We start from the raw sequence: 56533 nt of genomic DNA, 5'->3' as shown, positions 1-56533 counted from the left end.
GCACCGCATCGATGCCTCGCTTGGTAATATCGATCGCCGCCTGCCGGATCTTGGCGTCGGGATGGGTAAAGGCGCCGAGCTTGAAGCCGGGATCGGTGTAATAGCGCATCGCGCCGCCGTTTAGCGTCAGCCCGAGGTCGTCCATACGGCTCTTGAGGTCAGCTGGCGCGCTATCGGCAAAATGGTCCGGATAGTTGAGGTCGGCGGCGTTGAGCCCTTCGACTGTCGCGGCACGTTCCAAGAGGTCAAGAGTGGTGACCCGATTGCGGCCCGGCCAATAGGTCGCCGCGTCCATCTTGAACGCGTTCAGCCGGGCTGCGAAAGTCCTGGGCAATCTGCGCATCGGGTCTGGCTGCCGGTCACAAAGCGTCGTTTTTCTTGTTCAGACTGATCTCACCCAGGCGGCGCGCCATATCCTGCTCGATCGACAGTCCGGGCACCGCCCCGGTGATCGGCTGGGTGTCGCGGCGGACCGGATCGACCGAGGGCGTGCTAAAACCGTCGCGCGGTTCGGGCGTCACACTTGGTGCTGGGTAGTGATCCAATACGCCGTCGGCTTCGAGTTCCGCTTCGAGCAGTTTTTCGAAATCGCTTGCCAGCCGCTCCTGTGTCTTCAGTCCGGCGGAGTCGTCCAGGACGGTCTCCACATGCCGGGCCTCCTCGGCCAGTTCGGCGACGGGTGGCTCGACGATTGGCCATTGCGGCTGCCGGATGAGCGGCTGCTGCTCCGCGTCGTTCTGCTGCAACGGTTCCTGGGCGGACTGCAGCGACGCCGATTGCAGCGCCTGGCGCTGCTCGGCCTGGGCGCGGCGGGCGGCTTCGAAACGCGCCATCGCTTCCGCGCGCGCCGCGGCAAGCCGCTCGGCTTCCTGGCGTGCGGTTTCGGCACGCTCCGCTTCGGCTTCCTGCTCCGCCCTCTGTCGTTCAGCCTGCGCCTGTTCGGCCCTCTGCCGCTCCATCTCGGTCCGGTGTGCCTCCATCCGGGCTTGCTCCGCCCGATCGGCTTCAAGCCGCTGTGCTTCCGCACGCTCAGCCTGCTGGCGCGCGGCTTCGGCACGTTCAGCTTCGACCTTCGCCTGCTGGGCGGCACGTTCAGCCTCGACCCGGGCTTGCTGTTCTGCGGCCGCCTTGGCCTCTGCGGTGCGCTCCGCTTCCTGTCGCGCCGCCTCGGCGCGGGCCGCCTCGATTTTAGCCGCCGCCTCGGCCTTGCCGGCCTCCAGCTGTTCTTCCAATGCGCGGATCATATCGTCGCTGCTGGGCATGGCGGTGTTGCGGCTTGGCGGGCTGGCGAGCACGCGGTCTCTGGCCTGATCTAGGACATTTTCAGCATGCACCGCAGCCGTTGACTGCGCCGCCGCTTCGGTTTGGGGTGCCTTGGCTGGATCGGTGGTTATTGCCGCCGCGGCATTCGCACCGGCCACGACCGCACCTGCTGTGTCAGGGCTGGCGCCGTTTTTCGCTGCCTCCGCGGCACGCAGCGCCTGTCGCTCGGCCCGCCTTTGGTTGCGTTCGGCATCGTCTTCACGGGTCGCCGCACTTTGTGCATCGCCATTCTTGGCGGTCTCCGCCGCTCGCTGGGCCTGACGCTCGGCACGTCGCTGATTGCGCTCGGCTTCATCGGCGCGGTTGGCTGCAGCTTCGATGGGACGAAGCGGAACGACTTCTCCCTTCGTCGCGGTGTCGTCCTTGCCAGCCTCCGCGGCACGTGCTGCCTGACGCTCGGCGCGGCGTTGCTGACGTTCGGCATCTTCGTCGCGCGCCTGCCTGTCACGCCGTGCCTCAGCCTGGGCCGCAGTGGCTGCTGCCGCTGCAGTAGCCGAGGCCTCGGCAGGACGTTGCGCAGGCGCTGCAGGCGCCTTCTGTGTCAAGACGGGCTGTGGGCGCTGAGCGGCTGCTGCCGGTCGCTCGACCGCCGCTGCGGGCCGCTCGGCGGTTGCTGCTCGCTCGGCGGCTGCGGGCCGCTCCGCAATCGCTGGTCTTTCGGCTGCCGGTTTGGCCTCACGCGGGCCGCCAATGCCGGTCTCGATGACGATATCCGTCGGCCCGCCGATCATGATCAGGTGCTCCATATCGTCGCGCTTGATCAGCACCAGCCGGCGCTTGGCGTCCACCGCCGCCGCGTCCATGACCAGCAGCCGATGTTCGCGCGCCCGGCCGCCCTTGACGAACAGTGGCGCATTGCGGCGGCGCAGAAACAGCAGCACGGCAATGAGCACGAGAAAGGCGATGGCGACGCCACCAATGGCATAGAGAAGGCGAGGGGCGAGATCCGGAGCCAATCCGTCGAGCATGGCCTGTCCTTTCCGGTAGCATTCGGCCGGAAGCCGACGCGTCTTGCCGCGCTTTCCGGCCCAAAAAGGGTAACGAATACCTGTCATTGACGGCATTTTTTCGGCTTGGCAAGCGAATTCGCTGGTTTTCCCCACGCGGGCTCGACGTCGTCCGCGGGCTATTTAGGCCGATTCAACGGTGAATCATCGGCTGAACCGCTTTTTGCCGGGGCGCCAACTTGGTAAGGATGAGTCGTGGACCCTGCCATGGACGATTGTGTTGTCATGGTGCGTATCAGAGGACCGGATGACCAGACCAAACGAGGCGACCGACTTTTACAAGCCCATGGTTGAAAACTCTCAGCGGCCGGGAACAGTGTTGCGCCTGATTCTGCTGGCACTGGTCCTGATCGCCACCGCCGCCGCCTTCGTCGTTTTCCGGGAACGGCTCGACAATGAAATGGTGCTCGGTATGCTCGGCGTCTTCGCCATGGCTGGCATCTTCTTCATCGTCTCGGCGATCATCGGCTTCGTCGAGGTCATGCCGCAGAACCGCAGCGATCTGGTGTCTCGCGCAATCCTCAATTCCAGCCCCGACGGTGTGCTGATCACCGACCGCAAGGGCCGGGTCGTCTATGCCAATGCCGCCTATGGCCGGCTGACCGGTGCCGATTCGGCCGCTGGCGCGCTGTCGATCGAGCACCTGTTGTCGCGCAACCGCGAATCGACCGAAGCCGTCTACCGGCTGACCAATGGCCTGATGGAAGGCAAGGCCGGCCACGAGGAATTCCGCCTGCCGCGGCCGCTCGGCCAGAGCGATGCAGTCAGTTCCGCCTGGTGGTACCGGCTGCGTGCCCGGCCGGTGAGGGTGGAGGACGAGCCCGGCGGCCCCTTCTTCCTCTGGCAGGTGGCCGACATTACGGCCGAGCGTGACGAGCAGGAACAGTTCTTCCGTGAATTGCAGAACGCCATCGATTACCTCGACCACGCCCCTGCCGGCTTCTTCTCCGCCGGCCGCAAGGGCGAGATTTTCTATATCAACGCGACGCTGGCCGACTGGCTCGGCGTCGACCTGACCAAATTCGAACCGGGCGCGCTGAAGATCGGCGACATCTGCGCCGGCGAGGGACTGACGCGGCTCGAAACCATTCATCCGGAGCCCGGCCAGGTCCGCACCGAAACGCTCGATGTCGATTTCCGCAAGGCGAGCGGCCAGAGCCTGCCTGTGCGGCTCGTCCACCGTGTGTCTGCGAGCCGGGATGGCGCGCCGGGTGAAAGCCGCACCATCGTCATGCAGCGCAGCCACGAGGAAGCCGGCCATGAGGACGACTCCTCGGCCAATATGCGCTTCAACCGCTTCTTCAACAACACGCCGATGGCGATCGCCTCGGTCGACGGTGACGGTCGTATATTGCGCACCAACACGCAGTTCCTGAAACTGTTTGCCGGGCTGACGCAACGTGAGGACGGTTCCAACTCGCTGTTTGCCATCGTGCCGGACTCCGATCGCGAGCGCCTGCAGACAGCGCTGGACGCTGCCAAGGGCGACAAGGTCGACATCGAGCCGGTCGAGGCGCGCCATCCGACCGACGAAGGCCGCCATTTCCGCTTCTACGTCAACGCCGTCATCGACCAGTCCGATGAGGCGCCGGAGGAGGCTGCCATCGTCTATGCCGTCGAGACGACGCAGCAGAAGGCGTTCGAGACGCAGATGGCGCAGACCCAGAAGATGAATGCCGTAGGCACGCTKGCCGGCGGCATYGCCCATGACTTCAACAATGTGCTGACCGCGATCCTGCTCTCCTCCGACCATCTGCTGTTGCAGGCCCGGCAATCGGATTCGAGTTTCGCCGATCTCATGGAGATCAAGCGCAACGCCAATCGTGCCGCAGTGCTTGTGCGGCAATTGCTGGCCTTCTCACGCAAGCAGACGCTGCGGCCGGCGATCATCAACCTGACCGACGCGATCGGCGACCTGCAGATGCTGGTCACCCGGCTGTTCTCCGGTACCAAGGTCAAGCTCGAGGTCGAATATGGCCGTGACCTCTGGCCGGTCAGGACCGACATTTCCCAGTTTGAACAAGTGATGGTCAACCTCGCCGTCAACGCCCGCGATGCCATGCCGGAGGGCGGCACGCTTACGATCCGCACCCGCAACGTGCCGGCCGCCGATGCGGGTGCAATGAATTTCCGCGGGCTGACGGCTGAAGACTTCGTCCTGATCGATATTGCCGACAACGGCACCGGCATCCCGCCCGAGATCATGGACAAGATCTTCGAGCCCTTCTTCACCACCAAGGAAGTCGGCAAGGGGACCGGTCTCGGCCTCTCCATGGTCTATGGCATCATCAAGCAATCGGGTGGCTATATCTTCCCGGAATCGGAAGTCGGCAAGGGCACGACCTTCCACATCTTCCTGCCGCGCCATGTGGCGCACGAGAGCACGGCGGATAGTGACAATGCCTCCAAGACCGCTGCCGAGCAGCAGCGTGCCGCCTCGGCCGCGACCGACGATGTCGACCTGACCGGCAAGTCGGCGGTCGTGCTTCTCGTCGAGGACGAGGACGCCGTGCGCCGCGGCGGCAAGCGCATGCTCGAAACCCGCGGCTACACCGTCCACGAAGCCGGCTCCGGCGTCGAGGCACTCGACATCCTCGAAGAGCTCGACGGCCAGATCGACGTGGTCGTCTCCGACGTGGTCATGCCCGAAATGGACGGCCCGACGCTGCTCGGCGAAATCCGCAAGCGCTATCCGGATATGAAATTCATCTTCGTTTCGGGCTTTGCAGAAGATGCCTTTGCTCGGAATCTCCCCGAAGGGTCGAAATTCGGCTTCCTGCCAAAGCCTTTCTCGCTCAAGCAATTGGCGACCACAGTGCGGGAAGTGCTCGATAGCTGAGCAGGTTTCGGAAAAGTGTTCCGCGGTTTTCCGACAGGAACCTGCGACAAACAAAAGGCTTCAAGCGATGAATCGTTGGCCTTGCCAACGAAAGTCTGCTTGGTACGGTAAGCATTGCGAGGGGGGATCGCGCATGTCTGAGCCGCTGGATATCGTTTCAGCCCGACAGATTCTCGATTTCTGGTTTTCCGAGACGGTCGAACCGGATTGGTTCCGCGTCAATCCGGCGCTCGACCAGCAGATCAGGCAGCGCTTTGGGGATCTCTATGAGCTGGCGCGGGCAGGGGAATTGTCCGATTGGCTGCAAAGCGGCGAGACGGCGCTCGCGCTAGTGATTCTGTTCGACCAGTTCCCGCGCAACATGTTCCGCGGCACGCCGCGTGCTTTCGAGAGTGACGAAATGGCGCGCGCCGTCAGCCGGACCGCGATCGACAGGCATCTCGACCGGCAGCGAAGCGCCAAGGAGCGCAGCTTTTTCTACCTGCCGCTGATGCACAGCGAGGACCTTCTCGACCAGGTCGAATGCGTCCAGCTCCATCGTCGGATGAAAGACGACGAGAATCTGAAATATGCCATCGAGCACCACGACATCATCGCCCGCTTCGGCCGTTTTCCGCATCGGAACAAGGTGTTGGGGCGGAGAAACAGCGATGATGAAGAAGAGTTTTTGAAGACCCACGAGGGGTTTTGAGCGGCCGCAATCGCCTTTGCTGCATTTGCCGAAACTGCGTTCTCCAAGAAGCTGCAGATCCTATCCAATGTTGTAAGGATGGGGAGAAACAGGGAGTACAAACATGCGCTCGACTCCGCGAATGAGCATCACCTTGCCGTTAGAGATGGCGAATATGGTGAAGTCGCGTGTTGCCAGGGGCGACTTTGTTTCTGAAAGCAAGGTTTTACAGGAAGGCTTGTGTGCTCTGCAAAAGCGCGAGAATGCCGTCGAACACTGGCTTCGCACGGAAGTCGCCGCCGCTTACGACACCTACAAGGCCGATCCCACCCGCGCCAAGCCCCTCGATGAAGCATGGCGAGATGTTGAGACAATGATGGATGCCATTGACCGGGAGCTGACGCGGTAAAGCGCGTCTCTCAATCCCGATGCAGCAGCGCCACCGCGATTCTTGCTGCCACGCGTGCATTATTCTCCACCAGCGCAATATTGGTCGCGAGGCTCCGTCCGCCCGTTAGGTGGAAGATGCTGTTGAGCAGGTARGGCGTCACGGCCTTGCCAGTGATCTCGTCTTCCTCGGCATTGTCCAGTGCCCGCTCGATATAGATGTCCATCTCGTCGCGCGCGATTTCGTCGGCTTCCGGCACCGGATTGCCGATCAGCATGCCGCCATTGATGCCGAATTCGTCGCGCTTGTGCTGGAAGCGCGCGATCGCGGACGGGCTATCGAGCCGAAGCGGGCTTTTCAGCCCCGAATTGCGCGACCAGAAAGCCGGGAACTCGTCCTGGCCCATGGTGACCACGGGCACGCCCTTGGTTTCCAGCACTTCCAGCGTCTTCGGAATATCGAGGATCGCCTTGGCGCCAGCACAGACGACGATCACCGCCGTGCGCGCGAGCTCTTCAAGATCGGCGGAAATGTCGAATGTTTCCTCGGCTTTGCGGTGTACGCCGCCGATGCCGCCGGTGGCGAACACATGGATGCCGGCGCGCGCCGCAGCAATCATCGTCGCCGCCACCGTCGTCGCACCCGTCCGGCCCTCGGAAATGGCAAAGGCGAGATCGGCGCGAGACAGTTTCATCGCATCCGGCGTCCGCGCCAGCTGCTCAAGCTGGGTGTCTTCCAGGCCGACATGCAGCACACCGTTGAGGACGGCAATCGTCGCCGGCACCGCGCCCTCGGCCCGGATGATGCTTTCGACGCTGCGTGCCATCTGGAGATTGCCGGGATAGGGCATGCCATGGGTGATGATCGTCGATTCCAGCGCCACGATCGCCTCGCCTGCAGCCTTCGCCTCAGCCACTTCGGTGGAATAGGAAACCGGGAAATTCGGCGTGGCGTGGCTGTTCATGGCGGCGTCCTGGGCTGGTCGTTGGATGACGGCTTACAACACTATTTCCGCCGTCGGCACAAGGGCGAGCGTGTCCATCAAGAGTTCGCGGCTTAACGTCTCGGCCACCGCCATTTCGCTGGCGAGCGCCAGTCGCGCCGACGCAGCCCCCATCGAAACAGCATCTCCAAGCGGCCGGCCCTCGAACACGGCGTGCAGGAAGCCTGCGGCAAAACCATCGCCGGCCCCGGTCACGTCGCCGATCGCCTCCAGCGTCGGCGGCAGCAGCGTCGCGGCCTGTTCGCCCTGCCAGGCGATCACTTCGCGCTGGCCGCGGGTGATCACGCCCGCCTTGAGCCCCGCCTTGCGCAGGATGGCCGGCCAGCGGCGGAAATCGCCGACCTCTTCCCCCGTCAGCGCCCGCGCCTCCGCCTCGTTGATGAACAGATAGTCAAACAGACCGAGCAGGCCAGCATAGCGCACCACTTTCGGCGGCGAAATACCGATGCCGGCCAGCGGCTTGCCGTGCTCCCTGGCCGCTCGTCCAACCGTGGCGAGGGTCTCTGCCGGCAGATTGGCATCGGTCAGCAGAAAATCGGCGGCATCGATCTGGTCTCGCACCTGCCGCACCTGCAGCCGGCGCGGCACGAAGAGCCGGTAAAGCTCCATGTCCGCCAGCGCGATCACCAGATTGCCGTCGCGCTCCAAGATGGCGGTATAGGTCGGCGTCCGCCGATCGAGGAAGGTGAACGGTCGATCGATGACGCCCGCAGCCTCTGCCGCGATACTGACGGCTTCACCCTCCGCATCGCCGCCGCGCGGCGAAATCAACGTCACCCTATGTCCGAGCCGGGCGAGATTGCGGGCGGCATTGAAGCCGCCACCGCCGGCCTCCTCCTTCCATGCTCCGGGATTGGAGGCGCCGGGGGCGGTATCGCCGGAGATCCGGCCGCGCCGGTCGATATGGGCGCCGCCCAGGACGAGGATGGAGGTCATGCGGAAGGCCTTGTTACAATCGACTCACCTTAACGGCTTTCCGGCATGAGAAGCAAGCCGCGAGCGCTCGAAGCCTTTGGAAACAAACACGAAAACAAAAATAGAACGAAAGTCGAAAAAATATTCCGGATCAATTGGTTGCGCGCCACTTGCAGAATGAGAACAAATAGGGTACGAATAACTCCAGCAGAACAGATTGCTTCAATGGCGCGGATAACTTAAAGGTGGATCGAATGGCCCAGAACACGTTGCGACTCGTTGAGGAAAAAGCGGTGGACAAGAGCAAAGCCCTGGATGCGGCACTTTCCCAGATCGAACGCGCGTTCGGCAAGGGTTCGATCATGCGGCTCGGTTCGAACGAGAATGTCGTCGAGATCGAGACCGTTCCCACCGGCTCGCTTGGTCTCGATATCGCGCTTGGCGTCGGTGGCCTGCCAAAGGGCCGCATCATCGAGATTTTCGGGCCGGAAAGCTCGGGCAAGACCACGCTGGCGCTGCAGACCGTTGCCGAAGCCCAGAAAAAGGGCGGCATCTGTGCCTTTGTCGACGCTGAACATGCGCTTGATCCGGTCTATGCGCGCAAGCTCGGCGTCGATCTTGAAAACCTGCTGATCTCGCAGCCGGATACCGGCGAGCAGGCGCTTGAAATCACCGATACGCTGGTCCGCTCCGGCGCTATCGACGTGCTGGTCATCGACTCGGTAGCGGCGCTGACGCCACGGGCTGAAATCGAAGGCGAGATGGGCGACAGCCTTCCGGGCTTGCAGGCCCGCCTGATGAGCCAGGCATTGCGCAAGCTCACGGCCTCGATCTCGAAGTCGAACTGCATGGTGATCTTCATCAACCAGATCCGCATGAAGATCGGTGTCATGTTCGGGTCGCCGGAAACCACCACCGGCGGCAACGCGCTGAAATTCTATGCCTCCGTTCGTCTCGACATTCGCCGCATCGGTTCGGTCAAGGAGCGCGATGAAGTGGTCGGCAACCAGACCCGCGTGAAGGTCGTCAAGAACAAGATGGCGCCGCCCTTCAAGCAGGTCGAATTCGACATCATGTATGGTGAAGGCGTTTCCAAGACCGGCGAACTGGTCGACCTCGGCGTCAAAGCCGGCATCGTTGAAAAATCCGGCGCCTGGTTCTCCTACAACAGCCAGCGCCTCGGCCAGGGCCGCGAGAACGCAAAACTTTTCCTGCGCGACAATCCGGATCTCGCCCGCGAAATCGAATTGTCGCTACGCCAGAATGCCGGCCTGATCGCCGACCGCTTCCTGCAGAATGGTGGTCCCGAGGCGGGTGACGACGACGAGGCGCTGGAAGCCTGATCCGTAGATATCGTCGGATTTTCCGATCCGGCCCGGCGCCTTGCGGATTGCAGGCGCCGGGCTTTGTTTTTCTGGACATCGGCAGGGGCGGGCGATACAAGCGCTTGGCTAAAATCCGGGCAAACCGGTCATTTTCTGAGGGATGAAGGGCATACGATGAGTGGCGTCAACGAGATCCGGTCTGCGTTTCTGGACTATTTCCGCAAGAACGGACATGAGATCGTCGCCTCGTCGCCGCTCGTGCCGCGCAACGACCCGACGCTGATGTTCACCAATGCCGGCATGGTGCAATTCAAGAATGTCTTCACCGGCCTGGAGTCTCGTCCCTATTCCACGGCGTCGACGGCGCAGAAATGCGTTCGCGCCGGCGGCAAGCACAACGACCTCGACAATGTCGGCTATACCGCGCGTCACCACACCTTCTTCGAAATGCTTGGCAATTTCTCCTTCGGCGACTATTTCAAGGAACGCGCCATTGAGCTCGCCTGGAACCTGATCACTAAGGAATATGGCATCGACCGCAACCGGTTGATGGTCACCGTCTACCATACCGATGATCAGGCCTTCGATCTCTGGCGCAAGATTGCCGGCCTGCCGGAAAGCCGCATCATCCGTATCCCGACCAGCGACAATTTCTGGGCCATGGGCGATACCGGCCCCTGCGGCCCGTGTTCTGAAATTTTCTATGACCATGGCGACCATATCTGGGGCGGTCCTCCCGGTTCGGCCGACGAGGACGGCGACCGCTTCATCGAGATCTGGAACCTGGTGTTCATGCAATATGAGCAGGTCACCAAGGAAGAGCGGATCAACCTGCCGCGGCCGTCGATCGACACCGGCATGGGCCTGGAGCGCATCTCGGCGCTGCTCCAGGGCAAGCATGACAATTACGACACCGACCTGTTCCGCGCCCTGATCGCCGCCTCGATGGAGGCCACCGGCACCGATGCCGAGGGTGAGCGCCGTGCCAGCCACCGTGTCATCGCCGACCATCTGCGTTCGTCGGCTTTCCTTATCGCCGACGGTGTGCTGCCTTCCAATGAAGGCCGCGGCTATGTGCTGCGTCGTATCATGCGCCGCGCCATGCGCCATGCCGAACTCCTGGGTGCCCGCGAACCCTTGATCTGGAAGCTGGTTCCGGCGCTGGTCGGCCAGATGGGCGCTGCCTATCCCGAACTTATGCGCGCCGAAGCGCTGATCACCGAGACGTTGAAGCTCGAGGAGAAGCGCTTCCGCACGACACTGGAACGTGGCCTGGGCCTTTTGAACGCAGCCGTCAGTGGCCTGAGCGAAGGCTCGGAACTCGACGGCGAGACGGCCTTCAAGCTCTATGACACCTATGGTTTCCCGCTCGACCTGACGCAGGATGCGCTGCGCCAGAAGGGCATCGGCGTCGACACGGAGGCCTTCGCCAAGGCGATGCAGCGCCAGAAAGCCGAGGCCCGCGCCAATTGGGCGGGTTCCGGCGAGGCAGCGACCGAGACGATCTGGTTCGAGCTCAGGGAAGCCCATGGTGCCACCGAATTCCTCGGCTACGACACCGAGCGTGCCGAAGGCGTGGTGTGTGCGCTCGTGCGTGACGGCAAGTCACTGCCGCAGGCTTCGGCGGGTGAGAAGGTGCAGTTGGTCGTCAACCAGACGCCGTTCTACGGCGAATCCGGCGGTCAAATGGGCGATAACGGCCTGATCACTTTCGAGGGTGGCCGCGCTGTTATCACCGACACGCTGAAAAAGGGTGATGGCCTGTTCGTGCATTTCGCCGAAGTTTCCGAAGGCGTGCTCAAGCCGGGCGATGCGATCGTGCTGGAAGTCGATCATTCCCGTCGCGGGCGGCTGCGCTCCAACCATTCGGCCACCCACCTGATCCACGAGGCGCTGCGCGAAATCCTAGGCACGCACGTGGCGCAGAAGGGTTCCTTGGTGGCGCCGGAGCGGCTGCGTTTCGACGTCTCGCATCCCAAGCCGATCTCGGCCGAAGAAATGAAAGTGGTCGAGCAGCTTGCCAATGAGATCGTCGTCCAGAACGCACCGGTGACGACGCGGCTGATGAGCGTCGATGATGCGATCGCCGAGGGCGCGATGGCGCTGTTCGGCGAGAAATATGGCGACGAGGTCCGCGTCGTGTCGATGGGCACGGCCAGGCATGGCGACAAGGCCGGCAAGCCCTATTCGGTGGAGCTTTGCGGCGGCACGCATGTGCGCGAGACCGGCGATATCGGCCTGATCCGCATCCTCAGCGACAGCGCGGTCGGTGCCGGCGTGCGCCGCATCGAAGCGCTGACCGGCGAGGCGGCGCGCGATTATCTGTCAACCCAGGACGAGCGCATCAAGTCGCTTGCGGCAATCCTCAAGGTGCAGCCGGACGACGTGCTGACTCGTGTCGAGGGGCTGATGGAGGAGCGGCGCAAGCTGGAGCGCGACCTGGCCGACGCCAAGAAGAAACTCGCCCTTGGTGGCGGCTCCGGTGGCGGTGACGGATTGCGCGACATCAACGGCGTGAAATTCCTCGGCCGCGTGGTTACCGGTGTCGAGCCGAAAGACCTGAAGAGCCTCGCCGACGAAGGCAAGAAGACGGCAGGATCCGGCGTCGTCGCTTTCATCGGCGTTTCCGATGGTGGCAAGGCGAGCGCTGTGGTGGCCGTCACCGACGATCTGACACCGCGCTTCAGCGCCGTTGATCTTGTACGCATCGCCTCGCAGGCGCTTGGCGGCAAGGGCGGCGGCGGCCGCCCCGACATGGCGCAGGCCGGCGGCCCGGATGGCAGTCAGGCCGAAAACGCGCTGGATGCAGTCGCAGCCGCTCTCGGTTGATCTGGCAATCTATAAAAAGTGCCGGGATATCCCATTCCGGCACACCGGGTTTCGCCTTTTTTAAATATTGAAGCCTACGACTTCTCCGAGTGCACGCTCTAGATCGGAGAAGCTGCGTTGGCTGTCGTTCTGAATATTTCGACCATCATGATCTGCACGGCGCTGATGACGCTGGTCGTTGCGATGGCGCTGACATTCATCTGGATTTTCGAGAAGCGCGAGCAAGCAATCGCATGGTGGTGTGCCAGCATGTGGGTAGGGACGCTGGCCTCGCTGATCCTGGCTTTGCGCGGCATTGCGCCCTGGTGGCTGGCGATCGGGCTGGGCAATGGTCTGGTCTTCCTCGCCTATGCGTTGATTTCGGCAGGGTTCGCGTCATTCCGCGGCGTGAGGATGGGGCTGCCGGTCATTTTGCTGGGCGCCATTGTCTGGTTCATTTGCAATTTCGGCTTCGAGTCGATCCGCTCCGATGTCAACAACCGCATCATCGTCAGTTCGCTGATCATCCCCTTCTATTGTGTCTTCGTCGTTCGCGACACCATGGCGGTGTGGAAGGAGGAGCGCCTTCCCTCCGCAATGGCGGCCTGTCTGTTCTACGCCAGTCACGGCATTTTTTACCTGCTGCGGATTCCGCTTAGCATTTTCTATCCGGTCTCGGACATCGTTCCCGGCCAGCCGTCGACATGGTTCGCAATCACGACGCTTGAAGCTTTCGTGCATGGCATGCTGATTTCCTTTGTCTTCGTATCACTCATCCGCGAGCGGACGGAGCGGCGTTACCGGCTTGCGGCCGAGATCGACAGCCTGACCCTGGTATCGAGCCGCCGGTTTTTCGTGTCCGAGACGCGCGCCGCCTTGGCCCGCCGGCCGAAATCGGCCTTCATGGCAGTCTTGGATCTCGATTTCTTCAAAAGCATCAACGACAGCTATGGTCACATGGCGGGCGACAAGGTGCTGCAATCCTTTGCCGCGCATGTGTCGCGCAGGCTGCAGCCTGGCATGATCTTCGGCCGTCTGGGTGGTGAGGAATTCGGCCTGTTCCTGCCGGATTGTTCGGAGGCCGACGCTGTCGAATTCCTCGAAGACCTGCGCGCCGCCGTGGAAGCGCTGGACATTCGTTTCAACGGCAATGTGCTGAAGGTCACCACCAGCATCGGCGTTGCTGGCGTCGAGGAGGCCGGCCCCGATTTCGACCATCTGATGGCGGGCGCCGACAACGCGCTCTACCTCGCCAAGAATGGCGGCCGCAACCGGGTGAGTTGCTTCAGAATGGCCATGCGGCTGGAGAAGATCGTCGAAGGCGGCGAGGAAAGCCGCCTCAGTCTTAGTAAGAACCGCGTCAGCCGCCTCTCAGTGCGCAGCCGCCCCGGACGCTATTGACGCTTTCGAAGCGGCAATCGCCTCGTCGATCGTGTCGAAGAAATGCACATGCGGTTCATTGAGCTTGTGCGCCTGCAGCATCGCGCGCGCATCGGCGCTTGCACCTGAGATCACGAAGCGCATGCCTCGCCGAGCCGCCTTGCGCGCCGTGCCCTCGATCACATTGGCCGCGGTCGAATCGATGAACGGCACTGCCGAGCAGTCGAGGATGAACACCTTGGCGGTGTCGGCGATGCGGTCGAGCACGCTGCCCACTGTCGATGCAGCGCCGAAGAAGAACACGCCATTGATGTGATAGGCGACGATATCCGGATCGCTATAGGGCAGGGGATGCTCTTCCGTCTCGCCATTGCCGAAGGCGACGCGCGCCGCGGCGCTGACTTTGATCGTTCGGCCCATCCGGTCGATGAACAGCACCGCGCCAAGCAGGAAGCCGGCGAGGATGCCTTCGGTCAGGTCGCGGAAAACCACGATCCCGAAAGTGACGATCAGCACCAGCGCATCACCGCGCGACGAGCGCAGCAGGGCGGCGATCGCCGGCTTTTCGACCATGTTCCATGTGACTGAGGCGAGCACACCGGCAAGGGCCGCGAGTGGGATATAGCTGGCGAGCGGTGCGAGGAAAGCCATGAACAGCACCACGAACAGCGCATGCACCATGCCCGATATGGGGGTGGCGGCGCCGGCGCGCACATTTGTCGCCGTGCGGGCGATTGTGCCGGTGACACAGATGCCGCCGAACAGCGCCGAGCCGACATTGGCGATGCCCTGGCCGACGAGTTCGACATTGGAGCGGTGACGCCGGCCGGTCATGCCGTCGGCAACGACGGCGGACAACAGCGACTCGATCGCCCCGAGCAGCGCGAAGGCCAGCGCATCCGGCAACACGGCCAGCACCTTGTCGGGCGAGAGATTCGGCAGGTGGGGCAGCGGCAGGGTGTTCGGTATGCCGCCGAACTTGGTGCCGATCGTTTCGACCGGCAGATGCAGCCCCCAGCCGAGCAGGCTGGCAACACCGACGGCAATCAACAGGTTCGGCCAGTGCGGTCGCAAGGCCCTCACGGCAAAGACGATGAATATGGTCACAGCAGCCAGCAGGCAGGCCGACGGATTGAGCGTCGCGCGCGCATCGAAGAGCGCAGCCAGCTTCGGGATCAGGTTGCCCGGTTCCTTGGCCAGCGTCAGCCCGAGCAACTGGCTGATCTGGCTGGAGAAGATGATGACGGCAATGCCAGCGGTAAAGCCGACCGTCACCGGATAGGGGATATATTTGATATAGGAGCCGAGCTTCAACCAGCCGGCAAGCGCCATGAACAGGCCTGACAGCGCGGTGGCGAGGATCAGTCCATCGACGCCGTGGCGGGCTACGGTCGCGGCGACCAGCACGATGAAGGCGCCGGCGGGACCGCCGATCTGGTGCCGGCTGCCGGAAAAGGCAGAGACGAGGAAGCCGCCGACGGCGGAGGTGTAGAGGCCCATTGCAGGCGTCACGCCGGAAGCGATGGCGATGGCCATGGACAGTGGCAGCGCGACGATCGCCACGGTCAATCCGGCAATGATGTCGGCCTTGGCCTTGTCGAGCGTGTAGCCCTCGTGCAGGACCGTCCAGAGTTTGGGAGAGAAAGGCGGATCGGTGAGTTGGATATCCATCGGCGGGGCTCGGAATCAGGTTGCGGATTTCGCTGGCATCGAAGCCTACGCCCGCGCCTGCGAACAACCTTTGACAATTGTCAACGCCGCCGAATTTTTTTGCCGCTTCCACGGTGGAAGCGATGATGGACTGCCGAAGGCGGCAGCAGGGCCGTTCGCAGTCAAGGCGCTCGCATCAGAGCTGGCGGGATTAATGGCTGTGTTCCGCGCTCGCCACTGAAATCCTAGACGCTCAATCCAAACCCCTGCATCAGCCGGCGCGTGGAAAAATCCGGCCTGCCGGAGGTGAGCACGGCGCGATCGGCATGGGCTGCTGCCTCCAGGCCATCGAGCGCCGGCACCAGCCGGCGTGCCTGGCGCGCGATCGCTTCGGCCGGGTCGATCCAGTCGACCGGCCAGGGTGCAAGTCGCCGGAAGACGTTGCCCATGAAAGGATAGTGCGTGCAGGCCAGCACCACGATATCGGTCTTGCGACCGTCCTCTTCATGGAAGCACTGGTTGATTTCCGCCGCCACGTCGGCGTCGGCAACGCTCTCGCCGCGGATATAGGCTTCCGCCATGCGTGCCAGGTTTTCCGAGCCGACCAGCCGCACATGGCACTGGCTGGCGAAGGACTGGATGAGATCGCGGGTATAGGCGCGCTTGACCGTGCCGGGTGTCGCCAGCACCGAGATCAGGCCCGAGCGGGTGCGCTCCGCGGCGGGCTTGATCGCCGGCACCGTGCCGACGAAGGTATGGTTGGGAAAAGCGGCGCGCAGGTCTGCGCCGGCCAACGTGAAGGCAGTGTTGCAGGCAATGACCGACACTTCGGGCTGATAGTCGCGCAAAAAGCCATCGAAGATTGCGAGCAGCCGCTGGCGCAATTCCGGCTCCGCCCAGTTGCCATAGGGGAAACCGGCATCGTCGGCGATATAGACGAAATTCCGTTCCGGCATCAGCACGCGCAGTTCGCGCAGCACGGTCAGGCCGCCAATGCCGGAATCGAACACCAGAACGGGCTTTGCGCTATTCGTCGTCATGCTCGAACTCATCCGGATTGCCGGCGCCGCGCGGACGCTTGCGCGAGAACCGGTCGAGGGAGGAAATGACACCGCGCACCACCTTGATCTCGGGCGAGGTGAAGGCGCGACGGGAGAAAACAGCGCGCAGGTTGTCGATCATTTTCGGCTTTTTGTGGTCCGGCCGGAAATAACCGCGCGCATCGAGCGCCTCTTCGATATGCTCGTAGAGGCCGATCAGCTCTTCCTTGGTCGCCGGTCTCTGGTCGACGGCCTGGAACGGCGTCTCGTCTTCGGCTTCCATGCTCTGCTTCATCCATTCGTAGGACATGAGCAGCACGGCCTGGGCGATGTTGAGCGAGGCGAAGGCGGGATTGACGGGGAAGGTGACGATCTCGTCGGCGAGCGCCACGTCCTCGTTGGAAAGCCCGGATTTCTCGCGACCGAAGAGGATGCCGACTTTCTCGCCGGCGTCATATTTCGTCTTCAACGTCCGCGACGCGACGATCGGCGAGCGCACCGGCTTGAAGCCGTCACGCACTCTGGCCGTCGTCGCATAGACGAAGTTGAGGTCGGCGATCGCCTCTTCGAGGGTAGGATAAACGATTGCGCCGTCGATCACATGGTCGGCCTTGCTGGCAGCGGCGCGAGCCTTGTCGCTCGGCCAGCCGTCGCGGGGCGCGACAAGCCTGAGTTCCGAAAGCCCGAAATTGGCCATGGCGCGCGCCACCATGCCTATATTCTCGCCAAGCTGGGGTTCGACGAGGACGATCACCGGCCCGCCGATGATCAGTTCGAGTTCGCTATTGGTGCCGGACATTCTCTGCCTTCATGTGATTTTTCGGCTCCCTCGCATATTTTGCAGCGACATGAAAGCGGCCAGCAATCAACGCGGCGGTTCGTAAAGCCGGTCCGCCTGGTTTTGAGCGATGTTGGCCATCAATACCTTGATCGAATCCTTCTTGCCATTGTCCTCATAAGTGGCGATGTCGTCGATAACGTCACGTCCGTCCTGCTGAATGATATCGATATAGATTGCCGTGCGCTCATTCGGATCGCCGCCGTCAAAGCAGCCGAAATGGGCAAAGGAAACTTCGTATTGGCGCATCGGACCGTGAGCCTCGAACAGATGCATATCGATCTTGTCGGGCGTGCAACTGTCCTGCGCTTGAACGATGACGTCGAAATCGAATGGTGTGTCGCCGTTTTGGTAGATCGGATGCTTCATTGCCGCCCGGTAGAGTTTGACGAAATCGGCGCTATAGAGGCGCTTCAGCCGGTCCTCGCTGAAGATCGATCCGAGCTTCGGCTCCTTGACCGACCAGAAGGTTGTGGTGACATCCATCACCTCATGGATGGGAGAGGGAATGTCATCCGCCAGGGCAGGCGACGCCAGCGACAGCAAAGCCAGGATCGCGGCGCCGGCCCGCATCTATTGCTGGCCGCTCTTGATGATGTCGTTCATCTCCACCATCAGCGAATCCCATTTGCCGTCATTGTTGCGATGGATGTCGTTAATGACGGGTTCGCCATCCTCCACGACAACGTCGAACTTTAGCTGGCTAATTTTGTCCCGACTAGCATCATCGGCGCAGGTCCACATCTTGAAGCTGGCATCGACTACGGTGACGCCATCCTTTTCGTCCTCGCCGGCAACCTTGATGTCCTTGAGCGGGCAGCCGTCCTGGCTCGAGGTGATCACGTCATAGTCGAATGGCGAATCGCTGCCGTCATAGACCGGATATTTCGAAGCCTGCTTGTAGGTCGCGACGAATTTCTTGGAGAAATCACGGTCGATCTTGTCGAAATAGTCGGGGCCGTTGGCGTCGGTCGTCTCCCATCGCGCCTTGGCGATGTCGATGATCCGGTTGACCGGCTCGATCGCCGTGCCCCCGGCCAAGGCCGCAATCGGGACGAAGGCCGCGAACACGGCGATTGCCGACAGGTGCCTCATTACTTGGCCGGCTCCTGTACCTTCTTCTGCTGCTGATCCGGGGTCGTCTGATCCTGGTCCTGATCGGAAGGACTATCCTCTTCGTCCTGCGGCATCTGGCCGCCATTCTTGGCGAGGTCCTGCATTTCCTTGAGCAACGAATCCGGCTTGCCGTCGGTGACACGGTGGATGTCGGAGATCACCGGCTTGCCGTTTTCCGTGATCACGTCGAAATGATCCTCCGAGATGGCATCCTTGTTCGGATCGTCGTCATAGCAGGTCATCAGCTTGAACGTGACCTTGACATCGGTGACGCCGGCCGTTTCAGCCCCGGTGGTGATATTGACCTCCTTGAGCGGGCAGCCGTCCTGGCCATTGGTGATCACGTCATAGCCGAAGGGGCCGCTCGCTTCGTCATAGATCGGGTGCTTGGCCGCTGCGCGATAGGCATCGGAAAATGCCTTGCTGTAGAGCACATCGAGCCGCGAAGCGTCGAAATAGTCCTGGCCCTCGACTTTGGGGTCGTCGTTCCACAGCGCCACGGCAAGATCCATTACCGCCTTGACGGGCGTTTGCGGATCGGCGGCCAAAACAGGCGAACCGATCATGAGAAAAAGGACGGCGGTCAGTGCCCTGTACATGGAGGTTCCTGTCTGTTGATTCCGGCGGATGGACGTGAGGGAAACAGAGTTTGAAAATTCCGTCAATTCGATGGCGCGCGGCAATCAATCATTTGCCTCTTTCGTCTGCGGTGCTATAGCCGGACATCCGCCATGCTCCGGCCGCACACTCCCACCGCGGCGAAACCAAGAGGTAGATTTCATGAGCAAGATCAAGGTTGCAAACCCCGTTGCCGATCTCGACGGCGACGAGATGACCCGTATCATCTGGCAGCTGATCAAGGACAAGTTGATCCATCCCTATCTCGATCTGGAAATCGATTATTTCGACCTCTCTGTGGAACACCGCGACGCCACCGCCGACAAGGTCACCGTCGATGCGGCCAATGCGATCAAGAAATATGGCGTCGGCATCAAATGCGCGACGATCACGCCCGACGAAGCGCGCGTCAAGGAATTCAACCTCAAGGAAATGTGGAAGAGCCCGAACGGCACGATCCGCAACATTCTCGGTGGCGTGATCTTCCGCGAGCCGATTATCTGCAAGAACGTGCCGCGCCTGGTGCCCGGCTGGACGCAGCCGATCRTCGTCGGCCGTCACGCCTTCGGCGACCAATATAAGGCCACGGATTTCAAAATGCCCGGCAAGGGCAAGCTGACGATGAAGTTCGAGGGCGAGGACGGCACCATCATCGAGAAGGAAGTCTATAAGTCTCCGGGTCCCGGCGTCGCCATGGGCATGTATAATCTCGATGAATCGATCAGGGAATTCGCCCGAGCCTCGCTGATGTATGGCCAGATGCGCAAATGGCCGGTCTACCTGTCGACCAAGAACACCATCCTCAAGGTCTATGACGGCCGCTTCAAGGACATTTTCCAGGAAGTCTTCGAGACCGAGTTCAAGCCGGAATTCGACAAGCTCGGCATCGTCTATGAACATCGCCTGATCGATGACATGGTCGCCTCGGCGCTGAAATGGTCCGGCGGCTACATCTGGGCTTGCAAGAACTATGACGGTGACGTCCAGTCCGACACAGTGGCGCAGGGTTTTGGTTCGCTAGGCCTCATGACCTCCGTGCTGCTGACCCCGGATGGCAAGACCGTGGAAGCCGAAGCCGCCCACGGCACCGTCACCCGTCACTATCGCCAGCATCAGAAAGGTCAGGAAACCTCGACCAACTCGATCGCCTCGATCTTCGCCTGGACCCGCGGTCTCGCCCATCGCGCCAAGCTCGACGACAATGCCGAACTGGCAAAATTCTGCGCAACGCTGGAAAAGGTCTGCGTCTCGACCGTCGAGTCCGGTTTCATGACCAAGGACCTGGCGCTGCTCATCGGTCCTGACCAGCCGTGGCTTTCCACCACAGGCTTCCTCGACAAGATCGACGAGAACCTGAAGAAGGCGATGGCAGCCTGATCTGCCGCACATCGTGACTGCAAAACCCGGCCTCGTTGGGAGCCGGGTTTTTCTTTCTCTCGGATCTGATGCTCGCGGGCCGCAACCGGCAGCGGCGTCGATATCTTACCTGCTCCGGTGACGGAGCAAGATGTTCGGTCCTCTGTTTTCGGGGCTCTTTATCACTGCAGCAACCGCAGCATATTCAGCGGCGTGGCATTGGCTACGCCGAGCGCCGTGCTGGCAAGCGATTGCTGTACATCGACAGCCTTGATCTTGGACGCTGCCTCGTCGAGATTGGCATCCACCAGCCGCCCGACGCCTTTATCCTGCGTATCCTGCAGGTCCACGACGAAGGAGCTCTGCATCTTGATGCGCGAGGCGAGCGAGCCGAGGCCGGCGGCGGCATCGGTCATGGCCATCAGCATCCGCTCGGTCACACCGAGCATTTCGTCGACCTGACCGGCGGTGGTGTTCTGGTCGAGCTTGAATTCGGTATGGGCCGGCGTGTTGCGGCCTTTGATGATCACCCAGTCGGTGGAGGCGCCCTCGGCGGCCGCATAGGCTGCATTGGTCAGGATGCCGCCCTGGCTGTTCTCGTCGATCAGATGGTTGGTGCCCACCGCGTTGATCATTGAATAAGTCAACAGCTTCACAGACACCGTGCCGTCGCCATTGCGGCTGAATGAGCCCACAACCTGATGATCCTGGTCGTCGGCCGCACTTGTCCGGTCGAGCCAGTTGACGCCGTTGAACTGGGAGGAATCGACGATCGAATAGAGCTGCTGGCGCAACTCGGTCACTTCATTGTTGATCTTGACCTTGTCGACGCCGGCCTCGCGGGCGTCGACAAGTTTGTCCTTGATCTGCTGCACCACCCAGATGGCATTGGTCATGCCGTTATAGGCAACGCCCACGGCAGCCTCGCCCATGCCGAGTGAATCCTGCGCAGCGGCCAGCGCCTTGTTGTCGGATTTCATCGTGGTCGCGATCGACCAATAGGCCGTATTGTCCTCGGCGGTCTTGACCCTCAGGCCGGTGCTGAGCTGCTGCTGGGTAGAAAGACGTGTAGCGTCGATCTGTCGCAACTGCGCGACGGCGCCAATCGCGCCCGCGTTGGTCATTATGCTGGTCATGGCGACTTCCGAACTCAATACTTGGACGATACAAATGCCTGACTGTCCCGGATTCCGTCGGCTGAGCGTCATGCAACGATCGGCGGAAACTTATCCGGTATGGTTAATATAGGATGCAGGGACATGCTTAAGACCGGGTTAAATGGAGGACGGGAAAATGGAAAATTGCCGAATTTCAAGCTCCTTCAATGTCGCCTGATTGACAAATTTATCGATAATTACAGTCACTTATAGGATAATTACGAACCGGATTCGACGCGCCGGAAGCGAAAGGGAACCAAGAAATGTCGAAACGGCTGCGTGAACCGGAGGAACAGCGGGCACATGCTCGCGGCTGCCTGCTTGGTCAGCTTGCGGGTGACGCTCTCGGCAGCCTGGTCGAGTTCCAGAGCGCGGAGCAGATTCGTGAGAGCTACCCGAATGGCGTGCGCCTGCTGGCCGACGGTGGCTGCTGGAGCACCATAGCCGGCCAGCCCACCGATGATTCGGAGATGGCGCTGGCGCTCGCTCGCACGCTTCTCGAACACGGTGCTTACGTCCAGGATGCTGCGCGCGATGCCTACCGGGCCTGGCTCGATTCCGTTCCCTTCGACGTCGGCATGACGACGTTCAACGGGCTAAGATATATGCCTGATCATGAAAGCCAGGCCAATGGCGCGCTGATGCGGATCAGTCCGCTCGGCATTTTCGGCGCCATTCGCCCGGTTGACGAGCTCGCCGAATGGGCGAGGCGGGATGCCTATATCACCCATCCCAACCGCGTCTGCGTCGACATCAACGTGCTTTTCGTGCTGGCGATTGCACATGCCATTGCCGCGCCGGTGACCGCGGAGGAACTTTACGGAATGATCGACGGCTGGTCTGCCGAATGGTCGGTCAGGCCAGAGGTGCGCGAGGTAGTTCGCGCCGCGCGCCACGCGCAGCCGCAAGACTATATCACCCATCAGGGCTGGGTGCTGATCGCTTTCCAGAACGCGCTCTGGCAATTGCTGCATGCGCCCAGCCTGGAAGAGGGAGTCGTCGACACGGTGATGCGTGGCGGCGATACGGACACCAATGCCGCGATTTGCGGTGCCCTGCTGGGTGCGGTCCATGGTCATGGCGCCATTCCGGCGCAATGGGAGACGAAAATCCTCACCTGCCGGCCGGAAAAGGGCAGGCCCAATGTCCTGCGCCCGCGGCCATCCATCTACTGGCCCGTCGACGCGCTCGACCTGGCCGAGACCCTGCTCGAAGATTGACCGGCGACCGCATGACCCATCTCGCCATCCTCATTCTCGGCGGCTATGGCATCTTCGGCGGCCGTCTCGCCGATCTGCTTGCCGATGATCCACGGCTGACGCTGATTATCGCCGGTCGCTCGCTCGACAAGGCTCGGGCTTTTTGCCAGGGACGGACCGCTACGGCCCGGCTGGTACCGGCGGCGCTCGATCGCAACGGCGACGTCGAGAGATCACTTGACGAGATGCGGCCCGATATCCTTGTGGACGCGACCGGCCCGTTCCAGGTCTACGGTGATGATCCCTACCGCTTGGTCAAAGCCTGCCTGCGCCGTGGCGTCCACTATCTCGACTTCGCCGACGGGAGCGCCTTTGCCAGTGGAATGCGCGGCTTCGATGCGGAGGCCAAGGCGAAAGGCCTGTTCGTCTTGTCGGCGGTCAGCAGTTTCCCGGTGCTGACGGCAGCCGTCGTCCGCCATCTTGGCGCGGATTTCGCCGCGGTCACCGATGTCGAGGCCGGCATCGCGCCATCGCCTTTCGCGGGCGTCGGGCCGAATGTCATCCGCGCGATCGCAAGCTATGCAGGTCGGCCGCTGCAGTTGCGCCGAAATGGTCGGTCGCAGACCGCTTTTGGAATGACCGAGTCTCGGCGCTTCGTCATCGCCGTACCCGGGCATCTGCCGCTCCATTCCCGACGTTTCTCGCTCGTCGATGTGCCCGATCTCCGGATGATTCCCGATGCCATGCCCGAACTGCAATCGATCTGGGTCGGTGCCGCACCGGTGCCTGAGATTTTTCTGCGTGCGCTGAATGGCCTCTCCGCGCTGGTGCGGCGAAAACTCTTTCCGGGGTTGTTGTGGCTGGCGCCGCTCTTCGATTTCGTCATCAACCACTGCCGTTGGGGCGAGCATCGGGGCGGCATGTATGTCGCTGCGGATGGGATAGGTCGGGACGGCAAAGCACGCCGCGCCGAATGGCATCTGCTTGCCGAAGGTTCTGACGGACCGCTCATCCCGTCGATGGCGATTGCGGCCATCATCGGCAAGGCTTTGGCCGGCGCAATGCTGCCACCCGGCGCCCGTGTCGCCACGGAGGCGCTGGAATTGGCCGACTACGATGCCGTCTTCGCTGGCCGAACGATCCATACCGGCATCCGCGTGCCGATGGCCCAGGCAGAGCCGCTTTACCGTCGCGTGCTGGGTTCGGCCTGGGAACATCTGCCGCAACCGATCCAGGACCTGCATTCGGTCGCGGACGAACGGCATTTTTCCGGGCGCGCCGCAATCGATCGCGGCAAGGGATGGATCGGGCGCCTGCTTGCAGCATTCTATCGCTTCCCGGCAGAAGGCGCGGACGTCCCTGTCGCTGTGACGCTCAAACGGCAGGACGACGGCGAACGCTGGCAACGCAGTTTTGCCGGAAAACTATTTTCCAGTTGGCAATATGAGGGCCAAGGCAGAGGCCGCCATCTGGTCGAAGAGCAGTTCGGCCCCGTCACCGTCGGCCTCGCGCTCGTTCTCAACGACGACCGGCTGAACTATGTCGTGCGGCGATGGTCATTCCTGGGCATTCCGATGCCACGCTTCTTGGCGCCCTGCGGCACGACCTTCGAATATGTCGCGCAAGGCCGCTTCCATTTTCATGTCGAGATCGCCCATCCCTGGTTCGGCCTCATTGTCCGTTATCGCGGCTGGCTTGAGGACGCACTAAAGTCGCCGGCGAATTGCGAGGCCGCGCCCGACCGGAAAGATGTATAATACCAGTCTGTATCGAGTGTGGGCTGCCACAATCGATACAAGGGGGTGACAGACTTCCACAGCCGGCCGGCTGGCTTCGATCTTCGAGCCGGTTGTCAAACGGCTACCAAGCTCGATCATTGCAAAAGCACGTGTGGAAGCTGGTAGCGCGGCGAAAAACCCAGTCCTCAGGCCAGGGCCGCGTTTGGCGGCTCGGCTGGACCTTTTGATTTCGCAACGCCTCGCACAAAATCGTCGACAAACGAGGCGAGTGACGCCCAATCGGTGAACTCGTAATCGCGGCTGGAATCCACCGGGGCGCCGCGACTGTCGGCAAGTCGGCGCGCCATCCAGCGCTTGAAAAAGTCATATTCGATATAGCGCAGCGCACCTGCAGCGTGATGGACGAGCGTCGGCGACCAGCCGCTCTCAGCCAAAAGCCGTTCGGCAATCCCTTGTGCTTCGGTCCGTTCGTCTTCGTTCTGGCTGACGATCGACAGCGACACCGAGACGAAGGCGGACGGAACGGCATTGAGCCACTCAGCTTCGCGACGCACGAAATCCGCGAGCGCGGACGGGTAGCGGCTCGCATGGATCGGCGCGCAAAGGATGACGCCGTCGGGCTGTTCGAGCGTATGTTCGTACATGTCCGAGATGTTCATGATGAGGACGCGGTCGCCGCCGTTTTCGATCGTACTGGCGATCGTCTCAGCGATCTTGCGCGTCTGGCCTTCGACGGTCGTATAGGCGATGAAATATTTCATGAGCCTGTCTTTCACGTTGATCGGCAGCTTGCGCTTGAGGCCTGCCTTCGGCTTTGACGGAGATCAATCACCCGTCATTTTTGTGAAATCGCGCAAGCCCCAGCATTTTGTCCCACGCCTGCTGATAGTCGGATTGGGCGCCACAAGCCTGTGGGTAGCGTCCATTTCGCTCGCGCGATCAGGCGAATCCTTGCTATGACAGCGATTGGCGGACGACGAGGAAGGCAATGACGGCAGGCATCGATATGGGCAAGGGTTCGGGCGGCGAACGCTCGATGCTCGATCTTGAGGAATTGCTGGCGACGCGCCTCCTGGTGCAAGGCAATTCCGGGTCGGGCAAGTCGCATCTCTTGCGCCGCCTGCTCGAACAATCCGCCGGCTGGGTGCAGCAGGTGATCGTCGATCCCGAAGGCGATTTCGTCACGCTTGCCGATCGCTACGGCCATGTGGCAATCGAGGGCGAACGCACCGAGGCGGAACTCGTCGGTATCGCTGCTCGGGTGCGCCAGCATCGCGTCTCTTGCGTACTGTCGCTCGAAGGTCTCGACGCCGAAGAGCAGATGCGCATGGCGGCCATCTTCCTCAATGCCCTTTTCGATGCCGATCGTGATTTCTGGTATCCGGTTCTGGTCGTCGTCGACGAAGCCCAGCTCTTTGCACCGGCGGCAAGCGGCGAAGTGGCCGACGAAGTGCGGCGGCTGTCGCTTGGCGCCATGACCAACCTCATGTGCCGCGGGCGAAAGCGCGGGCTCGCCGGTGTCATCGCCACCCAGCGGCTCGCCAAGCTCGCCAAGAATGTTGCCGCCGAAGCCTCGAACTTTCTGATGGGCCGCACTTTCCTCGATATCGACATGGCCCGCGCCGCCGACCTGCTCGGCCTCGATCGCCGCCAGGCGGAAATGTTCCGCGACCTGCCGCGCGGCTCCTTCGTCGCCCTTGGCCCGGCGCTGACCAAGCGGCCGGTCAAGGTCGAGATCGGCACGGTCGAAACCTCCGCGCGGTCGTCGAGCCCCAAGCTGATGCCGCTGCCGGAGGCGAGTGCCGATGCCGCCGATCTGATCCTGACGCCGGATCCGGCCGAATTCGCCAGGCCGATCCCGCGCTACATCCAGCCGGCGCCGCGCCCGTCGACCGACATCATGGCCGAGCTATCCCGTCCGCGCTCCGAGGAAGCAGAACCTGTCGAGACGCGTCCAAAACGCGCTGAACTGACGCCGGAAGAGCGCGACGAATTGATCGCTGGCGCGCTTGCCGATGTGCTTGCCGGCGCCGACTCCGCCTTCCGCAGCGATGCCGAACTCTACCAGGATTTCCTTGTCCGCTGCCGCATCCGGCGGCTCTCGGGCACCACGGTATCGCTGCCGGATTTCCGCTTCCGGCTTGCCGTGAACCGCTCCGGCGCCGACGAGGAGATGCAGGCATCCGAAGCCTGGGGCAGGGCACTCGAGCTCAGCCATGCCGTCGCCGATGACCTCAAGGCCGTGTTCCTGATGCTCGCCAATGCCGCGCTATGCGGCCATCCATGCCCCTCGGACGCCGCTATCGCCCGTAGCTACGGCACCCATTCGGTGCGCCGCGCCCGCCGCCTGATCGGCTATTTCGAGGAGCAGAGCCTGGTCGTCGTCCACCAGGACCGCGCCGGTCACCGGATCGTCGCCTTCCCGGATCTCGGCGTCGAGACCGCACCGGGCAATCCGGATGCGCCCGAGGTTGAAGGCCGGCTTGCGGCCGAGTGAAACCCAAAACCATTGCAGACGAGACGCCGCTGCGTGTTGCGGCAGCCCCTTTTCCATTTACCAGTCAGCTGCTGGCGCGAAGTAGATCAACGTTGGCGACATCGCCGACGTAGGCAAACTGCGTGCCGCTAGCCTCCGCGGTGGGCGTGACTGCCTGCCAGTTGAATTTCGAGATTTATCCGTCCCCAGAACGCCGCATGCAGGCTCTTCTTGGCGGCTGCCAAGAAGAGCGATTTCGGCTTGCCGAGAAAAAGATATAAAAAGATATATCGAAATCTTGAAATCCAGAGTACGAAAAGATATATCGAAATCGTATCGAAACACGATTGGAGATATCAGATGTTTGGACATTTCAGAGGACGATGTGACCACGGCGGCCATGATCGCTTCGATTTTGCGCGACGGAGCGGCTTCGGCCATCCGTTCTTCAGCCACGATGAGGACAGCGGCTTCGGCCCCGGTCCTGGCGGGCCGTTCAGCCGCGGTGGGCGCTTCTTCGAACACGGCATGCTGCGGCTTGTGATCCTGGCGCTCGTCGCCGAACAGCCGCGCCACGGCTACGAAATCATCAAGGAGCTCGAAGAGCGGACATCAGGCCTTTACGCGCCGAGCGCCGGCGTCATCTACCCGACGCTGACGCTGCTCGAAGAAACCGGTGACATCGAGGTCCAGGCGACGGATGGAGCCAAGAAGCTCTATACCGCCACCGAAGCCGGGCGGGCGACACTTGAGGAAAATCGCAAAGCGATAGACGCAGTGTTCGCACGCTTCGAGGCGATCCGGTCAGCCGCCAAGCCGGAGCGCGATCCGCGCATCATGCGCGCCATCGACAATTTCCGGACGGCACTGGCGATGAAGGCGCGCAGCGGCAATCTCTCGACGGAGCAGATCAGCACACTGACGAAGCTGCTCGATGAAACCGCACGCAAGATCGAGGAAATCTGACCATTTCCTCGACCAAAGTCCCGGGCGCCCGGGACTTGCCATTATCGGGCAGCCGTCGAATCGTTTGGATAATAGAGCGACGGGCGCTTAATCGATCTCGATGCCCAGTTCCGTCCGCACTTTCTTCGTCAGCCCTTTTGCGACCAGCTTGTAGGACCGCCGGATATACGTTTCGAGATCGTCCCGTGGCAGTTCGGCCTTTTCCGCAACCGTTATCCATTGCCGTTTGGCGAAATAGGGTGCCTGCTGGATGTCATCCATGGCCGTGAGGATTTCGAATGTCTCCTCGGTGCATTTGAACACGATCTGCTCGCCGCGGCCACCCCATTGGCTGAGCAGCGTAAACACCTTGCCGCCAACCTTGGCGACCCGCGATTCCCACTGGTCGACGAATGTGACGCCGGCGAGCGATCCCGCAAACGCGTCGAACCCTTTCTTCTCGAACAGCGACATAGGACCTCCCGATTCTGTTTTATGTCAGCTTGGCGCAGCCACGACCCGTGTTCAATCGGAATCGAGATGCCGTCAGCCGTGTGCGACCTTCTCGTTGCGCGTCGCCCACATCGAGCCGAAAACGCCGGCCGCCAGCAGCGCCATGGTCACGCCAAGCGACAGCATCGGCGGGATCTTGGCGATGCCGAGCATGTCGGCAACGAAGATCTTCGAACCGACGAAGATCAGCACCGCGGCAAGCGCGTATTTCAGATAGGCGAAGCGATGCACCAGAGCGGCAAGTGCGAAATAGAGAGCACGCAGGCCGAGAATGGCGAAAATGTTGGACGTGTAGACGATGAACGGGTCGGTGGTGATCGCGAAGATCGCCGGGATCGAGTCGACGGCAAAGACGAGGTCGGCGAGTTCGACCATGATCAATGCCAGCAGCAGCGGCGTGATCAAGGTCTTCAGTCGACCCGACTTCGGGTCTGCCTCACGGACGGCAAATCGCTCGCCGTGCAGCTGTTGCGTTACCGGCAGATGCCGGCGCAGGAAGGTCAGCACCGCATTGTTTCCGAGATCGGTCTCATGGCCCGACGAAAACAGCATGCGAATGCCGGTGATCACCAGGAAACCGGCAAACAGATAAAGAACCCAATGAAAATTCTCGACGATCGCCGCCCCGCCGGCAATCATGATGCCGCGCAACACGATCACGCCCAGAATGCCGTAGAGCAGTACCCGATGCTGGTATTGGCGTGGGATGGCAAAATAGGAAAAGATGGTGGCGATGATGAAGATATTGTCCATCGCCAGCGATTTCTCGACCACGAAGCCGGTGAGATATTCAAGCGCCGGCTGCTGGCCGGATTGATACCAGACAAAGCCGCCGAACATCACGCCGACCGTGATATAGAAGGCGGAAAGCACGAGGCTCTCCTTGATGCCGATCTCGCGCGAACTCTTGTGGAGCACGCCGAGGTCGAGCGCCAGAAGGGCGAGCACGAGCGACAGGAACACGGCCCACATCCAGGCGGGCGTGCCGAACAGATCGAGATTAAGGAAGTGCATCAGTCAACCAGGACCGGGCGGCGGTTGGCTTGCAGGACCCGACATCACGTGATGCCCGGAATTCACGCCAGAGGGGCCCGGATCCTTGGTGCCCATCGCAATTGGGAAGCGTGCGATCGGCTTTCAAGGGCGGGGGCAGGAATTTCCCGCTCAAGACGTTGACAATTCTGAAACAAGCTCATAGAAGCCGCTCAACTCCGGGCCGCAATGCCCGGTGTTTCGTTTCTTTTGGCCTGCAAGCCGGAGGAAGCAGAGCATGTCCCGTGGCTTCTCCATTCGCGAATGCGAGAAACCTGTCAGAGGCGGCCGCAAGGCAGTCTCAGAGGAGGGCGTGTTTCCTTGAACAATAAGCGCGGTTTTTGACCGCTTGATAACAGAAAGGAAATACGATGAGCAAACGCGCATCGTCTAAGTACAAGATCGACCGCCGCATGGGCGAGAATATCTGGGGCCGCCCGAAGTCCCCGGTCAACCGCCGCGAATACGGCCCCGGCCAGCACGGCCAGCGCCGCAAGGGCAAGCTTTCCGACTTCGGCGTGCAGCTGCGTGCCAAGCAGAAGCTCAAGGGCTACTACGGCGATATCTCCGAGAAGCAGTTCCGCGCCACCTACGAAGAAGCGTCGCGCCGCAAGGGCGATACCCCGGAAAACCTGATCGGCCTGCTCGAATCGCGCCTCGACGCCATCGTCTACCGCGCCAAGTTCGTGCCGACCATTTTCGCGGCCCGCCAGTTCGTCAACCACGGCCACGTCAACGTCAACGGCGTGCGTGTCAATATCGGTTCCTACCGCTGCAAGGCCGGCGACGTGATCGAAGTGCGCGAAAAGTCCAAGCAGCTGGTTATCGTGCTCGAATCGGTCGGTCTCGCTGAGCGCGACGTTCCGGATTATATCGAAGCCGACCATTCCAAGATGAAGGCCACTCTGGCCCGCGTCCCCGGCCTCGCCGACGTTCCGTATCCGGTCATCATGGAACCGCATCTGGTCATCGAATTCTATTCGCGCTGATCCCTTTTCAGCCGATCAAGACGGAAAAAGCCGCCTCTCAAGGGCGGCTTTTTTCATGTTCCTTTTCGCGTTCTACACGGCGCCTCTCGTTTCGATCACGAAGGTTCGAACGCAAGTGATTTGAATCTTCGGAGATTTTGCGGATGCTGCGAGCCCACGCTGGTCTCTTGCCGAGAGACCGGTAGCCGAGGCATAACCGGATGGTTGGCGCTGAAATGAAAGAAGTCCATGATCCGCAATACAACCCGCTCCTGGGGCCTCGTCTCGGTTCTCTTCCACTGGATCATGGCCGCGCTGTTTCTCTGCCAGTTCGCGCTCGGCTGGTACATGGTCGGCCTGATGAACATCAAGGATGTGCTGGAGCAGTACAATCTCTACCAACTGCACAAATCGGTCGGCTTCACCATTCTGGGTCTGGCCATTCTACGCCTCGCCTGGGCGCTGACATCGAAACGCCCGAAACTGCCCGACACCATGCCAGGCGGCGAAAGGCAGCTGGCAAACGGCGCCCATGTCGCGCTCTATGTGGCACTGTTCGTCGTGCCGCTGACCGGTTGGGCTGTCGTGTCGACCTCGACGCTGCCGATCGCCACCTGGTATTTCCACCTGTTCGTCATTCCTTCGCTGCCGCTTGGCGTGTCGCGGAGCGCCGAACAGATGTGGACCAGCATCCACGGCTTTCTTGCCTATACCGCCATCTTCCTGGCCGCGGTACACATCCTCGCCGCGCTCAGGCATCATTTTCACCACAAGGACGCGATATTGCTCCGCATGCTGAGGCCCGGTTACGCGGGCAAGGAAGGCGCGCCCGAATAGACATACTGGAGTTCCCATGCTGAAATCGGCCGTTACCGCACTCGTCGTCGTCCTGTCGACCGCAACCGCCCATGCCGACGAGCTTTCAGACGTGGCGGGCCGTTACCGGGTCCTGTCATCATCGCATATCCATTTTTCCGTGGCCCAGGCCGGCGGCGCCTCGATCGAGGGCGAATTCCGCCAGTTCAAGGGCGTGTTCCAGATCGACAAGGCGATCGGGCGCTCGAAGGTGGAGTTTTCGCTGCTGCCGGCGAGCGTCACGGCCGCCGATCCGCGCATCGAGGAATTCATCAAGTCCGAACCGGTTTTCGACGTCGCCGAGCATCCGACGGTGAGCTTCAGATCCACCACCGTGGCACGCACGGGCGGCAACAGCGCCAGCATCGACGGCCAGCTCTCGGCCAAGGGCGTCACGCGACCGACGAAGTTTTCGATCACCTTCAAGGGACAGCAAGGCAAAATGCTGAAATTCCACGTCACCGGCAAACTGTCGCGCGCCATGTTCAACATGGATGTCGGCACGCCGATCTATTCCAACATGGTGGTGCTGGACATGGACCTGGTCGGGCAGAAGATGTGAAACGAATGAATCCCGTTGCTTCAGGCGAAATTCGACCTAGAATGAAAATTTCAACGAGGTAAAATCTTTTGAGCCAGTCGAAGAGCGATATCGATATCTTGGTATTGGGAACGGTGAATGCCCCGTACGCCCGGAAATTGGGTGGCGACGAGCTTGCAGAGGCAATTCTAAACTTGTCGCTGGYCAAGGAGGCGGCAGGGCCGGTATCGTCCTTCTTCTATGACGTTCCGGTTGCTTTGCAGAAACAGTTCGCGATCGCTCATGGCCTGTCTGAAGCGGCTTTAGCGCAATTGGCAGCGCAGTTCACGACATGGTCTGGTCAGCCTTGGCCAGGTGCCGCGGCGGCTTGATGCTGACGGACTGGTCAAAGCTTTTCGCAATCGCCTGCGATGTGATCGATCAGGTGAATTCCGAGTTTCCGATCATCGAGGAGTGGACGCTGGGCGGCGGCACGGCTTTGATGCTGCAAATCCACCACCGTCATAGCCACGACGTCGATATCTTTATTGAAGACGGGCAGTTGCTGGCTTTTCTTGATCCGAGGAAGGCAACTTTCCGCTTTGAAATCATGCCGAGAAATTACGGAGGAGATGGCAGCACATTTCAAAAGCTTGTCTTTGCGGAACTTGGCGAAGTCGACTTCATCGTCAGCCGTCAAGTCACATCACGCCCGTTTTCCAAGACTCTGATCGAAGGCCGGCAGATATTGTTGGAGACTGTCGGAGAGATTATCGCCAAGAAGATTTTCCACCGAGGTGCCAACATCACGCCGCGCGACATCTTCGATCTGGCTGCCGCCGCTTTTGTTTTTCGATCGGATGTGGACGCTGCTCTCGCCGATGTAGTCGAAAAAGTCCCATTGGCGATCGCGGCAATCGAAAGGCAAAATCGCGACTATCTCGAAAGTGTCATCAGTGATCTACAGATCTTGCCGTCGTTCGAACATTTGCAACATTCGGCGGTCGACCATGCTCTTGCGGTTCTTCGGAGCGCGGCCTCGAAACATCCTTGACGCATCGCAGCAATAGGCTATTGCCTCATCGACCCATTTCCACCGAAGGCACATGCCTATGCTGACCACCAATCCGGATGCTCCGCGCGACGACGAAGATGGCCTTGGCTTTGCCGGCGACTCGATGATGGAAGCGCTCTACCGGCATGCGCCGCAATCGAGCAATTTCAACAAGCTGAGAAAGCGCCTGATGCGCAATCTGCGCCAGGCGATCGATGATTTCGGCATGCTGAACGGCCAGAAGCGTTGGCTTGTCTGCCTATCGGGCGGCAAGGATTCCTACGGCCTGCTGGCGCTGCTCCTGGAACTCAAATGGCGCGGCCTGCTGCCGGTCGACCTTCTGGCCTGCAATCTCGACCAGGGACAGCCGAATTTCCCGAAACATATCCTGCCGGATTATCTGAATTCCCTCGGCGTCGCGCATCGCATCGAATACCGGGACACCTATTCGATCGTGAAGGAGAGGGTGCCGGAAGGAGCCACCTATTGCTCGCTCTGCTCGCGGCTGCGCCGCGGCAATCTCTATCGTATCGCGCGCGAGGAGGGTTGCGAGGCCGTGGTGCTCGGCCATCATCGCGAGGATATCCTCGAAACCTTCTTCATGAATTTCATCCATGGCGGCCGCATGGCGGCGATGCCGCCGAAACTGCTGAATGACGAAGGCGACCTGATGGTCATGCGGCCGCTCAGCTTCTGCGCCGAGGACGATCTCGCCCGCTTCGCCGCGGCCATGCAGTTCCCGATCATCCCCTGCGACCTCTGCGGCTCGCAGGATGGCTTGCAGCGCAATGCGATGAAGGCGATGCTCAGCGACATCGAGACACGCATGCCCGGTCGCAAGGATGTGATGCTGCGCGCGCTCGGCCATATCAACCCGTCGCACATGCTCGATCCGAAACTCTTCGAATTTGCCGGGCTGACGCGATGAATTTTGCCGATCATGACATTGATTTCCTGCGTGCAATCGTGCGCGAGGCAGGCGAGACCGAAATCCTGCCGCGTTTCCGCGCGCTGGGCAGCGGCGACATCAGCGAGAAGAAATCCTCGATCGATCTCGTCACCGATGCCGACCTGCTGGCGGAAAAGCACATTACCGCCCGGCTCAAGCAGCGTTTCCCAAATGCATTGGTTCTCGGCGAAGAGGCCTACGAGACCAATCCGGGGCTGCTCTCGGCACTTCCCGACGCGGATCTCGCTTTCGTCATCGATCCGGTCGACGGCACCTTCAATTTCACCGCCGGCCTGCCGGTCTTCGGCACCATCCTCGCCGTCGTCGTCAAGAGCGAGACCGTTGCCGGCCTGATCCATGATCCGGTGCTGGGCGATACGTTGGTCGCGACCAAAGGGGCAGGGACGCGCCTGATATCGTATGCCGGCACGGAGACAATCGCCAAGGTGATGGCGCCGCGCGCTTTGTCGCAAATGGTCGGTACGATCTCGATCAACGACATCGATCGCCAGGACCGCACCCGTATCGCCGGCAATCTCTGCAAGACGAAGATGGCCTTCGGCTATAACTGCTCGGCATACGAATATTGGCTGACGGCGACCGGCAAGGTCGACTTCATCGGCCATTTCAAGCTGATGCCCTGGGACCATCTGGCCGGCGTGCTGATCCACCAGGAGGCCGGCGGTTATACAGCCAAACACGATGGCTCGCCCTATCGACCCGGCGAAACCGAGGGTGGCATTCTCTCCGCGCCGAATGAAGAGCTTTGGCAGGAAATCCTGCGCGAAGTCGTCCGGGCGTGATTCAATCTCTCAGGCTTCGGCCCGAAACCTTTGAAAGGATTCGACGATCATGCTGAAACTCGACATCGAGGCTCTCTCCAACCTGCTGCGCGACGCTGCCAAGGCGGAAATCCTGCCGCGCTTCCGTCGGCTCGGCGAGGGTGACATCCGGATCAAGACCGAAGCCTCCGACCTGGTCACCGAAGGCGACGAAGCGGCCGAGCGCTATATCAAGGCGCGGCTCGATTCGGTCCTGCCTGGCGCATTGTTTGTCGGCGAAGAATCAGTCGCTCACGACCCGGCACTGCTGCCGAAACTTGCCGATGCCGATCTGGCGCTGGTGATTGATCCGATCGACGGCACCTTCAATTTCGCCTCGGGCATTCCGCTTTTCGCCGTCATGGCCTCGGTGGTTTCCGGTGGCGAGACGGTGGCCGGCGTCATTTATGACCCGATGGGCGACGATTGGGTTCTGGCCGAGAAGGGCGCCGGCGCTTGGCAGGTTCAGCCCGACGGGCATCGCCGCAAGCTCAAAGTCATCGAACCGGCGCCGCTCGCCGACATGTATGGCATGGCCTCGACCGGCTATTTCCCCGGCGGCAAGCGCGAGACCATTCTCAGCAACATGGCCAAGCTGCGCTTCCTGATGAACTATCGCTGCGCCGGCCACGAATACCGCACCTTCGCCGCCGGCCATGTGCACTATCTCATCTACAACAAGCTAATGCCCTGGGATCATCTGGCCGGAGCGCTGATCTCACAGGAGGCCGGCGCCTATGCCGCCCGGTTGGACGGTTCGCCCTATCTGCCGAGCCATGTCGATGGCGGGTTGGTGCTTACCACCGACAAGGACACATGGGATATGCTCAAGCGCGAGATCTTCATGTTCTGAAAAAGAAATCAGGCCTTGGCGCCATATTTGGCACTGACGCCAAACAGCTTGCCGTTCTCGGCGAACAGCACGCAGGCGATGGCGATCAGTCCATAGCAGAGGAAACCGCCGGCCACCGGCACCACCGTCCCATCATAGACGTAGCCAACAATGGCGCCGAGTGCGGCACCACCGGCTGTCTGCAGGAAGCCGAAGACCGATGAGGCCGTGCCGGCCACCTGGCCGAGCGGCTCCATGGCGAGCGTCGTCGTGTTCGATCCGACCATGCCGAAGCAGAACATCACCAGCGTGAAGATGGCAAGGAAGATAGGGAAGGGCAGGTGGCCGGACAGTGCCAGCACCATCCAGATGGCGCTGAGCGCCGTGAAGCTTATCAGAGCGGTGTGCGCGACCCGGCGCATGCCGAGCGCGCCGACGATGCGCGAATTGAGGAATGACGACACCGCCATCATCGCCGCCACGAAGGCGAAGGCGAGCGGGAAATAGGCGCCAAGCCCGTAAATGTCGACATAGACCTGCTGCGCCGTGCTGATGAAACCGAAAAGCCCGCCCATCGCGAACATCGCCGACAGGCCGTAGAAAAAGGCCGACCTGTTGGAGAAGACCAGCCCAAAACCCTCGGCAATGACGGAAATCCTGAGCGGTCGGCGGTTCTCCGGCTTCATCGTCTCCGCCATGCGCAGAAACGCCCATACCTGGATGACGGCGGCAAGCACCGCCATGAACATGAAGATCGCCTGCCAATGGCCTGAGAACATGATCAACTGGCCGATCGCCGGTGCGATCACCGGGACAATCATGAAGGTCATGAAGATCAGCGACATGACCTCGGCCATCACCCGGCCTTCGAACCGGTCGCGGACAACGGATTGCGCCACGACCCGCGTCGAGGCGGCGCCGACACCCTGGATGAAGCGCAACACCAGCAGCATCTCGAAGCTCGGTGCGATGGCAGCGAAGGCGGCGGCGACCACATAGATCGCCATGCCGGCCATGAGCGGCAGCCGCCGGCCGTAGCGGTCCGAAATCGGCCCGAAGAACAATTGCGCGATGCCGAAGCCGACCAGATAGGAGGTCAGCACGAATTGCCGGTCGTTCTCGTGGGCGACATGCAGCGCCGCGCCCATGGCCGGCAGTGCCGGTAACATGACGTCGATGGCGAGCGAATTCAGCGCCATCAGAAAGGCCATCATGGCAATGAATTCGGAACGTGAAATGAGGCGGGCGGGCGCGGACATGGATTCTCTTCGGGCGGGAATTGGTAAGGTTGGCTTATAACCCCTGAATGTGACGGCGAAAAGTTCAAGTTTGGAATAAATCACGCACGGCGGAGTGATTATTCTCGCAGATGTTGCATATCGTGCCGATGGGCGCCGGCGACCGCCCCGTCGAACCTGCTCGGTCAGTCCATGCTTACAAATAGGAATGAAGGTCTTCGACTTTTTTCCAAGCGAGTTGTCGGGATCTCGTCTCAGACTTCGTCCTCAGGTCGGAGCTCGCACGGGCGTCGTTCAAGGAGGAAGACATGAAGGTCACGCAGCATCTCTGGTTCGAAAAGGACATGGAAACCGCTATCCGCTTCTACACGTCGCTGATACCGGGCTCATCGGTGGGCTGGATTTCCGGGCTGGCCGCCGATACGCCGAGCGGGCCCGCCGGAAGCGTCAGGATTGCCGGTTTCACGCTCGGCGACCAGCGATACATGGCTATCGAGGCAGGACCGCTGGACCCCTTCAACCACAGTTTCTCGATCGTGGTCGAATGCGACAACCAGGCGGAAGTCGATCGTCTCTGGGAGGCGCTGGGCGAGGGCGGGTCCTATGAGCACTGTGGATGGCTGCGTGACCGCTGGGGCCTTTCCTGGCAGATCATACCCAAGCGGTTCGGCGAACTGATGGGCGATCCCGATCAGGCGAAGGTCAAGCGCGTCATGGAGGCCATGCTCAAAATGGTGAAGTTCGACATCGACGGGCTTGAGGCGGCGGCGAACGGCTGAAAGCGCACAACGAGGTGGCCGGCTCAGTTCCGGAACAGCCGGCCGCGCTCTGTCCAGAGCACTGCAAGCACGGCGAACAGGCCGCCGAAGCCGAAGGCGAAAGATAGCGGCACGACCGTGCCGTTATAGGCCTGACCCACCACGCCGCCGCCAATGGTGCCGATGGTCGTCGTCACCACGCCGAACAGTGACGAGGCCGTGCCGGCGATATGGCCAAGCGGCTCAAGCGCGATCGCGTTGACATTGCCCTGCAGCACGCCGAACGCCATCATGCAGATTGAAAGCAGCGCAAATGTCAGCCAGAACGGTGGATTGCCGGCGAGCGCCAGCAGGAACAGGACCAGCCCGGAAGCCGTGAAGATCAGCATCGTGGCATGCGCCACCGGCCGCATGCCGACTTTCCGCACGACGCGGGCGCTGAACAGCGCCGCGATCGCCACGCCCACCGACGAGCCGCCAAATGCCAGCGGAAACAGCGTGCCGAGCCCATAGAGCTCGCCATAGACCTGCTGGACGGAGACGATGTAGGAGAACAGCGAAATAAGCGTCAGCGTGCTCGCCACCGCATAGCCGGCCGTAATCCGGTTGGTGCAGATTTCCACGAGCGCCTCGGCAAGGCTGCCGAGCGCCAATGACCGCCGGTCCCCGATCGCAAGCGTTTCGCGCAAACGTGTCGACATCCAGACGAGGATCAGCGTTGCCGCCACGGTATTGAAGATGAAAATGCCCTTCCAGCCGGCGGCGAGTTCGATCGACTGGCCGATGGTCGGCGCGATGATCGGGATGATCATGAAGGTGGTGAAGACGAAGGTCAGCACCCGGCCCATGGCTTGGCCGGCAAAACAGTCGCGGATCACGGCGAGCGTCACCACCTGCAGCGCCGCCGCCCCCATGCCCTGCAGCACGCGCATGCCGAGCAGCCAGGGAAATTCGGTCATGAACATCGCCGAAACCGACCCGACGAGATACAGGCAGAGACCGGTCGCCAGCAGCGGCTTGCGCCCGAACCGGTCTGCGAGCGGACCATAAAACAGCTGGCTGATCGCAAAGGTGACGGCAAACACCAGGATGACGAGTTGGCGGGTATTTTCATCCTTGATGCCGAATGCCTGCCCCATGGCCGGCAGCGCTGGCAGCAGGATGTCGATCGACATGGCCGCGACCGCTGCCAGCGACGCACACAGCGCGACGAATTCCGTCATCCCAAGATTGGACTTGGACCTGGAAGAAGGCGCAGCCGCAATGTTTTGCGAAGCCGTGTCGTGCATCGTCGCCTCGAAGCAGCAAGGATTGATCGGATCGCGGTGCGTGGCGAGCCGGAGAAAGGCAGAAAAGCTACGGGCCGGAGAACCGGCCCGCGATAAAGATGACTTACGGAAGCGGAAGGGTCAGGCCGCTTCGCCCTTGAGCGCGACGCCATTCTCGGCAAACAGCTTCTGCAGCTCACCGTCCTGGAACATTTCACTGATGATATCACAGCCGCCGACGAACTCGCCCTTCACATAGAGCTGCGGAATGGTCGGCCAGTTGGAATAGGCTTTGATGCCCTGACGGAGGTCGTCGGAAGCCAGCACATTGTGGCCCTTATAGTCGACGCCGACATAGTCGAGAATCTGCACCACGCGGCCGGAGAAGCCACATTGCGGGAAATCCGGGGTGCCCTTCATGAAGAGAACCACGTCGTTGCTCTTCACTTCGTTGTCGATGAATTGTTCTATTGCGCTCATAGGTCATGTCCTTGTTGCACTGCCGGGGTCAAGACCCGGCCGCTATCCCACTATGTATAGTCAACGACATGGCTTTTTTCCAGAAGGCAGCGTGAGATTTTATCATGCACTCAAATCGAGGCGACGGGTCGTTACAAGACAAAATCCTTGTCCTGCAACGTCATCATACCCGTGAGTTCGATCTCGAAATCCGCCTTGCCGTCGCCGTTGACGTCGCCATAGACGAAAGTGTCTCCAGAAACCTGCTCGAAACGGAGTTCGCCGGCCGTGTGGGAAAAGGCATCTTCTCCGATGAAATGGAAGCCTTGGTTCTTGGCTTGATGCGTGTTTGCATCGATTGCCTTGAGGTCGATCTTGTCTTGCTCGGCATGCGAGAAATCGGTGATGATGTCATGCCCCTTGGTGCTCACCGGGCTGTCCGTCACCGTATTATAGAGAAAATGGTCGGCGCCTATACCGCCGGTCAGGTGGTCCGCGCCGCCGGAGCCCATGATCTTGTCGTCGCCGTCGTTGCCGAGAATGGTGTCGGCCTCCTTGCCGCCATAGATGCGGTCATTGCCAAGGCCTGCGTCGATCGTGCCGATCTCCTTGCCCTTGCGGCCGTCATAGAGATCGTCGCCCGAAAAAAGCGAGATGGAGCCGATCATCGTCCCCTTATTGGTAATCAGGTCCTTGGCAGGGCTGCTCTCATTGTTGTTGTACAGGCCATAGGCGGCAGATTCGCCCTTGATCTCCCCATAGTTCTTGAGGACGATGGTTTCCGCCGGCGAAAACACACTTACGCGATCGACGGCGTCGACGCCCTCGATCGTGCCGTTATTGATGAGGGTTGACCGGGTGGAAGCACTGCTGCCGTCGAGGGCGACGCCGATTGCGGCCAGCGACCGTATCCCGCCGTCATTGATGACAGTGGAGTTGGAGGCGTGGATGAGCACGCCGAAGCCGGCATTGGCCACCACGAAACCGCCCTGCTGGACATGAACGAATTCGTTCGAGCACGTCGTCGCCGAAGCGCCGAGCACGATCGCTGCCAGTCCGAGGCTGGAATTGGCGACGGTTCCATAGACCTCGACCTGCTGACCGCTACCTGTCCCGTAGACGGTGATGCTTTGCGTGGATGTCACGACGACATTCGGCGCAATCAGCGCACTGTCGGTGGTGCCCAGCGGCACGATGACTGTGACATCGGTGTCGGACTCAGGAAATTGCCAATTCATCGAATGCGCCCTCCAAGGCGGCCCGGCTGCATGCTATGTGAACGGGCCGCCTTGGGGACGGGTGCGTTTATCCGTTTATTCGGGACCGCCCGCGGTCATTTGGTCGCGGTCGGGCATGGAGGCGTGCCGGCGGACGTCCATCGGTGGCTTACTGGACGGTATCGCAGCGGCTGCTCGCGGTCGCGGTGACCTCCCCGGAGACGATGCTGAAGTGCTTCTGCCTCGAAATCACCGAGCCAAAGCCATTCTTGGTGTTTTTTTTGAAAGTCGAGCAATTCTCGGCCGTCGCTTCTTCGCCGCGCTGCCAAAACGTCAGCATATCGCCATCGACGGCAAAATCATCCGATGGCGCGTCCAGTACCGTCTTGCGGGTCGTGAGATCGATGATGACGAGATCGCCCTGTGGTCCGGTGGAGCGCTGCAGGATGAGATATTTGCCCGCCAGATTGCTGTACCAGAGCGCGTCGCCGCCCTTGCCGATGACGAAATCGGCGGACTGCGGATCGAATTTGCAAGTCTTCGGCGCAATCTTGCCGGTGAGACCAGTTACCGCAAACAATGCGCCAGGATCTTCCTTGAACGGCTGAACTGCAACGTGAAAATCCTTGTCGGCATGGCATTCGACGGGCACGGCTTCGGCGAGCGAGACGCAGGAACAGGCATAGGTCACTCCGAGAGCGAAAAGAATCGCCAAGCTCTCCAAGGAATTTCGCCTCCCGAAAAGGTTGGAGCCTAACCAACCGACATTGTCGCCACAGGACGATCCGCGCTTACGTCCTCATCAACGGGACATCAGCCCGGCACCGAGGTCGCTGATCGCGACCTTGGCGCCCGGAATGCCCACTTTGATCATACCTTTGATTTTGCCCCGAATTATCGGCATCACGCCTTTCCTTACTCGCTGGCTGGCAAATGCGCGCCCGCCATGAAGTCATAGGAACCACGATTCATGGGCCTTTTGCAATTGTTCAATTGTGACCCGCCCTGCACCGCCGAGCGTGACCGTGGTTCGCCGGTCGTGCCGATGAACGGTGCGAGAATGCCCCTTCTCCTCCGCCATTTCAGCGGTCGCCAGCCCCAAGCCGCCCGACGAGCAATCGTGTACCCGCTCCTCTGGTTTCGCAAATACCCGCTGATGGAGCAGTTGTGATCGATTGCCGACTTGTCATCCGGTCTGCTGTCCGGACGGGGAATGTCTCAGTCAAGTGAAGAGGCGACAGAGACCAGAACATCTGATAATATTCCGCCCATGAACTGATGTGTCGGCAAATGTTCGGCATACGCGCAAGCACCGCCGGGCAGATTGCGGCTGAAAAGGAGAAGCGCCATGGCGGCATCTCATTTCATGGTCCATGCTCAAGGCGAATATCGACGCCCGGTGGTTCAAAAGATCGGCACCGCGGATATCATCGATGCGCTCAAGCTCGGGATCGAAGACTTCACTGCGAAGCCATCGCATTATGTTTTTCTGTGCCTGATGTATCCGATAGCGGGCGTCGTCCTGATCTTTTGGAGTTCCGGCGCCAACCTGGTGCCGCTGTTCTATCCGCTGATGTCGGGCTTTGCCCTTGTCGGCCCGATTGCAGCTTTGGGCCTTTACGAAATCAGTCGTCGCCGTGAGCAAGGGCTGGACAGTTCCTGGTATCACGCGCTCGCCGTGCGCCACTCGCCTGCGCTGCCGTCCATCATCGCCGTGAGTATCTTATTGCTGGCGCTCTTTATAGGATGGTTGATCGCCGCCGAGAAGATATACGTTGCAGTCTTCGGCAACACCGCTCCGGCGTCGCTCTCCTCGTTCCTGTCGGACGTATTCACGACGCCTCAGGGCTGGTCGCTTATCTTGTGGGGAAACCTGATCGGGTTCGTGTTCGCCCTGGTGGTTCTGGCAACGACGGTGGTCACGTTCCCGCTGCTGCTCGACCGGCATGTGCGGGCAGCGGTGGCCATCAATGCAAGCGTGCGGGCGACATTGACCAATCCGGTGCCGGTGGCGCTCTGGGGTCTGATCATCGCGGCCTCGCTGCTCGTCGGCACGATCCCGTTGTTTATCGGCCTTGCGCTCGTCATGCCCGTCCTCGGACATTCGACCTGGCATGTCTATCGCAAATTAATCGTCCCCGTACGCGAGGATGGCAACTCTGAAGCCTAGGGAACCTATTTCAACTCTTCTCTGAAACCGTCACTGAATGCGCCGATCTCCGATTCCCAGTCGGCGCCTATGCTGGGAGGTTAGCATGTGGTATCGCGCCGTTTTGGCCAGTTTGCCGCTTATTCTTGTTTCGGCCCCTGGAGCCCACGCCCAGGAGGGAGACGCAACTGCAGGCGCAATCGTGTTCAAGAAATGCGCCGTCTGCCATATAGCGGAAGAGGACAAGAACAAGGTCGGTCCGTCGCTGCATGGCTTGCTCGGACGGAAGGCTGGAACGCACCCGGATTTCAAATATTCGCCGGCCATGCATGCTGCGGGCGAGGGCGGGCTGATCTGGGACGAGGCAACGTTGCGTGACTATCTGCATGATCCCCGGAAAAAGGTGAAGGGAACCAAGATGGCCTTTCCCGGGCTGAAGAATGATGCCGACATCGCCAACGTTGTTGCCTATCTGAAGCAATTCTCCAAGTAGCGGGACAATGTACAAGCGAATCCATTGGATCTTGGGTGCCCCACCAAGGCCAGCGGTAGTACAAGGTGCCAAGCATTGATGGGTGCGGCGGTAATTGCTCGCACGAGATGTTTATGAGATAATGCTAAAAATCTTTCGCCGGATCGCGTGCGTCATGCTCGCGGCCGGGGTCAGGAGCGAAAATGGCTATCGTGCTGCTTCTCGTTCTTGTGGTGGTGGCTTCCATTGCATTCCACCTGCTCAGCCCTTGGTGGTGGACACCGATTGCTTCAAACTGGAACTACATCGACAACACCATCGTCATCACCTTCTGGATCACTGGCATCGTCTTCTCCCTTGTCGTGTCGTTCGTGGCCTATTGCGTCTGGCGTTTTCGCCATCGCCCGGGAAACGTCGCGGCCTATCAGCCAGAGAGCAGGCGGCTGGAATGGTGGCTTGCTATCGGAACGGCGATCGGCGTGGCGGCCATGCTGGCGCCGGGGCTGGTCGTCTGGAAACAGTTTGTGACGGTGCCTGCCGACGCCGCGACGGTGGAGATCATCGGCCAGCAATGGCTATGGAGCTTCCGTCTGCCCGGCGCCGACGGCCGCCTGGGGCGGGCCGATACCCGCGCCGTCAGCGCTGACAATCCGCTTGGGATCAATCCGAGCGACAAGGACGGCCTGGACGACGTTGTCGTTCAGACGGGCGAACTGCATCTTCCCGTCGGCAAGCCGGTGCATGTGCTGCTGCGTTCGATCGATGTCCTGCACGATTTCTACGTGCCCGAATTCCGGGCGAAGATGGACATGATTCCTGGCAGCGTCACCTATTTCTGGTTCACCCCGACGCGTACTGGAACCTTCGACGTCCTGTGCGCCGAATTGTGTGGTGTCGGTCATCCGCAGATGCGCGGTACGGTCATCGTCGACGATGAGGCCAACTATCAGGCCTGGCTGCGCGAGCAGCAGACATTCGCACAGATGACAGCATCGGCCGACACCAATCAGGAGAAATGAAACCGGCAAGCTGCCGGCAATGAGGTCTTTCAATCGAGGGAGCCTGGAGGAGACGCGACGTGGTCGACATCAGATATGGTTCCAAGGAGGTCATCTCGCCTGCCGAGGTCGAGGATGTGGAGCTCTACCATCCGAAAAGCTGGTGGACCAAATACGTCTTCAGCCAGGATGCCAAGGTGATCGCGGTCCAATATTCGCTGACGGCAACTGCCATCGGCGTGGTGGCGCTGGTGCTTTCCTGGCTGATGCGCCTGCAGCTCGGATTTCCCGGCTATTTCGATTTCATCGATGCCCAACACTATTATCAGTTCATCACCATGCACGGCATGATCATGGTGATCTACCTGCTGACCGCCTTGTTTCTAGGCGGTTTCGGCAACTATCTGATTCCCCTGATGCTCGGCGCCCGCGACATGGTGTTTCCCTATGTCAACATGCTCAGCTACTGGGTCTATCTGCTCGCCGTGCTGGTGCTGGTCGCCGGCTTTTTCGCGCCCGGCGGACCGACCGGCGCCGGTTGGACGCTGTATCCGCCACAGTCGGTGCTGTCCGGCACGCCGGGCGGCAGCGATTGGGGCATTATCCTGATGCTGTTGTCGCTGATCCTGTTCATCATCGGCTTCACCATGGGCGGCCTGAATTATGTCGTGACCGTGCTGCAAGGCCGTGCCCGGGGTATGACGCTGATGCGCATGCCGCTCACCGTGTGGGGCATCTTCACCGCCACCGTCATGGCCCTGCTGGCCTTTCCGGCGCTGTTCGTCGCCTCGGTGATGATGCTGCTCGACCGGGTGCTGGGGACGAGCTTCTTCATGCCCGCCATCGTCGAGATGGGGGAACAGCTGAAGCATGGGGGCGGCAGCCCGATCCTGTTTCAGCATCTCTTCTGGTTCTTCGGACATCCCGAAGTCTATATCGTCGCGCTTCCCGCTTTCGGCATCGTCTCGGACCTGATCAGCACCCATGCCCGCAAGAACATCTTCGGCTACCGGATGATGGTGTGGGCCATCCTCATCATCGCCGTGCTGAGCTTCGTCGTCTGGGCGCATCATATGTATGTGAGCGGCATGAACCCGAATTTCGGCTTCTTCTTCGCCACTACCACACTCATCATCGCAATACCCACGGCAATCAAGGTCTATAACTGGCTGCTGACGCTCTGGCGCGGCGACATTCACCTCACACAGCCGATGCTTTTCGCGCTCGGCTTCATCGTCACCTTCGTCAATGGCGGGCTGACGGGCCTGTTCCTCGGCAATGTCGTAGTCGACGTGCCATTGTCCGACACGATGTTCGTCGTCGCCCATTTCCACATGGTGATGGGTGTGGCGCCGATCATGGTGGTGTTCGGGGCGATCTATCACTGGTATCCGAAAGTCACCGGGCGGATGCTGGACGAGACGATGGGCCGGCTTCACTTCTGGGTGACCTTCGTCGGCGCCTATGCGATCTTCTTCCCCATGCACTATATCGGCCTCCTGGGCGTGCCGCGCCGCTATTACGAACTGGGCAACGCTACGTTCATTCCGCCCTCCGTTCACACGCTCAATGAGTTCATCTCCGTCGCCGCGCTGATCGTCGGCGCTGCACAGGTGATGTTCCTGTTCAATTTGGGCTGGAGCCTGTTCAGGGGCAAGCCGTCGGGCGGCAATCCCTGGCGGGCAACGACGCTCGAATGGCAGACGCCGCAAACGCCGCCCGCGCACGGAAACTGGGGCAAGGACCTGCCGATCGTCTATCGCTGGGCCTATGACTACAGCGTGCCCGGCGCAGCCGAAGATTTCGTGCCGCAGAACCAGCCGGGGCTGAGCCCAGCAACGCGCGAGGCGGCGTCATGAGCGTCATGCTGGTGTTCCTCGCGGGCATCGTCGCCATCATCGTCTGGTGGATGGCCCAGCAGCGGCTGACGTCCCGGCCATGGCTGGAGGTGGGGCACCTCGAAAAGCCGGTCGCGGGCGAGCGCTTGCCGATCGAACCGGCTAAGGTCGGGCTCGGCGTGTTTCTCGCGGTGGTCGGTTCGCTTTTCAGCCTGTTCGTCAGCGCCTATCTGATGCGCGTCGGCAGGGACGACTGGTGGTCGATCCCCGTTCCCCCGCAGCTCTGGCTGAACACTGCGGTGCTGATCCTAAGCACCGTCGCGCTGGAAACGGCAAAATCCGAAGCGCGGCGCGGGCACGCCAACGCGATGAGGATCGCCATCTTTGCGGCATCCGCGACGGCAATCCTGTTTCTGGTGGGACAGGTCCTGGCCTGGCGGCTGCTGAATGCCCAGGGTTATGGCCTGGCGGGCAATCCGGCAAACAGCTTCTTCTACCTGCTCACCGGCATGCATGGCCTGCATATTCTCGGAGGGCTTGCGGCCCTTGGCCGGACGACCGCCAAGGCCTGGAGCGGACCGGTGACCGCCAGCATGCAGCTGAGCGTGGAATTGTGTGCGAGCTACTGGCATTTCATGCTGTTCGTCTGGCTGATCCTGCTCGGGCTGTTTGCCGGTTGGGCCGGCCGTATTGTCGATATTTGCAGCCAGTTGCTGACATAGGGAGTGCTGACGGTGTCTGACACGGTAGAAACCCACTCCATCGAGCCGCTTCAACGGCCGGCAGGGCTGCGCGGCGTCGCGGCCGATCTGTCTTCGGACCAGCGCGCGTTCAAGAATGTGCCCTGGGGCAAGGCCATGATGTGGATCTTCCTCCTCAGCGACACATTCGTTTTCGGATGCTTCCTGCTCGCCTATATGACGGCCAGGATGTCGACGACGGTCGTCTGGCCCAATCCAAGCGAAGTCTTTGCGCTGACCATCGGGGGCACCAAGATACCCCTGATCCTGATCGCCATCATGACCTTCGTGCTGATCAGCAGCAGCGGCACGATGGCAATGGCCGTCAATTTCGGCTACCGGCGGGAACGGCGCACGACGGCGATCCTGATGCTGGCGACCGCCGCTCTCGGCGCCACATTCGTTGGCATGCAGGCGTTCGAATGGTCAAAGCTGATCGGGGAAGGGGTGCGGCCCTGGGGCAATCCATGGGGAGCGGTGCAGTTCGGCTCGTCCTTCTTCATGATCACCGGCTTTCACGGCACCCATGTGTCGATCGGCGTGCTCTTTCTTGTCATCATCGCCCGCAAGGTCTGGCGCGGTGATTTCGACACGCAGCGACGGGGATTTTTCACCAGCCGCAAGGGCAATTACGAGGTCGTCGAGATCCTCGGGCTTTACTGGCACTTCGTCGATCTCGTCTGGGTCTTCATCTTCGCGTTTTTCTATCTTTGGTGAGGTGAGCGGATGACACAAATAGCGACGCAATCCACCCAGCAGCACCCGATCAAGCTCTATTTCGTCGTCTGGGGCTGGCTGTTCGTGCTCAGCACCTGTTCCTATATGGTCGACTATTTGGGCATCCAGGGTTATCTGAGATGGTCGTTGATCATCCTCTTCATGATCCTGAAGGCGGGGCTCATCGTCGCCGTCTTCATGCACATGGCCTGGGAGCGGCTTGCGCTGGTCTACGCCATCCTGCTTCCACCTATTCTGGTGCTTGTCTTCGTTACAATGATGGCGTCGGAATCGAGCTATACGATCTTCACGCGTCTGCTCTTCTTCAGCAACGGGGCTTGAATTGATCGTTTGCGGCATTCAAGCTGCCGCCAAACACGGCTTCAGACCACGCGGGAAACCAACTCGTCCGTCGCAGCTCACTCCGGCGCTGACGTCTGCAGCGCCAGCGCATGCAGCACGCCGCCCATATTGCCCTGCAGCGCCTGGTAGACCATCTGGTGTTGCTGTACCCGGCTCTTGCCGCGAAACGCCTCGGCCACGACTTCCGCAGCATAATGATCGCCATCGCCGGCGAGGTCACGGATGGTGACCTTGGCGCCCGGAATGCCCGCTTTGATCATGTCTTCGATGTCGCCCGGATTCATCGGCATGGCGTGTCTCCTTACTCGCTGGCTGGCAGTTCGCCGGCCATGAAATCAGGGAACCACGATTCATGGGTCTTGCGCAATTGTTCAATTGCGATCGGCCGCGCAGTACCGAGGGTGACGGTGGCTCCGCCGGTCGTGCCGATCTGCGGCGCGAAGATGCCTTTCTCCTCGGCCAGTTCGACGAGCTCGTCCACATCGTCGCGCTCGACGGTCAGCACATAGCGGCCCTGGTCCTCGCCGAAGAAAGCGGCGATAGGGTTGCCGTCGACCGGCACGCTGACAGTGGCGCCGATATTGGATGCCATCGCCATTTCGGCAATTGCCAGCCCCAGCCCGCCGGATGAGCAGTCGTGCACGGCCGTCGCCATGCCGTCGCGGATCAGGTCGCGGACGAAATCGCCGACAAGCCGTTCCTGCGCCAGATCGACCGGTGGCGGCGGACCGTCGGTGCGGCCGTGGATGTCGCGCATATAGACCGATTGCGCCAGATGCGTACCCCAGGAGGACGGGGCGCCGATCAGGAAGATCGCCTGGTTCTCTTCGGCAAAGGCGATGCGGCCGGTGCGCTTCCAGTCAGGGATGAGACCGACGCCGCCGATCGTCGGCGTCGGCATGATCCCCACGCCATTGGTCTCATTATAGAGCGACACGTTGCCGGAGACGATCGGGAAATCGAGTGCCGTGCAGGCTTCGCCGATGCCCTTGATGGCATGCACCAGTTGACTCATGATCTCCGGCTTTTCCGGATTGCCGAAATTGAGGTTATCGGTTGCCGCCAGGGGCAGGGCGCCGGTGGCGGTGAGATTGCGCCAGCATTCGGCCACCGCCTGCTTGCCGCCTTCATAGGCATCTGCTTCGACATAGCGCGGCGTGACGTCGGAGGAAAAGGCGAGCGCCTTCCATTCCTGACCTTCGACGCGGATGACGCCGGCATCGCCACCCGGGCGCTGCAGTGAATTGCCCTGGATCAGCGTGTCATATTGCTCGTAAACCCAGCGGCGAGAGGAATTGTTGGCCGAACCGACCAGCTTCAACAGCGCATCGGCAATATCGGCCTGCGGCACGTCATTGTCGAGGAGTGGAGCTGGCTTGGCGAGCGGCGTCCACGGCCGGTCATATTCCGGCGCCTCGTCGCCCAGTTCCTTGATCGGCAGGTTGGCGACTTCGGCGCCCTGATGCAGCACGCGGAAGCGCAGATCATTGGTGGTCTTGCCGACGATCGCGAAGTCGAGGCCCCATTTGACGAAGATCGCCTTGGCCTCGCCCTCTTTTTCCGGGCGCAGCACCATCAGCATACGCTCCTGGCTTTCCGAGAGCATCATCTCGTAAGCCGTCATCTTCTCTTCGCGCACCGGCACCTTGTCGAGATCGAGTTCGATGCCAAGATCGCCCTTTGCGCCCATTTCGACGGCGGAGCAGGTGAGGCCTGCAGCACCCATGTCCTGGATGGCGATGACGGCGCCGGTCTGCATCAGTTCGAGGCAGGCCTCCAACAGGCACTTTTCAGTGAAGGGATCGCCGACCTGCACGGTGGGCCGTTTCTCCTCGATCGATGCGTCGAATTCGGCCGAAGCCATGGTTGCGCCGCCGACGCCGTCGCGGCCGGTCTTGGCGCCGAGATAGACGACCGGTAGGCCGACGCCCTCCGCCTTGGAGTAGAAGATCGCATCGGATTTCGCCAGACCAGCGGCAAAGGCGTTGACGAGGATATTGCCGTTGTAGCGCGCATCGAATTCGACTTCGCCGCCGACCGTCGGCACGCCGAAGGAATTGCCATAGCCGCCGACACCGGCGACTACGCCGGACACCAGATGCCGGGTCTTCGGGTGATCCGGAGCACCGAATCTCAGGGCGTTCATCGCCGCCACCGGCCGTGCGCCCATGGTGAACACGTCGCGCAAGATGCCGCCGACGCCGGTCGCCGCGCCCTGATAGGGCTCGATATAGGAGGGGTGGTTGTGGCTCTCCATCTTGAAGACAACGCATTCGCCATCGTCGATATCGACCACGCCCGCATTCTCGCCCGGTCCCTGGATGACGCGCGGTCCCTTGGTCGGCAGCGTCCTCAGCCATTTCTTGGAGGATTTGTAGGAGCAGTGCTCGTTCCACATGGCGGAAAAAATGCCGAGTTCGGTGAAGCTGGGCTCGCGCCCGATCAGCCCCAGGATCCGCTGATATTCATCCGGTTTCAGGCCGTGGCTGGCGATCAGATCCTCGGTGATGGGGCGGTCGTTGGAAACGGTCATCGGGCTCTCGAAGTGGTTGGGAGGCGGCGTTCGCCAGCCTATAACCCATGCCGTTCGCATGTGCGACAGGAAAATGGCCGGATCAACAGGCAGCGTCGATCATGAGGATGTGGCTTTCCGGCTTCAGGCAAGTGTGTTTGGTTAACAAGCCGGCAATCTTTCGGCGATATTGCTCAACTCCCGTTCATAGCCATGATAACGACACGTGATGACAATACCCGGCAATGAGAGCCTGAACAGGAATGGTGCATGATGACCAAGCATACCCGTCACAACAACGACACTCTCTCTGACGACAGCCGCGCGGCAACCGCCCAAACGATGCCAGTCTACACCATCCCCGAGATCGCCGACTACCTGATCAACGGCTATTGGAAGAGCGAGGGCGAGTCCCACCGCAGTTGGTCGAGCAACACCATCACCTATGATCTCAGCGGCATCGAGGCCGATCGCAGGTCATTGGTGAAGCTCGCTTTGGCGTCCTGGTCGGAATTGACTGGGCTGACATTCAAGGCGGACTCCAGCAATGCCGACATCACCTTCACCGAAAAGGGCAACATGACGGCGGCGACCAGTACGCCCGTCTCCGGCCATTCGATCCAAAGCGCGACCATCAACATCAGCTCCGATTGGAGCACGACGTCGAAGATGGACAGCTATCTGATGCAGACCATCGTCCACGAACTCGGTCATGCCTTGGGGCTCGGCCATTCCGGACCGTATAACGGCAGCGCCGAATATGGCGTCGACAACATCTACCAGAACGACACCTGGCAATATTCGGTCATGTCCTACATGGAGCAGGCCAATTACAACAACGCCTCGACCCGCTATGTGATGACGCCGCAGATGGCCGACATCTATGCCATCCAGGAAATCTATGGCGCCGGCACGGCGCGCTCCGGCAACACGACCTATGGCTTCAACGTCTCCGGGCAGGAAACGGCGACCGCAGCGCTCTACGATTTCGACAACTATAACAAAGCACCGTCACTGACGATCTACGATAGCGGCGGCAACGATACGCTCGACCTCTCCGGTTACAGCGCGTCGCAGAAGATCGACCTGGTGGGCGGCACGTGGTCTGACGTCGGCGGCCTCAAAGGCAATATCGGCATCTACCGGACAAGCGTGATCGAGAATGCCATCGGCGGCTCGGGGCATGACAACATCATCGGCAACACTGCCGCCAACACGTTGGAAGGTCTCGGCGGCGCCGACAAGCTCTCCGGCGGCACCGGCAACGACACGCTAACCGGTGGCACTGGTGGCGACGTCTTCGTCTTCCATTCCGGCTGGGACAAGGACACGATCACCGACTTCACCGCCGGCGCGGATACGATCAATCTCAGGAACTTCGATCTCGGCAGCTTCAAAGAGGTGCGTTCGATCGCCCATGACGCCGGCCAGGACCTCGTCCTCAATTTCGGCCATGGTGACACGCTGACGATCGACGATTTCAGCAAATCCGACCTGTCTTCAGGAGAGTTCCTGCTGTAGCGATCAGCAGCCTTCGCCGCCGCGCACCCAGTTGTTGACGTCCTTGTGGACGCGGCCCGACAGAGCGGGCTCGTCCATCAGCGGGCCGAAGGCATCGATCTTGGCCGGCGAACCCTGAGCCTGCACGACGAGCAGCGGGCGTGAGGTCGGCGCATTCTTCTTGACCAGCAGGATACGCGGCGTGCCGGAATAGGAGTCGAGTTCGGGCGCCAGCTTGTAGGAAACGAACATCGGATCGTTCGACTTGAACCAGCAGCGATTGGCACCGAGCATCACCCGCTCCATCACCGGCAGCGCGCCTGTCTCGACGGACGGTGTGTTCCGGGTGGTGCTGCAGGCGGCAAGGCCGGCGAGCAGCGGAAGAACGGTGGCACGAACAACAAGGCGCATGGAAACACTCCGGGAAACGGGCTGATTGATCAGTCTTGTCTAAAAAGCGAAGCTTATGCGGCGATGACGTCGAGTGCTGCGGCAAACAGGGCGCGGCCATCGTCGCCGCCATGCGCCGCCTCGATCAGGTTTTCCGGATGCGGCATCATGCCGAGCACGTTGCCGCGTGTGTTGATGATGCCGGCAATGTCGTTGATCGAGCCGTTGGGATTGGTTTCCTTGGTATAGCGGAAAACCACCTGATCCTCGCCTTCGAGCCGCGTCAACGTTTCCTCGTCGGCGAAATAATTGCCGTCGTGATGGGCGACCGGGCAGCGGATGATCTCGCCCTTGTCATAGCCGCGGGTGAAAGCCGTCCGGTTGTTGACGACTTCGAGCTTGATCTCGCGGCAGACGAATTTCAGCGAGGCGTTGCGCATCAGCGCGCCCGGCAGCATGCCGGCTTCGAGCAGAATCTGGAAGCCGTTGCAGACGCCGATCACTTTCACGCCCTTTTCAGCCTTTTCCCGGATCGCCTGCATCACCGGCATCCGTGCCGCAATCGCGCCGCAGCGCAGATAGTCGCCATAGGAAAAGCCGCCGGGGATAACGATCAGGTCGACGCCATCGGGAATGCTGGTCTCGGTCTGCCAGACGGTGATCGGTGCCGTACCRGAAATCTTGGTCAAGGCCGCGATCATGTCGCGGTCTCGGTTAAGGCCGGGAAGCTGGACGACGGCGGACTTCATGGGGCGTTCTCCGGAATAACGGTCAGGAATTGCGGCGGCACTTCGGCGGTGAGCCATACGCCATTGTCGGCGACAAAGAAAGCGTATCCGTGGCCGGCCATGCCAGCGGTGTCGACCGTCAACAGGATATGCGGCCCCTTGCGGCGGACAGCGACGGTCTTCGCCGTTTCAAGGTCGGGCGACAGGTGCACATGCGTGCGGTCCATCGGCTTCAGCCCGGAAAGCTGGATGTCCTCCCACGCCTTCGCAGTCGTGCCGTGGTAGAGCGCAGCCGGCGGGACAGAGGGCGGCAGTTCGAGCTTCACCTCGATGCTGTGGCCTTGCGCGGCGCGGATACGGTCACCTGACAGTGTGAAACGCTTCTTGGTATTTTCGTCGATGACGCGGCGGATATCGGCATCGGTGACGCCAAATTTCGCACAGACCTTGCGGCTGAGTTGCGGATAATCCGTCCAGCCTTCGGCATCGAGCGTGAGCCCTATCTCCTGCGGTGCATGACGCAGCACATAGCTCAGGAATTTGGAGATTTCGGTATCTGAAGCGGACATGATCAAGTCGCCGGATCGTATGGTGTTTGGCCACGCTCGGACATTTCGCGAAGTTCGAGGCGAGTCTCGATGCGGTCGAGGCGTTGCTCGGTTCGTGCCAGCATGCCGTGGACGTTATGAGTATCCTGCTGCACTGAAATGAGCGTGCCTGTCAGTGCGCGGACCTCTGCTTTCAGCTCGCGCTGCCCCTCCTTCAATCCGGAAATATCGGATTGAATTCGTTTGAGCATCTCGTAGATCAAATCACCGCTGATTTCAGCCATACCTGCGTCACTCTCACGAGAGAGTGACAGTATAGTTCTCGATCACCGTATTGGCGAGCAGCTTTTCGCACATGGATTGCAGTTCGGTCTCGGCTTTCGTCTTGTCGTCGTGGTCGATGACGAGATCGAATACTTTGCCCTGGCGCACACCACCAACGCCGGAGAAGTCGAGGGCGGAAAGTGCGCCCTCGATTGCCTTGCCCTGCGGGTCCAGAACGCCGTTCTTCAGCGTGACGACGACGCGTGCCTTGATCATCTTTCCCTCTTTATTCTCAGAATGCGGCCTCGCGCATGTCTCCCGTAAAGTGGTCCCGGTTTCGGGACAAAGACATGCGCAAAACAAAGAGCTTTATCCGTCAGTCGGATTTCACCAGAACCGGGCCGCCGCTGCGGATGGGCTCGTTTTCGTTGATGATGCCGAGCCGGCGGGCGACTTCCTGGTAGGCGTCGAGCAGACCGCCCAGGTCCTTGCGGAACCGGTCCTTGTCGAGCCGCTCCCGCGTCTCGATATCCCAGAGCCGGCAGGAATCGGGCGAGATCTCGTCGGCGAGGATGATGCGCATCATGTCGCCTTCGTAGAGCCGGCCGCATTCGATCTTGAAGTCGACGAGCTGGATGCCAACGCCGAGGAAGAGGCCGGTGAGGAAGTCGTTGATGCGGATGGCGAGCGCCATCACGTCATCAAGCTCCTGTGGGCTCGCCCAGCCGAAAGCTGTGATATGTTCTTCCGACACCATCGGGTCGTCGAGCTGGTCGGACTTGTAGTAGAATTCGATGATCGAGCGCGGCAGAACGAGGCCTTCCTCGATGCCAAGGCGGGTCGCCATCTCGCCGGCGGCGACATTGCGCACCACGACTTCGAGCGGGATCATCTCAACTTCGCGGATCAATTGCTCGCGCATGTTGAGGCGGCGGATGAAATGCGTCGGGATGCCGATACGGTTCAAATGGGTGAAAATGAATTCGGAAATCCGGTTGTTGATGACGCCCTTGCCGTCGATGATCTCATGCTTCTTCTTGTTGTTTGCCGTTGCGTCGTCCTTGAAGAACTGCACCAGCGTACCCGGTTCCGGACCTTCGTAAAGGATCTTGCCCTTACCTTCATAGATCCGGCGGCGACGGTTGTTCATATCGTTCTCTTATGTTGGCTGCGGACTCAGATTGAAGACGGTCCACGGCGATCAAGTCATGCGGTCCTTAACCGAAAAGATCGCGGTTCACAATGATGCATCGCCCTGATCCCCTGATTTAGCCGGGTTTGGTCATATTCCGGTCACGAACGGAAACAGGCGTTGCACTTTCCGTGAGCTTTTGATTTATGTGCTCCATCACCACAATCAAGGCTTACTTCTAAGGAGACCCGCATGACGAGCCTCAGCGACCGCGAAAAGGCATTCGAGAACAAGTACGCTCACGATATGGAAATGAAGTTCAAGATCATTGCCCGTCGCAACAAGCTGCTCGGCCAGTGGGCTGGTGCGCTGCTTGGCAAGTCCGATATCGACGCTTATGCCAAGGAAGTGGTCGTCGCCGATTTCGAAGAGGCGGGCGAAGAAGATGTCGTGCGCAAGGTGTCCGGTGACCTCCAGGCCGCCGGCCTGTCGCAGACTGCCGACGACGTGCGCGTCAAGATGATCGAATTGCTCGCCGTCGCCGCCGACCAGATCGACCAGGGCTGATTTCGCCTGCCATCGCGTTCATCGAGCCGCCCTCCGGGGCGGCTTTTTTTGTGCGCCCAGCATGGGCGCATTCTTGTGGGTGCAAGTCCCACCGTAAGCTGGTCATGGCGAGCGAAGAGAAGCGCAACTGCGGAAGGGTGACCGACCGTGGGAAGGAAGCGTGGATCGAACCTGCGGGCCGATGAACAAGAACCGGATAAGAGGCGGTGCCGACCAGGGCGAGTGGGCAAAGAACCACGAAGCTCTTGTGACCAAGGGTCGGTGGCGTAAATCCGGCGGTCGTGCAGGGAAGGAGTGCGTTCTTACCTGGGGAGATCTCGCTTTGCGCCTGAAAGGGCGACGGTGTCGAGCCGGCGCGAGAAGTCAGCAGAGGCCGTAGTAGGGAGCGTTTTTTGCGCGAACGAAGGGCCGAACGAGAGAGAGTGACGTTGCCACCGAGGATGAGCAAGGCCATGCGTCAGATGCCGGCAATGTCCGGGAGATCGGAGAAGCAGGCGGGTGAAGCCCGTCGGGGCTCCGATCTTGACGAAGCCGCGCCCCCGCCACGGAATGGAAACAACACAGGTGCAGGGCTGCTTGATGCAGCCCTGCGGCGAGAGAACCTTCTGAGAGCCTTCAAGCAGGTGCGCGCCAACAAGGGTGCTGCAGGYGTRGACGGTCTGGACATCGACCAGACGGCTGCGATGCTGCGCCATTGCTGGCCTGCCATCCGCGACAGCCTGCAGGAGGGGACGTATCGGCCGCAGCCGGTGCGTCGCGTGATGATCCCGAAGCCRGGGGGYGGCGAGCGCGAGCTTGGCATCCCCACGGTGCTGGACCGCTTGATCCAACAGGCGCTCCTGCAAGTCCTCCAGCCGATCCTTGATCCGACCTTCRGCCAGCACAGCTACGGCTTCCGTCCGGGGCGTAGTGCGCACGATGCCGTTCTTGCGGCGCAATCGTTCGTGCAGTCCGGGCGGCGGATCGTGGTGGACGTGGACCTGGAGAAGTTCTTCGACCGGGTTGACCACGACATCCTGATCGACCGTCTGCGCAGGAAAATCCCCGATCCCGGCGTCATCCGCCTGGTTCGGGCTTACCTGAATGCCGACATTGTCGATTGCGATGCGACCATCAAGCGGACCAGAGGCACGCCGCAAGGCGGGCCGCTGTCGCCGCTATTGGCCAACCTGCTGCTGGACGAGGTGGACAAGGAACTTGAACGGCGGGGCCATGCCTTCTGCCGCTATGCCGACGACTGCAACGTCTATGTGCGGTCACGGCGGGCGGGTGAGCGGGTAATGGCTCTGCTGCGGCGCCTCTATGGCCGACTTCACTTGACAGTGAATGAGACCAAGAG

Annotated in this window: 58 protein-coding genes (1 of these 58 cut by a window edge); 31 read left to right on the top strand and 27 right to left on the bottom strand. The window is 61.0% G+C overall.

The window, feature by feature from the left end; translation table 11 throughout:
• Positions 1 to 343 carry the beginning of a sugar phosphate isomerase/epimerase family protein gene (locus tag AC1D06_RS17195; RefSeq protein ID WP_477987146.1) on the bottom strand. The gene continues 650 nt to the left of window position 1, outside the view, so 343 of the gene's 993 nt are visible here — the first part of the coding sequence; the start codon lies at positions 341 to 343; the stop codon falls past the left edge of the window.
• A gap of 16 nt (positions 344 to 359) precedes the next feature.
• Entirely contained in the window at positions 360 to 2291 is a 1932-nt protein-coding gene (locus AC1D06_RS17190; RefSeq protein WP_477987145.1) for a hypothetical protein, read from the bottom strand.
• 286 nt (positions 2292 to 2577) lie between these two features.
• Between AC1D06_RS17190 and cckA the strand changes: the two genes are divergently transcribed.
• From cckA to AC1D06_RS17175, 3 genes are all read left to right on the top strand, one after another.
• The gene (gene cckA, locus AC1D06_RS17185) at positions 2578 to 5169 is read left to right on the top strand and encodes a cell cycle histidine kinase CckA (protein WP_477987144.1); all 2592 of its coding nucleotides are present in this window, start codon (positions 2578 to 2580) and stop codon (positions 5167 to 5169) included.
• 133 nt (positions 5170 to 5302) lie between these two features.
• Entirely contained in the window at positions 5303 to 5860 is a 558-nt protein-coding gene (locus AC1D06_RS17180; protein ID WP_477878033.1) for a DUF924 family protein, read from the top strand.
• Between the two features lie 103 nt (positions 5861 to 5963).
• The gene (locus AC1D06_RS17175) at positions 5964 to 6248 is read left to right on the top strand and encodes a ribbon-helix-helix domain-containing protein (RefSeq protein WP_477987142.1); all 285 of its coding nucleotides are present in this window, start codon (positions 5964 to 5966) and stop codon (positions 6246 to 6248) included.
• A gap of 10 nt (positions 6249 to 6258) precedes the next feature.
• Here AC1D06_RS17175 and AC1D06_RS17170 read toward each other — a convergent pair whose 3' ends face one another.
• Positions 6259 to 7191: a pseudouridine-5'-phosphate glycosidase gene (locus AC1D06_RS17170; protein WP_477987141.1), complete on the bottom strand. Its 933-nt coding sequence runs from the start codon at positions 7189 to 7191 to the stop codon at positions 6259 to 6261.
• Positions 7192 to 7224: 33 nt separating this feature from the next.
• Positions 7225 to 8166 carry a carbohydrate kinase family protein gene (locus AC1D06_RS17165; RefSeq protein ID WP_477878036.1) on the bottom strand — a complete coding sequence of 314 codons (942 nt, stop codon included), beginning with the start codon at positions 8164 to 8166 and terminating at the stop codon, positions 7225 to 7227.
• A gap of 233 nt (positions 8167 to 8399) precedes the next feature.
• Between AC1D06_RS17165 and recA the strand changes: the two genes are divergently transcribed.
• The 3 genes from recA (at position 8400) to AC1D06_RS17150 (ending at position 13679) form a co-directional block, all read left to right on the top strand.
• Entirely contained in the window at positions 8400 to 9488 is a 1089-nt protein-coding gene (recA, locus tag AC1D06_RS17160; protein WP_477878037.1) for a recombinase RecA, read from the top strand.
• Positions 9489 to 9644: 156 nt separating this feature from the next.
• Positions 9645 to 12299, top strand: coding sequence for an alanine--tRNA ligase (alaS, locus tag AC1D06_RS17155; protein WP_477987140.1), 2655 nt, complete (start codon positions 9645 to 9647; stop codon positions 12297 to 12299).
• Positions 12300 to 12416: 117 nt separating this feature from the next.
• A complete protein-coding gene (locus AC1D06_RS17150) occupies positions 12417 to 13679 on the top strand; it encodes a GGDEF domain-containing protein (protein ID WP_477878039.1) in 1263 nt (420 codons plus the stop codon).
• Here AC1D06_RS17150 and AC1D06_RS17145 read toward each other — a convergent pair.
• On the bottom strand, positions 13650 to 15329 hold the full coding sequence (locus AC1D06_RS17145; RefSeq protein ID WP_477878040.1) for a SulP family inorganic anion transporter: 1680 nt from the start codon (positions 15327 to 15329) through the stop codon (positions 13650 to 13652). The genes AC1D06_RS17150 and AC1D06_RS17145 overlap by 30 nt on opposite strands.
• On the opposite strand from AC1D06_RS17145, the gene AC1D06_RS17140 reads away from it, so the two are divergent.
• On the top strand, positions 15313 to 15549 hold the full coding sequence (locus AC1D06_RS17140; protein ID WP_477987138.1) for a hypothetical protein: 237 nt from the start codon (positions 15313 to 15315) through the stop codon (positions 15547 to 15549). The genes AC1D06_RS17145 and AC1D06_RS17140 overlap by 17 nt on opposite strands.
• 4 nt (positions 15550 to 15553) lie before the next feature.
• Here the strand turns inward: AC1D06_RS17140 and murI are convergent, their stop codons facing one another.
• From murI to AC1D06_RS17115, 5 genes are all read right to left on the bottom strand, one after another.
• Positions 15554 to 16348, bottom strand: a complete 795-nt coding sequence (murI, locus tag AC1D06_RS17135) for a glutamate racemase (RefSeq protein ID WP_477987137.1) — start codon at positions 16346 to 16348, stop codon at positions 15554 to 15556.
• On the bottom strand, positions 16335 to 17147 hold the full coding sequence (locus AC1D06_RS17130; RefSeq protein ID WP_477987136.1) for an RNA methyltransferase: 813 nt from the start codon (positions 17145 to 17147) through the stop codon (positions 16335 to 16337). The genes murI and AC1D06_RS17130 overlap by 14 nt, the downstream gene beginning before the upstream one ends.
• Positions 17148 to 17213: 66 nt before the next feature.
• The gene (locus tag AC1D06_RS17125; protein WP_477878044.1) at positions 17214 to 17759 is read right to left on the bottom strand and encodes a hypothetical protein; all 546 of its coding nucleotides are present in this window, start codon (positions 17757 to 17759) and stop codon (positions 17214 to 17216) included.
• Entirely contained in the window at positions 17760 to 18281 is a 522-nt protein-coding gene (locus tag AC1D06_RS17120; RefSeq protein ID WP_477987135.1) for a hypothetical protein, read from the bottom strand.
• A complete protein-coding gene (locus AC1D06_RS17115) occupies positions 18281 to 18901 on the bottom strand; it encodes a hypothetical protein (RefSeq protein ID WP_477987134.1) in 621 nt (206 codons plus the stop codon). The genes AC1D06_RS17120 and AC1D06_RS17115 overlap by 1 nt, the downstream gene beginning before the upstream one ends.
• A 181-nt stretch (positions 18902 to 19082) precedes the next feature.
• Here AC1D06_RS17115 and AC1D06_RS17110 point away from each other — a divergent pair, with 181 nt between their 5' ends.
• Positions 19083 to 20297 carry an NADP-dependent isocitrate dehydrogenase gene (locus AC1D06_RS17110; protein WP_477987133.1) on the top strand — a complete coding sequence of 405 codons (1215 nt, stop codon included), beginning with the start codon at positions 19083 to 19085 and terminating at the stop codon, positions 20295 to 20297.
• A 161-nt stretch (positions 20298 to 20458) separates the two neighbouring features.
• Here AC1D06_RS17110 and AC1D06_RS17105 read toward each other — a convergent pair whose 3' ends face one another.
• A complete protein-coding gene (locus tag AC1D06_RS17105) occupies positions 20459 to 21412 on the bottom strand; it encodes a flagellin N-terminal helical domain-containing protein (protein WP_477878048.1) in 954 nt (317 codons plus the stop codon).
• A gap of 284 nt (positions 21413 to 21696) precedes the next feature.
• On the opposite strand from AC1D06_RS17105, the gene AC1D06_RS17100 reads away from it, so the two are divergent.
• Together AC1D06_RS17100 and AC1D06_RS17095 are read left to right on the top strand one after the other, a co-directional pair.
• The gene (locus AC1D06_RS17100; protein WP_477987132.1) at positions 21697 to 22653 is read left to right on the top strand and encodes an ADP-ribosylglycohydrolase family protein; all 957 of its coding nucleotides are present in this window, start codon (positions 21697 to 21699) and stop codon (positions 22651 to 22653) included.
• 11 nt (positions 22654 to 22664) lie between these two features.
• A complete protein-coding gene (locus AC1D06_RS17095; protein ID WP_477987131.1) occupies positions 22665 to 24389 on the top strand; it encodes an SDR family oxidoreductase in 1725 nt (574 codons plus the stop codon).
• 167 nt (positions 24390 to 24556) lie between these two features.
• Here AC1D06_RS17095 and AC1D06_RS17090 read toward each other — a convergent pair whose 3' ends face one another.
• On the bottom strand, positions 24557 to 25132 hold the full coding sequence (locus AC1D06_RS17090) for a flavodoxin domain-containing protein (protein WP_477987130.1): 576 nt from the start codon (positions 25130 to 25132) through the stop codon (positions 24557 to 24559).
• A 227-nt stretch (positions 25133 to 25359) separates the two neighbouring features.
• Here AC1D06_RS17090 and AC1D06_RS17085 point away from each other — a divergent pair, with 227 nt between their 5' ends.
• Together AC1D06_RS17085 and AC1D06_RS17080 are read left to right on the top strand one after the other, a co-directional pair.
• Positions 25360 to 26868, top strand: coding sequence for an AAA family ATPase (locus tag AC1D06_RS17085; protein ID WP_477987129.1), 1509 nt, complete (start codon positions 25360 to 25362; stop codon positions 26866 to 26868).
• Between the two features lie 339 nt (positions 26869 to 27207).
• A complete protein-coding gene (locus AC1D06_RS17080) occupies positions 27208 to 27813 on the top strand; it encodes a PadR family transcriptional regulator (RefSeq protein WP_477987128.1) in 606 nt (201 codons plus the stop codon).
• Between the two features lie 87 nt (positions 27814 to 27900).
• On the opposite strand, the gene AC1D06_RS17075 is transcribed toward AC1D06_RS17080, so the two are convergent.
• Together AC1D06_RS17075 and AC1D06_RS17070 are read right to left on the bottom strand one after the other, a co-directional pair.
• On the bottom strand, positions 27901 to 28266 hold the full coding sequence (locus AC1D06_RS17075; protein ID WP_477878054.1) for an MmcQ/YjbR family DNA-binding protein: 366 nt from the start codon (positions 28264 to 28266) through the stop codon (positions 27901 to 27903).
• Between the two features lie 72 nt (positions 28267 to 28338).
• On the bottom strand, positions 28339 to 29319 hold the full coding sequence (locus tag AC1D06_RS17070) for a TerC family protein (protein ID WP_477987126.1): 981 nt from the start codon (positions 29317 to 29319) through the stop codon (positions 28339 to 28341).
• Between the two features lie 389 nt (positions 29320 to 29708).
• Here AC1D06_RS17070 and rpsD point away from each other — a divergent pair, with 389 nt between their 5' ends.
• The 8 genes from rpsD (at position 29709) to AC1D06_RS17030 (ending at position 35357) form a co-directional block, all read left to right on the top strand.
• Positions 29709 to 30326: a 30S ribosomal protein S4 gene (rpsD, locus tag AC1D06_RS17065; protein ID WP_477878056.1), complete on the top strand. Its 618-nt coding sequence runs from the start codon at positions 29709 to 29711 to the stop codon at positions 30324 to 30326.
• 228 nt (positions 30327 to 30554) lie between these two features.
• On the top strand, positions 30555 to 31142 hold the full coding sequence (locus AC1D06_RS17060) for a cytochrome b (RefSeq protein ID WP_477987125.1): 588 nt from the start codon (positions 30555 to 30557) through the stop codon (positions 31140 to 31142).
• A gap of 16 nt (positions 31143 to 31158) precedes the next feature.
• On the top strand, positions 31159 to 31722 hold the full coding sequence (locus AC1D06_RS17055; RefSeq protein ID WP_477878058.1) for a YceI family protein: 564 nt from the start codon (positions 31159 to 31161) through the stop codon (positions 31720 to 31722).
• 68 nt (positions 31723 to 31790) lie between these two features.
• Entirely contained in the window at positions 31791 to 32072 is a 282-nt protein-coding gene (locus tag AC1D06_RS17050; RefSeq protein ID WP_477987124.1) for a hypothetical protein, read from the top strand.
• Positions 32072 to 32734, top strand: a complete 663-nt coding sequence (locus AC1D06_RS17045; protein ID WP_477878060.1) for a nucleotidyl transferase AbiEii/AbiGii toxin family protein — start codon at positions 32072 to 32074, stop codon at positions 32732 to 32734. Before AC1D06_RS17050 ends, AC1D06_RS17045 begins: the two co-directional genes overlap by 1 nt.
• Before the next feature lie 124 nt (positions 32735 to 32858).
• Entirely contained in the window at positions 32859 to 33662 is an 804-nt protein-coding gene (ttcA, locus tag AC1D06_RS17040) for a tRNA 2-thiocytidine(32) synthetase TtcA (protein WP_477987173.1), read from the top strand.
• Positions 33659 to 34486, top strand: a complete 828-nt coding sequence (locus tag AC1D06_RS17035) for an inositol monophosphatase family protein (protein WP_477987123.1) — start codon at positions 33659 to 33661, stop codon at positions 34484 to 34486. The genes ttcA and AC1D06_RS17035 overlap by 4 nt, the downstream gene beginning before the upstream one ends.
• Positions 34487 to 34535: 49 nt before the next feature.
• Complete coding sequence (locus AC1D06_RS17030) at positions 34536 to 35357, top strand: inositol monophosphatase family protein (RefSeq protein ID WP_477987122.1); 822 nt, start codon at positions 34536 to 34538, stop codon at positions 35355 to 35357.
• Between the two features lie 8 nt (positions 35358 to 35365).
• Here the strand turns inward: AC1D06_RS17030 and AC1D06_RS17025 are convergent, their stop codons facing one another.
• Positions 35366 to 36595 (bottom strand): multidrug effflux MFS transporter, encoded by a 1230-nt coding sequence (locus tag AC1D06_RS17025; protein WP_477878506.1) that lies wholly within the window; start codon positions 36593 to 36595, stop codon positions 35366 to 35368.
• Between the two features lie 287 nt (positions 36596 to 36882).
• On the opposite strand from AC1D06_RS17025, the gene AC1D06_RS17020 reads away from it, so the two are divergent.
• Positions 36883 to 37353 (top strand): VOC family protein, encoded by a 471-nt coding sequence (locus AC1D06_RS17020; protein WP_477878505.1) that lies wholly within the window; start codon positions 36883 to 36885, stop codon positions 37351 to 37353.
• A 23-nt stretch (positions 37354 to 37376) separates the two neighbouring features.
• Here AC1D06_RS17020 and AC1D06_RS17015 read toward each other — a convergent pair whose 3' ends face one another.
• The 4 genes from AC1D06_RS17015 to AC1D06_RS17000 form a co-directional block, all read right to left on the bottom strand.
• Positions 37377 to 38555 (bottom strand): multidrug effflux MFS transporter, encoded by a 1179-nt coding sequence (locus tag AC1D06_RS17015; protein ID WP_477878504.1) that lies wholly within the window; start codon positions 38553 to 38555, stop codon positions 37377 to 37379.
• 186 nt (positions 38556 to 38741) lie between these two features.
• Complete coding sequence (grxD, locus tag AC1D06_RS17010; protein ID WP_477987121.1) at positions 38742 to 39080, bottom strand: Grx4 family monothiol glutaredoxin; 339 nt, start codon at positions 39078 to 39080, stop codon at positions 38742 to 38744.
• Between the two features lie 131 nt (positions 39081 to 39211).
• Positions 39212 to 40297: a calcium-binding protein gene (locus AC1D06_RS17005; protein ID WP_477987120.1), complete on the bottom strand. Its 1086-nt coding sequence runs from the start codon at positions 40295 to 40297 to the stop codon at positions 39212 to 39214.
• Between the two features lie 148 nt (positions 40298 to 40445).
• Positions 40446 to 40991 carry a hypothetical protein gene (locus AC1D06_RS17000; protein WP_477878501.1) on the bottom strand — a complete coding sequence of 182 codons (546 nt, stop codon included), beginning with the start codon at positions 40989 to 40991 and terminating at the stop codon, positions 40446 to 40448.
• A 633-nt stretch (positions 40992 to 41624) separates the two neighbouring features.
• Between AC1D06_RS17000 and AC1D06_RS16995 the strand changes: the two genes are divergently transcribed.
• The 7 genes from AC1D06_RS16995 to AC1D06_RS16965 all read left to right on the top strand — a co-directional run bounded on the left by AC1D06_RS16995 (position 41625) and on the right by AC1D06_RS16965 (position 47532).
• On the top strand, positions 41625 to 42446 hold the full coding sequence (locus tag AC1D06_RS16995; protein ID WP_477987119.1) for a DUF2189 domain-containing protein: 822 nt from the start codon (positions 41625 to 41627) through the stop codon (positions 42444 to 42446).
• 85 nt (positions 42447 to 42531) lie between these two features.
• Positions 42532 to 42918: a c-type cytochrome gene (locus AC1D06_RS16990; RefSeq protein WP_477878499.1), complete on the top strand. Its 387-nt coding sequence runs from the start codon at positions 42532 to 42534 to the stop codon at positions 42916 to 42918.
• 182 nt (positions 42919 to 43100) lie between these two features.
• Entirely contained in the window at positions 43101 to 43916 is an 816-nt protein-coding gene (locus AC1D06_RS16985; RefSeq protein WP_477878498.1) for a cytochrome c oxidase subunit II, read from the top strand.
• A gap of 59 nt (positions 43917 to 43975) precedes the next feature.
• Positions 43976 to 45754: a cytochrome c oxidase subunit I gene (ctaD, locus tag AC1D06_RS16980; RefSeq protein ID WP_477987118.1), complete on the top strand. Its 1779-nt coding sequence runs from the start codon at positions 43976 to 43978 to the stop codon at positions 45752 to 45754.
• Complete coding sequence (locus tag AC1D06_RS16975) at positions 45751 to 46455, top strand: cytochrome c oxidase subunit 3 (RefSeq protein ID WP_477987117.1); 705 nt, start codon at positions 45751 to 45753, stop codon at positions 46453 to 46455. Before ctaD ends, AC1D06_RS16975 begins: the two co-directional genes overlap by 4 nt.
• A 12-nt stretch (positions 46456 to 46467) precedes the next feature.
• Positions 46468 to 47190 (top strand): heme-copper oxidase subunit III family protein, encoded by a 723-nt coding sequence (locus AC1D06_RS16970; RefSeq protein ID WP_477878495.1) that lies wholly within the window; start codon positions 46468 to 46470, stop codon positions 47188 to 47190.
• A 9-nt stretch (positions 47191 to 47199) separates the two neighbouring features.
• On the top strand, positions 47200 to 47532 hold the full coding sequence (locus tag AC1D06_RS16965) for a cytochrome C oxidase subunit IV family protein (protein WP_477878494.1): 333 nt from the start codon (positions 47200 to 47202) through the stop codon (positions 47530 to 47532).
• A gap of 77 nt (positions 47533 to 47609) precedes the next feature.
• Here AC1D06_RS16965 and AC1D06_RS16960 read toward each other — a convergent pair whose 3' ends face one another.
• Together AC1D06_RS16960 and purL are read right to left on the bottom strand one after the other, a co-directional pair.
• Positions 47610 to 47843 carry a BolA/IbaG family iron-sulfur metabolism protein gene (locus tag AC1D06_RS16960; RefSeq protein ID WP_477878493.1) on the bottom strand — a complete coding sequence of 78 codons (234 nt, stop codon included), beginning with the start codon at positions 47841 to 47843 and terminating at the stop codon, positions 47610 to 47612.
• Between the two features lie 11 nt (positions 47844 to 47854).
• Positions 47855 to 50086: a phosphoribosylformylglycinamidine synthase subunit PurL gene (gene purL / locus AC1D06_RS16955; protein ID WP_477987116.1), complete on the bottom strand. Its 2232-nt coding sequence runs from the start codon at positions 50084 to 50086 to the stop codon at positions 47855 to 47857.
• A gap of 249 nt (positions 50087 to 50335) precedes the next feature.
• On the opposite strand from purL, the gene AC1D06_RS16950 reads away from it, so the two are divergent.
• A complete protein-coding gene (locus AC1D06_RS16950; protein ID WP_477878491.1) occupies positions 50336 to 51586 on the top strand; it encodes a M10 family metallopeptidase in 1251 nt (416 codons plus the stop codon).
• Positions 51587 to 51589: 3 nt separating this feature from the next.
• On the opposite strand, the gene AC1D06_RS16945 is transcribed toward AC1D06_RS16950, so the two are convergent.
• From AC1D06_RS16945 to purC, 6 genes are all read right to left on the bottom strand, one after another.
• A complete protein-coding gene (locus AC1D06_RS16945) occupies positions 51590 to 51976 on the bottom strand; it encodes a hypothetical protein (RefSeq protein ID WP_477878490.1) in 387 nt (128 codons plus the stop codon).
• Positions 51977 to 52029: 53 nt separating this feature from the next.
• Complete coding sequence (purQ, locus tag AC1D06_RS16940) at positions 52030 to 52704, bottom strand: phosphoribosylformylglycinamidine synthase subunit PurQ (protein ID WP_477878489.1); 675 nt, start codon at positions 52702 to 52704, stop codon at positions 52030 to 52032.
• On the bottom strand, positions 52701 to 53258 hold the full coding sequence (locus tag AC1D06_RS16935) for an RNA 2'-phosphotransferase (protein ID WP_477878488.1): 558 nt from the start codon (positions 53256 to 53258) through the stop codon (positions 52701 to 52703). The genes purQ and AC1D06_RS16935 overlap by 4 nt, the downstream gene beginning before the upstream one ends.
• Positions 53255 to 53515 carry a hypothetical protein gene (locus AC1D06_RS16930; protein WP_477878487.1) on the bottom strand — a complete coding sequence of 87 codons (261 nt, stop codon included), beginning with the start codon at positions 53513 to 53515 and terminating at the stop codon, positions 53255 to 53257. Before AC1D06_RS16930 ends, AC1D06_RS16935 begins: the two co-directional genes overlap by 4 nt.
• Positions 53516 to 53528: 13 nt before the next feature.
• Positions 53529 to 53771, bottom strand: coding sequence for a phosphoribosylformylglycinamidine synthase subunit PurS (purS, locus tag AC1D06_RS16925; RefSeq protein WP_477878486.1), 243 nt, complete (start codon positions 53769 to 53771; stop codon positions 53529 to 53531).
• Positions 53772 to 53871: 100 nt separating this feature from the next.
• Positions 53872 to 54645: a phosphoribosylaminoimidazolesuccinocarboxamide synthase gene (gene purC / locus AC1D06_RS16920; protein ID WP_477878485.1), complete on the bottom strand. Its 774-nt coding sequence runs from the start codon at positions 54643 to 54645 to the stop codon at positions 53872 to 53874.
• A 234-nt stretch (positions 54646 to 54879) separates the two neighbouring features.
• On the opposite strand from purC, the gene AC1D06_RS16915 reads away from it, so the two are divergent.
• The gene (locus AC1D06_RS16915; RefSeq protein ID WP_477878484.1) at positions 54880 to 55194 is read left to right on the top strand and encodes a DUF1476 domain-containing protein; all 315 of its coding nucleotides are present in this window, start codon (positions 54880 to 54882) and stop codon (positions 55192 to 55194) included.
• Between the two features lie 440 nt (positions 55195 to 55634).
• A partial coding sequence (gene ltrA / locus AC1D06_RS16910; RefSeq protein WP_477987115.1) for a group II intron reverse transcriptase/maturase occupies positions 55635 to 56533 on the top strand: 899 nt, incomplete at its 3' end.

The sequence above is a fragment of the Rhizobium sp. P2_G2 genome (assembly GCF_056403555.1).
The sequence above is the reverse complement of the archived record's forward strand: the minus strand, read 5'-3'. Positions and strand labels throughout refer to the sequence as shown.

Coding starts and splice junctions, on each gene's coding strand:
- AC1D06_RS17190 (WP_477987145.1), bottom strand. CDS start 2,291: ATGCTCGACGGATTGGCTCCGGATCTCGCCCCTCGCCTTCTCTATGCC.
- AC1D06_RS17180 (WP_477878033.1), top strand. CDS start 5,303: ATGTCTGAGCCGCTGGATATCGTTTCAGCCCGACAGATTCTCGATTTC.
- AC1D06_RS17175 (WP_477987142.1), top strand. CDS start 5,964: ATGCGCTCGACTCCGCGAATGAGCATCACCTTGCCGTTAGAGATGGCG.
- AC1D06_RS17165 (WP_477878036.1), bottom strand. CDS start 8,166: ATGACCTCCATCCTCGTCCTGGGCGGCGCCCATATCGACCGGCGCGGC.
- recA (WP_477878037.1), top strand. CDS start 8,400: ATGGCCCAGAACACGTTGCGACTCGTTGAGGAAAAAGCGGTGGACAAG.
- alaS (WP_477987140.1), top strand. CDS start 9,645: ATGAGTGGCGTCAACGAGATCCGGTCTGCGTTTCTGGACTATTTCCGC.
- AC1D06_RS17145 (WP_477878040.1), bottom strand. CDS start 15,329: ATGGATATCCAACTCACCGATCCGCCTTTCTCTCCCAAACTCTGGACG.
- murI (WP_477987137.1), bottom strand. CDS start 16,348: ATGACGACGAATAGCGCAAAGCCCGTTCTGGTGTTCGATTCCGGCATT.
- AC1D06_RS17130 (WP_477987136.1), bottom strand. CDS start 17,147: ATGTCCGGCACCAATAGCGAACTCGAACTGATCATCGGCGGGCCGGTG.
- AC1D06_RS17125 (WP_477878044.1), bottom strand. CDS start 17,759: ATGCGGGCCGGCGCCGCGATCCTGGCTTTGCTGTCGCTGGCGTCGCCT.
- AC1D06_RS17120 (WP_477987135.1), bottom strand. CDS start 18,281: ATGAGGCACCTGTCGGCAATCGCCGTGTTCGCGGCCTTCGTCCCGATT.
- AC1D06_RS17115 (WP_477987134.1), bottom strand. CDS start 18,901: ATGTACAGGGCACTGACCGCCGTCCTTTTTCTCATGATCGGTTCGCCT.
- AC1D06_RS17105 (WP_477878048.1), bottom strand. CDS start 21,412: ATGACCAGCATAATGACCAACGCGGGCGCGATTGGCGCCGTCGCGCAG.
- AC1D06_RS17100 (WP_477987132.1), top strand. CDS start 21,697: ATGTCGAAACGGCTGCGTGAACCGGAGGAACAGCGGGCACATGCTCGC.
- AC1D06_RS17095 (WP_477987131.1), top strand. CDS start 22,665: ATGACCCATCTCGCCATCCTCATTCTCGGCGGCTATGGCATCTTCGGC.
- AC1D06_RS17090 (WP_477987130.1), bottom strand. CDS start 25,132: ATGAAATATTTCATCGCCTATACGACCGTCGAAGGCCAGACGCGCAAG.
- AC1D06_RS17085 (WP_477987129.1), top strand. CDS start 25,360: ATGACGGCAGGCATCGATATGGGCAAGGGTTCGGGCGGCGAACGCTCG.
- AC1D06_RS17080 (WP_477987128.1), top strand. CDS start 27,208: ATGTTTGGACATTTCAGAGGACGATGTGACCACGGCGGCCATGATCGC.
- AC1D06_RS17075 (WP_477878054.1), bottom strand. CDS start 28,266: ATGTCGCTGTTCGAGAAGAAAGGGTTCGACGCGTTTGCGGGATCGCTC.
- AC1D06_RS17070 (WP_477987126.1), bottom strand. CDS start 29,319: ATGCACTTCCTTAATCTCGATCTGTTCGGCACGCCCGCCTGGATGTGG.
- rpsD (WP_477878056.1), top strand. CDS start 29,709: ATGAGCAAACGCGCATCGTCTAAGTACAAGATCGACCGCCGCATGGGC.
- AC1D06_RS17060 (WP_477987125.1), top strand. CDS start 30,555: ATGATCCGCAATACAACCCGCTCCTGGGGCCTCGTCTCGGTTCTCTTC.
- AC1D06_RS17055 (WP_477878058.1), top strand. CDS start 31,159: ATGCTGAAATCGGCCGTTACCGCACTCGTCGTCGTCCTGTCGACCGCA.
- AC1D06_RS17045 (WP_477878060.1), top strand. CDS start 32,072: ATGCTGACGGACTGGTCAAAGCTTTTCGCAATCGCCTGCGATGTGATC.
- ttcA (WP_477987173.1), top strand. CDS start 32,859: ATGATGGAAGCGCTCTACCGGCATGCGCCGCAATCGAGCAATTTCAAC.
- AC1D06_RS17035 (WP_477987123.1), top strand. CDS start 33,659: ATGAATTTTGCCGATCATGACATTGATTTCCTGCGTGCAATCGTGCGC.
- AC1D06_RS17030 (WP_477987122.1), top strand. CDS start 34,536: ATGCTGAAACTCGACATCGAGGCTCTCTCCAACCTGCTGCGCGACGCT.
- AC1D06_RS17025 (WP_477878506.1), bottom strand. CDS start 36,595: ATGTCCGCGCCCGCCCGCCTCATTTCACGTTCCGAATTCATTGCCATG.
- AC1D06_RS17020 (WP_477878505.1), top strand. CDS start 36,883: ATGAAGGTCACGCAGCATCTCTGGTTCGAAAAGGACATGGAAACCGCT.
- AC1D06_RS17015 (WP_477878504.1), bottom strand. CDS start 38,555: ATGACGGAATTCGTCGCGCTGTGTGCGTCGCTGGCAGCGGTCGCGGCC.
- grxD (WP_477987121.1), bottom strand. CDS start 39,080: ATGAGCGCAATAGAACAATTCATCGACAACGAAGTGAAGAGCAACGAC.
- AC1D06_RS17005 (WP_477987120.1), bottom strand. CDS start 40,297: ATGAATTGGCAATTTCCTGAGTCCGACACCGATGTCACAGTCATCGTG.
- AC1D06_RS16995 (WP_477987119.1), top strand. CDS start 41,625: ATGGCGGCATCTCATTTCATGGTCCATGCTCAAGGCGAATATCGACGC.
- AC1D06_RS16990 (WP_477878499.1), top strand. CDS start 42,532: ATGTGGTATCGCGCCGTTTTGGCCAGTTTGCCGCTTATTCTTGTTTCG.
- AC1D06_RS16985 (WP_477878498.1), top strand. CDS start 43,101: ATGGCTATCGTGCTGCTTCTCGTTCTTGTGGTGGTGGCTTCCATTGCA.
- AC1D06_RS16975 (WP_477987117.1), top strand. CDS start 45,751: ATGAGCGTCATGCTGGTGTTCCTCGCGGGCATCGTCGCCATCATCGTC.
- AC1D06_RS16965 (WP_477878494.1), top strand. CDS start 47,200: ATGACACAAATAGCGACGCAATCCACCCAGCAGCACCCGATCAAGCTC.
- AC1D06_RS16960 (WP_477878493.1), bottom strand. CDS start 47,843: ATGCCGATGAATCCGGGCGACATCGAAGACATGATCAAAGCGGGCATT.
- purL (WP_477987116.1), bottom strand. CDS start 50,086: ATGACCGTTTCCAACGACCGCCCCATCACCGAGGATCTGATCGCCAGC.
- AC1D06_RS16950 (WP_477878491.1), top strand. CDS start 50,336: ATGATGACCAAGCATACCCGTCACAACAACGACACTCTCTCTGACGAC.
- AC1D06_RS16945 (WP_477878490.1), bottom strand. CDS start 51,976: ATGCGCCTTGTTGTTCGTGCCACCGTTCTTCCGCTGCTCGCCGGCCTT.
- AC1D06_RS16930 (WP_477878487.1), bottom strand. CDS start 53,515: ATGGCTGAAATCAGCGGTGATTTGATCTACGAGATGCTCAAACGAATT.
- purS (WP_477878486.1), bottom strand. CDS start 53,771: ATGATCAAGGCACGCGTCGTCGTCACGCTGAAGAACGGCGTTCTGGAC.
- purC (WP_477878485.1), bottom strand. CDS start 54,645: ATGAACAACCGTCGCCGCCGGATCTATGAAGGTAAGGGCAAGATCCTT.
- AC1D06_RS16915 (WP_477878484.1), top strand. CDS start 54,880: ATGACGAGCCTCAGCGACCGCGAAAAGGCATTCGAGAACAAGTACGCT.